Below are 55,154 nucleotides of genomic sequence, written 5' to 3'. Positions count from 1 at the left end.
TGCTGGAGCTGCTGTTCGGGGTGTTCGGGCTGGCCTTCGGCTGCGTGCTCGGACCGGCCACCGCGGCCGCGATGAGCGTGGTGCCGCCGGAGCAGGTCGCGGCCGGGTCCGCGGTCAACAGCGCGGTGCGCCAGATCGGCGCGGCACTGGGCATCGCGGTGGTCGGCTCGGTGCTCTCGGTCGGCTACCGGAGCTCCCTCGGCGGCGCGGCCGGGCTGCTGCCCGAACCGCTGCGGGCGCAGGCCGCCGACTCGCTCGGCGCGACCCTCGCGGTGCGCGAACAGGCCGGTGCGCGGGCGGGTGAGCTGGGCGAGGCGGCCTTCGCCGCGTTCCTGGACGGGATGGCCGCCGCGGTGTGGACGGCGGCCGCCGCGGCGCTGCTCGGGGCGGTGCTGGCGGCGGTGTTGCTGCCCGGCCGGGTGCCCGTGCGGGCGGGAACGGGCGGCTGCGGCTGAGGCGTGCTGCGGTTTCGAGTTGTCGAGGCGGGCACAACCGGGCAGATTCAGCACCGGTGCCTTGCTGGCGACCTGGTTCCGCGCCGGGTTAGAACAAGGGCACGGAGGTGGCCGATCGTGGATGCCGAGCAGCGTCGCCGGTGGCTGGTGGCCGCCGCCCGCGCGGAGGGCCGGGTGGCGGTCACCGCGGCCGCGGCCGTGCTGGACACCGCGCCGGAGACCATCCGCCGCGACCTGGCGCTGCTGGAGAAGCACGGGCTGCTGCACCGGGTGCACGGCGGCGCGCGGCCGGTGGAGCGGGCCGGGTACGAGATCGAGCTGGCCACCAGGGAACACCGCCGCCTGGCCGAGAAGCAGCGGATCGCGCGGGCCGCGCTGGACCAGCTCGGCGACGCCGAGTCGGTCTACCTGGACGAGGGCTCCACCGGCCGCGCGCTGGCCGACGCCTTCCCGGCCGACCGCCGGTGCACCGTGGTCACCTCGGCGCTGCCCACTGCGACCGCGCTGGCCACCGGCACCGCGGCCACCGTGCTGGTGCTGGGCGGCAGGCTGCGCGGCAACACCCTGGCCACCGTGGACCACTGGGCCACCCGGATGCTCGCCGACCTGGTGCTGGACGTGGTCTTCCTGGGCGCCAACGGGATCAGCAGGGAACACGGCCTCACCACACCCGACCCGGCGGTGGCCGCGATCAAGTCCACGGCGCTGGCCAGGGCCGGGCGCAAGATCCTGATCGCCGACCACACCAAGTTCGGCGTGAACAGCTTCTGCCGCTTCGCCGACGTCGCCGACTTCGACGTGATCGTCACCGACACCGGCCTGCCCGCGGCGCAGGCCCGCCGGTACTCCCTGCTCGGCCCCGAGGTGGTGCGCGCATGATCGTCACGGTCACTCCGAACCCCAGCCTGGACCGGACCCTGGTGCTGGCCGGACGGCTGCGACCGGGCCAGGTGCACCGGGCCACCGCGAGCCGCACCGAGGCCAGCGGCAAGGGCGTCAACGTGACCAGGGTGTTGCGCGCCAACGGGATCGACTCCACCGCGGTGCTGCCGCTGGGCGGCGCCGCCGGGGCCGAGCTGCGTGCCTTGCTTGTCGCACAACAGGTTCCGTTCGCCGCGGTGCCCATCGCCGGGCGGATCAGGGGCAACGTCACCGTGCTGGACGGCCGCTCGGGCACCACCAAGCTGAACGAGCCCGGTCCCGAGCTGAGCGCCGCGGAGGTCGACGAACTCGTTGCCACCACGGCGAAAGCGGTGCGCACGAGCCAGGCGCGCTGGCTGGCCATCTGCGGTTCGCTGCCGCCGGGCGCGCCGCCGGGGCTGGTCACCCGGCTGGTCGCGGCCGGGCACGCGGGCGGGGCCGCGGTCGCGGTGGACAGCTCGGGCGCCGGGCTGGCCGAGGCGGTGCGCGCGGGCGCGGACCTGGTCGCGCCCAACGGCGAGGAGCTGGCCGAACTGGCCGGGCAGCCGGTCACCGGCCCGGACAGCGCGGCCGAAGCCGCCGCGAACCTGTTCTCCGGCACCGCGCTGGTCAGCCTCGGCGAGCTGGGCGCGGTGCTCATCCGGCCCAACGGCACCGCCATGCACGCGGTCCCGCCGCCGGTCACCGTGGTCAACACCGCCGGGGCCGGGGACGCGCTGCTGGCCGGCTGGCTGGCCGCCGAGGGCCCGGCCGCGGCCCGGCTGGCCCGCGCGGTCGCCTGGGGCACCGGCGCCTGCCTGGCCGAGGGCACCGCGGAGCTGCCCGGCCACCCGGTGTCCCCGGAACTGGTCACCACCACCGAACTCGAGGAGCGCGCATGAACGTCCTGGTCGCGGGCGACCGCTTCATCCCGGGCGGCACCTTCGCCGAGGAGATCGAGGCCCGGCTGCCCGGCACCCCGGTCACCGTGGCCGACTGGTCGGGGGAGAAGGCCACCCAGCACGAGGCGCAGCAGCGGATGGAGGTGCACGGCGCCGGCGCGGTGCCCGCCCCGCCGGAGCTGCTCGCCGCGGTGCCGGGGGCCGAGGTGCTGTGCGTGCACTTCGCCCCGGTCGGCCCCGACCTGCTGGCCGCCGCGGACGGCCTGCGGCTGGTCGCGGTGGCCCGCACCGGACTGGAGAACGTGGACCTGGACACCGCGAGCGCGCGGGGCATCGGCGTGGTGCCGGTGTTCGGGCGCAACGCCTCCGCGGTGGCCGAGCTGCAGATCGGGCTGATCCTGGCCGAGTCCAGGAACATCGCCCGCGCGGACGCCTCGGTGAAGAACGGCGGCTGGCGCAAGGAGTTCCCCGGCCGCCGGGTCGAGCTGGGCGGCAGCACCGTGGGCATGATCGGCTTCGGCCAGGTGGGCCGCCACTTCGCCCGCAAGCTCAGCGGTTTCGGCTGCACGCTGCTCGCCTACGACCCCTACGCCCCGGACGAGGCGCTGGCCGAGTCCGGCGTCCGCCGAGCGTCCACAATGGACGATCTGCTGCCCGGCGCGGACTTCGTGGTGGTGCAGGCCAGGCACAGCGCGGAGACCGACCGGTTCATCGGCGTCCGCGAGCTGGCCCTGCTCAAGCCGGGCGCGTACTTCGTCAACGTGGCCCGCAGCCGGGTGGTGGACACCGGGGCGCTCTACACCGCGCTGGCCGAGGGCCGGATCGCGGGCGCGGGCCTGGACGTCTTCGACGAGGAGCCGCTGCCCGAGGACTCGCCGTGGCGGCGGCTGGACAACGTCACCCTGACCACCCACTTCGGCGGCGACACCGAGCAGACCAACCGCACCTCCGCGGCCCTGGTCGCCGAGGCGGTGGCCGAGTTCACCGAGACCGGCCGGGTGCGCACCGCGGCCAACGCGGACCTGCTGGGCTGGTCGTGACCGACCTGCTGCTCGGCATCGACGCCGGGCAGACCGTCACCAAGGCGGTGCTGGTGCACGCGGAGACCGGCCGGGAGATCGCGGTCGGGCAGGCCAGGGTGCCGGTGTCCACCCCGCACCCGCGCTGGGTGGAACGCGACCAGGACCAGGTGTGGGACGGCTGCGTGCGGGCCATCAGGGCCGCGCTGGCCGGCATCGACAGTGGCCGGGTCGCCGCGATCGGCCTGTGCGGCCACAACGACGGCTGCTACCCGGTGGATGCGGACCTGCGCCCGGTCCGGCCCGCCATCCTGGCCATGGACTCCCGCGCGCACGAGCAGGTCCGGCACTACCGGGACACCGGGGCCGCCGAGGCCGCGCTGCCGCTGACCGGCCAGTCCCCGTTCGCGGCCAGCCCGGCCGCGGTGCAGGCCTGGCTGCTGGCCGAGGAACCGGAGTCGCTGGCCAGGGCCAGGTGGCTGCTGTTCTGCAAGGACTGGCTGCGGCTGGGCCTGACCGGCGAGGTGGCCACCGACCCGACCGAGGCCTCCGCCTCCTTCACCGACGTGCACAGCCAGCGCTACAGCCCGGCCGCCTTCGAGCTCTACGGCCTCACCGAGCTGGCGGACAAACAGCCGCCGATCCTGGGCAGCGCGGAGATCGCCGGCCGGGTCACCGCCGCGGCGGCGGAGCTGACCGGCCTGCGCGCGGGCACCCCGGTGGTCACCGGCGCGCACGACGTGGACGCGGCCGCGCTCGGCCTGGGCGCGGTCACCCCCGGCGCGGTGTCGATGGTGATGGGCACCTTCAGCATCAACCAGGTGGTCACCGACACCGTCCGGCTGGACCATCGCTGGCAGGCCCGCGCATTCCTGCGATCCGGCCAGTGGCTGGCCATGTCCACCAGCCCGGCCTCCTCCTCGAACCTGGAGTGGTTCGTCCGCACGCTCTGCCCGGAGGCCGCCCACGGCGAGGACCCGTTCGCCTTCGTGGCCGCCGAGGTCGCCGCCAGCACCCGCCCGGACCTGCCGCTCTACCTGCCGTTCCTGTTCGGCGCGCCGGTCGACCCCGGCCCGGCCGCCTCCGCCGGGTTCCTCGGTGTGCGCGGCTGGCACACCAGGGGTGACCTGCTGCGCGCGCTCTGGGAGGGGGTGGCGCTCAACCACCGCACGCACCTGTCCGCGCTGCGCGAGGCCTTCCCGTTCACCGGCGCGGGCCGGCTCTCCGGCGGCGGCGCGCGCAGCCCCGCCTGGAGCCAGTTGCTGGCCGACACGGTGGACCTGCCGCTGGAGGTCACCGCGGGCGCGGAGCCGGGCGCGCGCGGCGCGGCCCTGCTGGCCGGGATCGGCGCCGGGCGCTTCGCCGGGCTGACCGAGGCGGCGGCCACCGCCGAGGTGGTCCGCGCGCACGAACCCGACCCGGCCGGGGTGCGCCGGATGACCGAGCGGGCCGAGGAGTACCGGGCCGCGATCAGCGCGCTCGGCCGCTGGTGGGGCACCGGCTGACCGGGGCCGAAAAAATCTTGGGCGAGGATGTCGAGAACCCGGAACCCGCTCCGTCCCAGGGGTGAAAGCGGCCAGAATGGGCCGCACCCGCACGGAGGAGAACCACGATGGCCAAGTACCTGCTGCTCAAGCACTACCGCGGCGCCCCGGACGCGGTGAACAACGTGCCGATGGCGGAGTGGACGCCCGAGGAGGTCTCGGCGCACATCCAGTACATGCGGGACTTCGCCGACCGGCTGGAGCAGACCGGCGAGTACGTCGACGGCCAGGCCCTCGCGCCGGAGGGCATGTTCGTCCGCTACGACGGCGAGGGCAGGCCGCCGATCACCGACGGTCCCTTCGCCGAGACCAAGGACCTCATCGCCGGCTGGATGGTGATCGACGTGGAGAGCCAGGAGCGGGCGATCGAGCTGGCCGGTGAGCTCTCCGCCGCCCCGGGCGCCGGTGGCAAGCCGATCCACGAGTGGCTGGAGCTGCGCCCCTTCTACGGCGTCCCGGCCACCATCACCGAATGACCACTGGTCTGGACGAGGCCCTGCTCCGGAGCCTCACGCCGAACGTGCTCGGGGTCCTCGTCCGCCGCGGAGCTGACTTCGCGGCGGCCGAGGACGCTGTGCAGGAGGCGCTGATCGAGGCGATCCGGGTCTGGCCGGCCGACCCGCCGAGGGATGCGAAGGGCTGGCTGGTCACCGCGGCCTGGCGCAAGTTCCTGGACGCGGCCCGCGCGGACACCGCCCGGCGCAGGCGCGAGGACCTGCAGGAAGAGGAACCGGCGCCAGGACCAGCGCCGGGCGTGGACGACACGCTCCAGCTGTACTTCCTGTGCGCCCACCCGTCGCTGACGCCGTCCTCGGCGGTCGCGCTCACCCTGCGCGCGGTCGGCGGGCTGACTACCAAGCAGATCGCCCAGGCCTACCTGGTGCCCGAGGCGACCATGGCGCAGCGGATCAGCCGGGCCAAGCGCACCGTGGCCGGCGTCCGGTTCGACCAGCCCGGCGACGTGGCCACCGTGCTGCGGGTGCTCTACCTGGTGTTCAACGAGGGCTACTCCGGCGACGTGGACCTGGCCGCCGAGGCCATCCGGCTGACCAGGCAGCTGGCCACCACGATCGACCATCCCGAGGTGGCCGGGCTGCTCGCGCTGATGCTGCTGCACCACGCCCGCCGCGCCGCCCGGACCACGCCGGAGGGCCGCCTGGTGCCGCTGGCCGAGCAGGACCGCGGCCGGTGGGACACGAAGCTGATCGCCGAGGGCGTCGGCATCCTGCAGGCGGCGCTGGCCCGCGACCGGCTGGGCGAGTTCCAGGCCCAGGCGGCCATCGCGGCGCTGCACGCGGACGCGCCGGCCGCCGAGGAGACCGACTGGGTGCAGATCGTGGAGTGGTACGACGAGCTGCTCGCCCTGACCGACAGCCCGGTGGTCCGGCTCAACCGCGTGGTCGCCCTCGGCGAGGCGGACGGACCGCGGGCCGGCCTGAAGGCGCTGGCCGAGCTGGACGAGTCGCTGCCCCGGCACACCGCGGTGGCGGCCTACCTGCACGAGCGCGACGGCGACCTGGCCACGGCGGCCCGGCTGTACGCCGAGGCGGCGGGGAAGGCGACCACCCTGGCCGAGGTGGAACACCTGACCCGCCAGGCCGCCCGGCTGCACGCCCGTTAACCCGTTTAACTCGAATTCGATTGGCAATATTCGGGAGAGAATGGCAACAACAACTCTCGCCATTCCGCTAAGGGGTGGATCTTCCGGAAAAAGGGCCGGAATTCGCGTCTGGTCCGGTTATGTTGCGCGCGTGGTGGAGGAGGAAAGCACGGCGCAGCGGCGCGAACTGGGGGAAGGCCTGCGGGTCCAGCGTGAGCGGGCCGGACTGAGCAGGGCGGAGCTGATCGAGCACTTCGACTGGTCGGCGAGCAAGTTCTCCCGGCTTGAGGCGGGCAAACGCGGTATCTCGGAAACCGATGTCACCCGCTTCCTCGGTTATTGCCGGGCGGACAACAAAGAGGTGGACCGGCTGCTCGCCATTCACCGGGAACCGGACACCGGCTACTGGGCCCGGCCGCATTCCGGCCGGTTCGCCGACACCCTGCGCACCCTGCTGCTGCACGAGTCCACCGCCTGCACGCTGGCCAGCTACGACCTGGCCGTGGTGCCGCCGCTGCTGCAGACCGAGGGCTACGCCAGGGCGCTGCTCGGCGAGGACGCCGGCCTGCGCGCCCGAATGGACCGGCAGGCCGTGCTGCCCAGCGTGGGCCTGGCCACCTTCTACATCCACGAGGCCGCGCTGCGCGCCAGGGTCGGCCCGCCGGTGGTGATGCGGCGGCAGCTGGAGTTCCTGGCCCGCAGGGTGGACTGGGCGCGCTGCCGGATCCGGGTGGTGCCGATGTCCGTCTCCGCGGCCAGGACCAGCGTGAACTCCTTCACCCGGCTGTCCTTCCGGGACCACGGGCCGCTGGTGCACGTGGAGCTGGAGACGGCCAGCCTGTTCCTGGAGCACCCGACCTCGCTTGATCGTTACGAGACCGTCCTCGACACCCTCCGGCGGCTCGCCAAGGGGCCCGCGGAGTCCCGCGACCTGCTGCTCCGGCTGGCCAGGGAGCCGGAACCGGCTACCGGTGGCGACGTCAGCACTAACGGTGATCTGGCAGGCTGTGGCCCATGACAGGCACGTTGGTGTTGCTCCGTCACGGCCAGAGCGTCTGGAACGCCGAGAACCTGTTCACCGGCTGGGTGGACGTCCCACTGTCGGAGCAGGGTGAGGCCGAGGCACGCCGGGGCGGTGAGCTGCTCAGGGACGCCGGGCTGCTGCCGGACATCCTGCACACGTCGCTGCTGCGCCGCGCGATCTCCACCGCGAACCTCGCGCTGGACGCCTGCGACCGGCACTGGATTCCGGTGAAGCGGGACTGGCGGCTCAACGAGCGCCACTACGGCGCGCTCCAGGGCAAGGACAAGAAGCAGACCCTGGAGACCTACGGCGAGGAGCAGTTCATGCTCTGGCGCCGCTCCTACGACACCCCGCCGCCCGAGATCGAGCTGGGCAGCACCTACAGCCAGGACGGCGACCCGCGCTACGACGGGCTCGGCGCCGCGCTGCCGCGCACCGAGTGCCTCAAGGACGTGGTGGCCCGGATGCTCCCGTACTGGGAGAACGAGGTCGTGCCGGACCTGCGGGCAGGCCAGACGGTGCTGCTGGCCGCGCACGGCAACTCGCTGCGCGCGCTGGTCAAGCACCTGGACGGGATCAGCGACGAGGCCATCGCCGGGCTGAACATCCCCACCGGCATCCCGCTGCGCTACGACCTGGACGAGCAGCTGCGTCCGCTCAAGGCTGGCGGGGAGTACCTCGACCCGAACGCGGCCGCCGACGCGATCAAGGCCGTGGCCAACCAGGGCCGCTGAAAAACCACTCCGACTACTCGTTGAACGCGCTCGGACAGTGTCCGGGCGCGTTTGACGTTTCCACCGAAGGAGTGGCGTCAAATGAACATCGGGTGACACAGCGCCTAACGTGCGGTGTACCTCACACCATTCTGGTGTCACCACGGTCACGTATAGCCTTCTGGGAGTAGGCCGGGAGCCCGTTCGGCTGCTTACCATGCGCCCGTGACCGCATCGGGCCTGCTCGCCCTGTCGATCTGCGCGGCCCTAGTCGCCGCGGTCCTCGGCTTTTTCCTCGGCCGGTCGATCACCGCCCGAGCCCACCGCAAACCGCCCGGCCTGACCGTGGCCGACCTGATGCAGCGGGTGGTGCACTCCTCGCACAACGCGGTGGCCGTGCTCAACCGGTTCGGCGACGTGGTGCTGCACAACCCGCGCGCCGAGGAGCTGGGCGTGGTGGTGGACGCCAGGGCCGATCCCAGGGCCCGCAAGGCCGCCGAGGTGGTGCTGGAGACCGGCGAGGTGCTGGAGGTCGACCTCTCCCCGCTGGAGCGGGCCACCCTGTCCAGCCGTCAGCCTGCCGCGGTGCTCGGCGAGGCCAGGCTGCTCGGCGACGGATTCGTGGTGGTGGACGCCTCCGACGAGTCCGACGCGGTCCGGCTGGAGGCGATCCGCCGGGACTTCGTGGCCAACGTCAGCCACGAGCTCAAGACCCCGGTCGGCGCGCTCGCGCTGCTGGCCGAGGCGGTGCTGGACGCGGTGGACGACGAGGACGAGGTCCGCCGGTTCGCCAGCAAGATCCTGCACGAGGCCAACCGGCTGGGCACCCTGGTCACCGAGCTGATCGCGCTGTCCCGGCTGCAGGGCGCGGAACGGCTGCCCGAGCTGACCCCGGTCGAGCTGGACGCGGTGGTCACCGAGGCGCTGGGCCGGTGCAAGCTGGCCGCGGAGTCCCTGGGCATTGAGATCGCCGCGGACGAGCCCAGCGGCCTGATCGTGGACGGCGACCGGACCCTGCTGGTCACCGCGCTGGCCAACCTGATCGACAACGCGGTCGCCTACTCCCCGCCGGACAGCCCGGTGTCGGTGAGCAGGCGGCTGGTGGACAACTTCGTCGAGATCTCGGTCACCGACCGGGGCATCGGCATCCCCGCCGAGCTGCAGGGCCGGGTGTTCGAGCGGTTCTTCCGCATCGACCCCGCGCGCTCCCGCGCCACCGGCGGCACCGGACTCGGGCTGGCCATCGTCAAACACGTGGCCGCCAACCACGCCGGTGAGGTGCGGCTGTGGAGCCGCCCCGGCACCGGTTCCACGTTCACCATGCGCATCCCGGCACACCGGGCCGACCATGGTGGCGGAACCCCCAATTCGTCCACAGTGGACGTACGGGACGCGGACGACCCGCGTGCCGTCAGCGCTGGCAGCGTCGAGCATGGAGGAGTGCAGTGACCAGGGTGCTCATCGTCGAGGATGAGGAGTCCTTCGCCGACCCGCTGGCGTTCCTGCTCCGCAAGGAGGGTTTCGCCACCGCGGTGGCGGCCACCGGGCAGGAGGCGCTTGAGGAGTTCGACCGCAACGGCGCGGACATCGTGCTGCTGGACCTCATGCTGCCCGGTATGAGCGGCACCGACGTCTGCAAGGCGCTCCGGCAGCGCTCCGCGGTGCCGGTGATCATGGTGACCGCGCGGGACAGCGAGATCGACAAGGTGGTCGGGCTGGAGCTCGGCGCGGACGACTACGTGACCAAGCCCTACTCCGCCCGCGAGCTGATCGCCCGGATCAGGGCGGTGCTGCGCCGCGGTGGCGAGTCCGAGGAGCTGCTGCCCCAGGTGCTGGAGGCGGGTCCGGTGCGGATGGACGTGGAGCGGCACGTGGTGACCGTCAGCGGCGGCGAGGTCAGCCTGCCGCTGAAGGAGTTCGACCTGCTGGAGTACCTGCTCCGCAACGTCGGCCGGGTGCTCACCCGCGGCCAGCTGATCGACCGGGTGTGGGGCGCGGACTACGTCGGCGACACCAAGACGCTGGACGTGCACGTCAAGCGGCTGCGCTCCAAGATCGAACCCGACCCGGGCGCTCCCCGGCATCTGGTCACGGTCCGTGGCCTGGGCTATAAGTTCGAGAGCTGAGCCGACTGGCCTAACGGCGCTGGAAAAAAGCACGCCAAGTGATCTTGACAGGCGTGCTTTTTCCCGCGATCGGCGCAGATCCGACCGGTGCCGGTGAACCCGCGGACGCCGCCAGGTACTTTGCTCTGGTGCGGCTCGGCGTGCTCGACGTGGGTTCGAACACCGTCCATCTCCTCGTGGTGGACGCGCATCGGGGTGCCCAGCCGACCCCGATGAGTTCGATCAAGACCATGCTCCGCCTCGCCGAGCAGCTGGACCGCAACGGCAGGCTGACCAAGGCGGGCTCGGACAACCTGGTGCGCACGGTGGCCGCGGCCAAGCACGAGGCGGCCAAGCTGGGCTGCGACGACCTGATGGCCTTCGCCACCTCGGCGGTGCGCGAGGCGGGCAACTCCGCCGCGGTGCTCAACCGGGTGCGCAAGGAGACCGGCGTCGACCTCAAGGTGCTCTCCGGCGCCGACGAGGCCCGCTACACCTTCCTCGCGGTGCGCCGCTGGTTCGGCTGGTCCGCGGGCAGGCTGCTGGTGGTGGACATCGGCGGCGGCTCGCTGGAGCTGGCCAGCGGCATGGACGAGGACCCCGAGCTGGCCTTCTCGGTGCCGCTGGGCGCGGGCAGGCTCACCAGGACCAGGTTCCGGCACGACCCGCCGCATCAGCGCGAGATCAGGGCCACCCGGGAGTGGCTGACAGAGGAGCTGGCCGAGGTGACCAGGGTGCTGCGCAAGAGCGGCGTCCCGGACCGCGCGGTGGCCAGCTCCAAGACCTTCCGCACGCTGGCCAGGCTCACCGGCGCGGCGCCCTCCTCGGCCGGGCCGAGGGTCAGCCGGGTGCTCACCGACAGCGGGCTGCGCCAGCTGATCGCCTTCATCTCCCGGATGTCCGCCGCCGACCTGGCCGACCTGGAGGGGGTCAGCGCGAGCCGGGCGCACCAGCTAGTGGCCGGCGCGCTGGTGGCCGAGGCCACCATGCGAGCGTTGTCACTCCCGCAGCTGGAGATTTGCCCGTGGGCCCTCCGTGAGGGTGTCATTCTCCGGCGGCTGGACCAGACGGACGGCGACGACCACACTGTCTCCGACCCTGGCGGAGCCGAGACGATCAACGGCTCCGGGCCTGACGCTGGGCAGGAGCAAGGTCACAACACTGGACGGATGGGCCAGCACGGGGCACGGTGGAACCAATGAATCGGGACAGCGAGTCGGAGCGCGACAGCCAGCGCACCGTTGCGGATCTCCTCGCGCAGTACGGCGAGGGGTCCGGCAACGCCGCGCCCAGGCGCCGGCGTCGTCGTGCCGAGGACGCCAACGAGACCGCCCCGCAGCAGATCATCGACCGGATCAACTCCGACTCCGGTCAGATGCGCGCGCTGCGTGATGAGCAGCCGCCGGTCGAGCCGCCGCAGGCGCCGCCGCGCGCGGCGAATGTGGACGCACCCTCCCGGCGTGACCTACCCAGTTACGACGCGCCCAGCTACGACACCCCCAGCGGCCGCTTCGCCAGGCCTGCCACGCCGACCCGCCCGGTGCCCCCGCCCGCGCCGCCGCCGGTGTCCGCCCCGGACGCGGCCGAGCTGACCACCGAGGTCCCGGCGATCACCGACGAGTACCCGACGCTGGCCGAGCCGCCCGCCGCCGCACCGTCGCCGGGCACCGCCACCAGTGGCCGCCTGCCGCGCCCGGACGTGCCGCCGGTGCCGCCGAAACCGGCGCCCAGGGCCAAGCCGAGGGTGCAGCCGGACCCGGTCACCGAGGTGCTGCCGGTCATCGACGACCCGCAGCCCGCCGAGGACGAGAAGGCCCAGCGCGAGCAGGGCGAGGACTGGTTCACCGACACCGGCTACCAAGAGGTCTACACCGACGAGGGCGAGCACACCGCGCAGTACCAGGCGGTGCGGGCGCCCGAGACGGAGCCCGAGGCCGAGTCCGAGGACGAGGAAGTGCGCCCCGCGCGCGGCCCGGCAGGGCTGGACGAGGACGCCGAGGTGCCGGAGGACTACGACGAGGACGAGGAACCGCGGTCCCCGGCCAAGGAATGGCTGATGATGGTCGTCCAGCTGGGCGGCGGCGTGCTCGGTGGCGCCGGCCTGTGGCTGGGCTTCCAGTGGCTGTGGCGGGCGATCCCGTCGATCACCCTGTTCCTCGCGCTGGCCGTGATCGGCGGCATGGTGTGGCTGGTCCGCAAGATCCGCAAGGCGGACGACCTGCAGACCATCCTGCTGGCCGTGCTGGTCGGCCTGGTCGTCACGGTGTCCCCGGCCGCGCTGCTGCTAGTCGGCAAGTGACGCCCGCCCGCGCGCATCCGGCAGGCGACTGGCGCCGGGACATCCCGATCGGGCTGTCCACCGCCGCGGTCTGGCCGCAGCCCGCCGCCACCGCCTTCCAGATGGCCGCCGAGCTGGGCTACGACGGCGTCGAGGTGATGGTCTGGGCCGACCCGGTCAGCCAGGACCTCAACGCGCTGGAGAAGCTCTCCGCCGCGCACAACATGCCGATCCTGGCCATCCACTCGCCCTGCCTGCTGATCACCCAGCGGGTCTGGTCGCCCGACCCCGAGGTCCGGCTGCGCCGCTCGGTGGCCGCGGCGGGCGCGCTGGGCGCGGAGACCGTGGTGGTGCACCCGCCGTTCCGCTGGCAGCGCCGCTACGCCGAGACCTTCTCCGCGCTGGTCGCCGAGCTGGAAGAGGTCAGCGGCATCGCGGTGGCGGTGGAGAACATGTTCCCGCTGCGTCCGCTCGGCCGGAAGCGCCAGGTCCGGCTCTCCGGCTTCCGCCCCTCCCCGGACCCCACCGACGTGGGCTACCGCAACTACACCCTGGACACCTCGCACACCTCGGCCGCGCACGTGGACGCGCTGGAACTGGCCAAGCGGATGGGCCCCGGCCTGCGGCACGTGCACCTGGCCGACGGCACCGGAGCCCCGGTGGACGAACACCTGGTGCCCGGCCGCGGCGACCAGCCCTGCGCCCGGCTGTGCGAGGAGCTGGTGGCCAACCAGTTCACCGGATCGGTGGTGCTGGAAGTCAGCACCCGCAAGGCCCGCACCCGTGAGGACAGGGTCGCTGACCTGGCCGAAGCCCTGTTGTTCGCCCGCCTGCACCTGGGCCGGTAAATCGGTGTATGTCACGGAACGTGTCTTCGGTCATATCTCTCCCGTGAAGAGGCTGTTCAGGCCCTGACCCGTCCGGGTGGTTCACGTACAGTTCCGCCCTGTGAACCCGTTGCGCGCCTTGATCCTCGCCGCTGCCAGAAACGACGGCATCCGGCGACTGGTCGGCACCGCTCCCGTGTCCAGGGACGTGGTGCGCCGTTTCGTGGCCGGTGAGACCACCGAGGACGCCGTCGCCGCGACCACCAAGCTGGTCGCCGACGGGCTGACCGTGACCCTGGACTACCTCGGCGAGGACACCACCGACCGGGAGCTGGCCGAGGTCACCGTGCAGTCCTACCTCCAGCTGCTCGACCAGCTGCACTCCGCGGGCCTGGCGCCCTCGGCCGAGGTCAGCGTGAAGCTGTCCGCGGTCGGCCAGGCCCTGGACGAGCGGCTCGCGCTGGACAACGCCTCCCGGATCTGCGCGGCCGCCGAACAGTGCGGCACCACGGTCACCCTGGACATGGAGGACCACACCACCACCGACTCCACCCTGCGCGTGCTCGCCGAGCTGCGCCGGAGCTGGCCGTGGGTGGGCGCAGTGCTCCAGGCCTACCTGCGCCGCACCCTGGACGACTGCCGCGAGCTCTCCGGCCCCGGCTCCAGGGTCCGGCTGTGCAAGGGCGCGTACAAGGAGCCGGAGTCGGTGGCCTACCAGGCCCCGCACGAGGTGGACCTGAGCTACGTGCGCTGCGCCAACACGCTGCTGCAGGGCGAGGGCTACCCGATGTTCGCCACCCACGACCCCCGGCTGGTGGGCATCATCGACGAGCGCGCCCGCTGGCACGACCGCAAGCCGGGCAGCTACGAATACCAGATGCTCTACGGCATCCGTCCGGAGGAGCAGCTCCGGCTCGCTCAGGCGGGCGAGACCGTACGGGTCTACATCCCCTACGGCCAGGAGTGGTACGGATACCTGATGCGACGACTGGCCGAGCGACCGGCGAACACCGCTTTCTTCCTCCGGGCTCTGGCCAGCAAGCGGTGAGGGTCCGTACGGATCCACTCCGGATCACCCCGTTCGGACTCGCCACCGCGGTCCGCCCGATGGGTGACGGAAGCTTCACCGCCGAGCTGGCCGCGGACTGGACCATCGCAGGCAAACCACACGGCGGCTACCTGCTGGCCCTGCTCGCCAGGGCCGCGGTCACCACCGCCGAGGCAGGCGGCGCGACCGCGGCCGACCCGCTCAGCGTGGGCGCGGACTTCCTGCATCCGCCGGAGCTGGGCCCGGTGCTGCTGCGCACCAGCGTGGTCAAGGCGGGGCGGACCGTCACCGTGGTCAAGACGGAGCTGGAACAGCGTGGCCGGGTGTGCGTGCACGCCATGGTCACCACCGGCCGCCTGCCGGATGACCCCGCGGCCTGGACGGACCTGCCGGACCTGCCCGCCGAGCCGCCCGCACGGGCGATCGAGGTGGGCGCTACGCAGGCCGCCAAGGTTTTTCGGGTGGCGAAGGCTTGTCAGCTGATGCTCGATCCCGAGGGGGCGGGCTTCTTGACTGACAACCACACCAGTCCGTTGCGGCTGCGGTTGTGGGTGCGGCCGCGCGAGGGGCAGCCGGATCCGCTGTTCGCGTTGGTGGCCGGGGACATCTCGATGCCGGTGACGTTCAACCTGGGGCGGCTGTCGTGGTCGCCTACGGTGCAGTTGACGGCGTTGCTGCGGTCCCGGCCCGCGCCGGGGTGGCTGCGGTTGTCGGTGGAGTCGAAGGCTGTTTACGGGCAGTGGTTCGATGAGGACACGACGGTGATCGACTCGACTGGGCGGCTCGTGTGTCAGACGAGGCAGCTGGCCCTGACGCCGGTGGACTAGCTCGCGAGCCGTTTGCTGTCACATTGGCGCGCTCCGCGCGCGGGATTTTTTCGCTCCTGAGTCAGGCGTTCGCGACCCCGACACACGCGAAGCAAGCTTCGGATGTGTCGGGGTCGCGAACGCCTGACGCGAAAAAATCAAACCCACCGCTGGGTTCAGAGCCCGGCGTGTCGCTGGCGCGCCACGCCTCTTTCGCGGCAGGTCAGCGGCTGGTGTTGTGGTGCTCTGGTTAGGCTTCTTGTCATGACCACCACCGCTGTACTTGGCGCGGGCAAGATCGGTGAGGCGTTGCTGTCGGGGCTGTTGCAGTCCGGGCGGAGTCCTGAGGAACTGCTGTTCACCGAGCGGTATCCGGAGCGCAGTGCTGAGCTGACCAAGCGTTACGGGGTTCGCGGCGTTGACGTGCCGACCGCGGCTGGGCTGGCCGATGTGCTCGTTGTCGCGGTGAAGCCGCAGGACATCGAGCCGTTGCTGGACGAGCTGGGTGCGGTGTTGCGGCCGGGGACGCTCATCGTGTCGCTGTGCGCGGGCCTGCCGACCGCCCTGTTCGAGCGCAGGCTGCCCGAGGGCACCCCGGTGGTCCGGGTCATGCCGAACACCCCGATGGTCGTTGGCGAGGCGATGAGCGCCATCTCCGGGGGCCGGCACGCCAAGCCCGAGCACCTGGCGCTGGCCGAGGCCATGCTGGCCGCGGTGGGCAAGGTGGTGCGGGTGCCGGAGGCGCAGCAGGACGCGGTGACCGCGCTGTCCGGGTCCGGGCCCGCGTACTTCTTCTTCCTGGTCGAGGCGATGATCGACGCCGGGATCCTGCTCGGGCTGCCCAGGGCGGTGGCGGCGGACCTGATCATCCAGTCCGCGGTGGGGTCGGCGGCCATGCTGCGGGACTCGGGGGAGCACCCGGTGGCACTGCGGGAGGCGGTCACCTCGCCCGCGGGCACGACCATCTCGGCGATCGTGGAGCTGGAGAAGCACGGGGTGCGGGCGGCGCTGATCGCGGCGATCGAGGCTGCTCGGGACCGGTCCGTGCAGCTGGGCGCGGCGCACGAGTCGTAAGCCTGTTATCACGGAATGGTATCGGAAGTCGAGTCCTCGCAGCGTGCGGGCAGGGGGGCTACCCTCGTAGTCAGCACGTGCGTGTCGATTCCGTCGGTGGGGAAGCCGGCGGCGCGACACGTGCCGAAGGACACGGTGACTCATGCCGGCGAAGAAGGAGACGGATCACGCTGGACTCGGTCAGGTTCGGTTTCTCACGGTTGCCGAAGTGGCCGGGCTCATCCGTGTCTCCAAGATGACGGTCTACCGGCTCGTGCACTCGGGCGAACTGCCCGCGGTCCGGGTCGGAAGGTCCTTCCGGGTGCCCGAGAACGAGGTGCACGCCTACCTGGAGAACGCGTACTACAACGCGGGCTGAGGGGCGATTTCACCCCCCGGGTACCCTGGTAGACCGTTCGTGTCATTCGGCCGCCTGGCCGGCGGCCGCAGCGCGCGCTGACGACACGCGAAAGCTCAGCTGACCAACATCGATAGTGAAGAGGAACCCGTATGGGCTCGGTCATCAAGAAGCGCCGCAAGCGCATGTCGAAGAAGAAGCACCGCAAGTTGCTCCGCAAGACGCGTCACGCGCGTCGCAAGCAGGGCAAGTGACCTTCGGGTCTGAGGTCGCTTCGCTCGTTGCGCCGATGATGGCCTGAGACCGAACGAACCGCCGCCGCGTTCGAGGTGTGAGCCTCGATACCGGCGGCGGTTCGCGTTACCGGGCTGACCAGGGAACTTCATCCGGCACTCCCCGCAAGGCGGCATGCCGGGGCGGGGCGCGCGAGTAGCATCCCCTTCCGTCACCGCCCGTGCCCAGGGAGTCGCATGGCGCCCAACGTCGTCCTCGTCACCGGGGTGAGCCGCTTCCTCGGCGGCCACCTCGCCGCCCGGCTCGCCGCCGACCCGTCCATCGAACGCGTCCTCGGCGTGGACACCGTGCCGCCGCCGAGGGACCTGCTGCGCCGGATGGGCCGGGCCGAGTTCGTGCGCGCCGACATCCGCAACCCGCTCATCTCCAAGGTCATCGCCACCGCCAAGGTGGACACCGTGGTGCACGCCTCGGTGAGCGCGAACCCCGGCTCCACCGGGCGCACCGCGATGAAGGAGATGAACGTCATCGGCACCATGCAGCTGCTGGCCGCGTGCCAGAAGGCGGTGTCGATGCGCAAGCTGGTGGTCAAGTCCACCAGCGCGGTCTACGGCGCCAGCTCGCGGGACCCCGCGGTGTTCAGCGAGGACATGGGCCCCAAGGACCTGCCCTCCAGCGGCTACGCCAAGGACGCGGTGGAGATCGAGGGCTACGTGCGCGGCTTCGGCAGGCGCCGCCCCGACGTGGACGTCACCACGCTGCGCTTCACCAACTTCATCGGCCCGCGCATCGACACCGTGCTCACCCGCTACTTCGCCCTGCCGGTGATCCCGACCGTGCTCGGCTACGACGCCAGGGTGCAGCTGCTGCACTCCGAGGACGCGCTGGCGGTGCTGGAACGGGCCACCATGCACGAGCTGCCCGGGGTGTTCAACGTGGGCGCGGACGGCGTGCTGATGCTCTCCCAGGCCATCCGCAGGGCAGGCCGGGTGCCGCTGCCGGTGCCCAGCGCGCTGGTGCCCTCCTTCGGCCAGCTGGTGCGCGGGGCCAGGCTGGTGGACTTCTCCCCCGAGCAGATGCGCTTCCTGAACTTCGGCCGGGTCGTGGACACCACCCGGCTGGTCGAGGAGTTCGGTTTCCAGCCGCGCTGGACCACCCAGCAGGCCTTCGACGACTACGTGCGCGGCCGCGGCCTGCGACCGGTGCTCGACCCGGAGTTGATCACCGGCGTGGAACGGACGCTGAAGTCGGTGTTCTCCCGCAACGGACGAGGATGAGGTGAGCGAAGCGGTGGCAGAGGCACGGGTGATCCCGATCAGGGGTGGCGGACGCGAGCGGGCCGCCGAGCCACGGGGCGGCCAGGGGCAGCGGGGGCCGGTCCCGGTCACGCCGGAGCCGCCGGACCCCTCGGTCTGGGAGCAGAAGATCACCGAGGCGATGGCCTTCGTGCGGCGCAGGCTCACCGGCGAGTACGAGGTGGACGAGTTCGGCTTCGACCCCGACCTCACCGACAACCTGCTGATGACCCCGCTGCGCCCGCTGTACGAGAAGTACTTCCGGGTCGAGGCCACCGGCCTGTCCAACGTGCCTGCCGAGGGCGCCGCGCTGATCGTGGCCAACCACTCCGGGACCATGTTCCCGATGGACTCGCTGATGACCGGCGTGGCCGTGCGCGACCACCACCCCGGCAACCGGCACCTGCGCATGCTCGGCGCGGACCTGGTGTTCAACGTGCCGGTGCTGGGCGCGCTGGCCCGCAAGGCCGGGCACACCCTGGCCTGCAACCCGGACGCGGAGCGGCTGCTGCGCCGGGGCGAGCTGGTCGGCGTGTGGCCGGAGGGCTTCAAGGGCATCGGCAAGCCCTTCCGCGACCGGTACAAGCTGCAGCGCTTCGGCCGCGGCGGGTTCGTCTCGGCCGCGCTGCGCACCGGAGCGCCGATCGTGCCTTGCTCGATCGTGGGCGCGGAGGAGATCTACCCGATGCTCGGCGACCTGCGCCCGCTGGCGCGGCTGCTGGGCCTGCCGTACTTCCCGCTCACCCCGACCTTCCCCTGGCTGGGCCCGCTCGGCCTGGTCCCGCTGCCGAGCAAGTGGTACATCGAGTTCGGCGAGCCGATCCGCACTGACGGCTTCGACCAGCACGCCGCCGAGGACCCGATGCTGGTGTTCAACCTGACCGACCAGATCAGGGAAACCATCCAGCAGACCCTCTACCGCCTGTTGACCCAGCGGCGGAACGTCTTCCTCGGCTAATCTGCGCCGCGTGGGACATCCGATGCAGCCTCCGCCGCAGCAGCCGCCGCCGATCCTGGTCAGCACGATGAACGACGTCCCGGGCTACCGGGTCGTGCAGGTCTTCGGCGAGGTGTTCGGCCTGACCGTGCGCAGCCGCAACGCCTTCTCCGACATCGGCGCCAGCTTCAAGGGCATGTTCGGCGGTGAGCAGGTCGGCTACACCAAGCTGCTCAGCGACTCCCGCTGGGAGGCGATCAACCGGATGCGCGCCGAGGCCGCCCAGCGCGGCGCCAACGCGGTGATCGCGATGCGGTTCGAGAGCGGCGAGGTGGTGCCCGGCAGCACCGAGATCGCCGCCTACGGCACCGCGGTGTTCATCGTCCCGGAGCAGCAGCAGGGTGCCCCGCAGCACTGACCGATCACGAAGCGATAGCTACCGATTGACTTTCGATAGGTGGCTACTGATACTCGATGCATGTTGACCGTGCATCGAGTGATCTTGCCGCTTCGGGCGTTCCTCGCGCTGTTCTTCGCGATCCTGTTGGTGTTCCAGTTCCTGTCCTTCCCCGGGCAGTTCGCGCACATGGCGCAGGTGGACCCGCAGAGCGCCCACCTGCGCTGGCCGCTGACCCTGCTGGCCGGCTTCCTGATCCTGTGCGTGCAGGTGGTGGTGGTCGCCACCTGGAAGCTGCTCACCCTGGTCCGCAGGGACCGCATCTTCACCAAGGCCTCGCTGGTCTGGGTGGACGCGATCGCCTGGGCGATCTTCGCCGGGTGGCTGGTGCTGGTCGGCATCGCGACCGCGGTGGTGCTCAACGCGGACGACCCCGGCGTGCCGATGGTGCTGTTCCTGCTCTCCACCGGGGTCGGCGTGCTGGTGCTGGTGGTGGTCGTGCTGCGCGCGCTGCTGCGTCAGGCCGTCGAGCTGCGCTCGGACCTGGAAGCGGTGATCTGATGCCGATCGTGGTGCGGATCGACGTGGAGCTGGCCAAGCGCAAGATGAGCGTGGGCGAGTTCGCCGAGAAGGTCGGGCTCACCCCGGCGAACGTGGCCGTGCTGAAGAACGGCCGGGCCAAGGCGGTGCGCTTCAGCACCCTGGAGGCCATGTGCCGGGTGCTGGAATGCCAGCCCGGCGACCTGCTGGAGTGGGTCGAGGAAGAGGGCTAGCCCTGGCGCTTGCGGCGGTAGGCCACCCCGGCGGCGAAGGCCGCGGTCAGCGCGCCCGCGCCCAGCAGGGCCGGGATGCCGATCTTCATCGCCTTGCGGCCGGTGCGGAAGTCGCGCACCTCCCAGCCGCGCGCCCTGGCGATGTCGCGCAGCCGCTGGTCCGGGTTGACCGCCACCGAGGTGCCCACCACCGACAGCATCGGCACGTCGTTGGAGGAGTCCGAGTACGCGGTGCAGCGCCGCAGGTCCAGGCCCTCGCGGGCGGCCAGCGCGCGCACCGCGTGCGCCTTGGCCGGGCCGTGCAGCAGGTCGCCGACCAGGCGGCCGGTGTAGACGCCGTCCTGGTGCTCGGAGACCGTGCCCAGCGCGCCGGTGAGGCCGAGGCGGCGGGCGATGATGGTGGCCAGCTCGACCGGGGTGGCGGTGACCAGCCAGACCCGCTGGCCCGCGTCCAGGTGCATCTGGGCCAGCGCCCTGGCGCCGTCCCAGATCCGGTCGGCCATCAGCTCGTCGTAGATCTCCTCGCCGAGGGTGACCAGCTCGCTGACCTGGCGACCGGCCACGAAGGAGAGCGCCTGCTCCCGGCTGGACCGGATGCCCTCCGGGCTCTCCTTGCCGCCGACCCGGAACTTCAGCTGCTGCCAGGCGAAACCGAGCAGGTCCGAGCTGGCGAAGTACTTGCGGGCGGCCAGGCCACGGGCGAAGTGGAAGATCGACGCGCCCATCATCATGGTGTTGTCCACGTCGAAGAACGCGGCCGCGGTGAGGTCCTGCGGCACGGCCGCGTCGTACTCGGCGGCGGCGGCCACCGCGGCCTCGGCCGAGGCCTCCCCGGCCAGTGCCGCGCTGCTCTTGTGCTCGGGCCGGTCCTCGTTCGCCCGCCGGTTGGCCACCGCGGTCCCCTCCACGTCCTCCTGCGTCAGCGGGTTCACCCGCCCCAGGGTAGCGATCGCCGCACGTTACCGGTTCTGGCCGAGCAGGCCGAAGGGGAGTTTCAGAAGATCGAGGAGACCCGGCAGCAGGCCGGTCGGCGCAGGGCTCGACGGCACCGGCGCGGGCGTGCTGACCTGCGGCAGGCTCGGCCGCGGCGGGATGACCGGAACCGGCGCCGGCGGCGGCGCGGACGTGGTGGGGATCGCACTGACCGTGGGGGTCTCCCGGACTGTCGGGGCGGCCGTGGGGGACTCGGTCACCTCCCGGCCGTTCGCCCCGGAGCTGGGCAGCGCACCGGCCTCCCGCGCCGGGGCGGGCACGCAGCGCTCGGTGGCGGGCAGCGCGCCGATGTCGTCGGCCGCGCCGGAGGTGATGGTCAGGCAGCCCGCGCGCTGGCGCAGCTCGCTGGCCCGCTGCCGGATCCGCTCCAGCAGCTCCACGGTGCCCAGCACCCGGTGCCGGGCCGCCGCGGGCAGCGTGGGGCCTGCCGCGCGCAGCCGGTCGAGCTGGCTGGTGGCCCAGTCGGCCAGCGCGACGAAGAGCTGGTCCTCGGCGTCCGCGCCCAGCTCGGTGAGCAGCCGGGACCCCGCGGCCGCGTCGGCCTCGAGGTCGCCGAGCGCACGGGTGAAGTCGGCGTCGGTGACCCCCGGCCGGTCCAGCAGCGTGCCCAGCTCGGTCACCCTGGCCCGCGCGAACTCCAGGTGCTTGAGACCCCTGGGCCGCTCGCGGAAGGTCAGGCCCAGCTCGGCGGACTCCGCGCTGCGCTTGACCGCGTACAGCGCGTCCCCCGGCACCGAGTCCTGGCTGAGCAGCAGCGACATCCCGGACACGGTGCCGAGCAGCGCCACGCTGGCGGCCAGCGCGACGGCGAAGCGCCGCCGCCTGGCCGTGGGATCAGGGCGGCGGTCTGCCTCGCCGACCGCGGCGGGGAACTCGGCCAGCAGGCGCTGCCGCATCCGGTCCCGCGCCGAGCTGTCCGGGTTCAGGTGTTCCTCGTAGGCGGCGAGCGCCGGCAGCACGTGCGCGAACTGCGCTGGTCCTTCGGATGGCCCTGAGGGCGGTTCATCCGTGCTCACGCGTGTGTCCTTCGGCTGGCCGGTAGCCCAGGCCCCGGCAGGCCCGCGCTCTCAGCACAACAACGAAGCAGTGACCCGATGAGTTACGCGTACGCCCGTACGGGTTAGCGGAGCCCCTGGGGCAGGATCTGGGCCAAACGGCGTACCGCCCGGTGCTGGAGGGCCTTGATGGCGCCCTCGTTGCGGCCCATGACCTCCGCTGTCTCGGCCACCGACAGGCCCTGCAGGAAGCGCAGCACGATGCACTCGCGCTGGTCGGTGTTGAGCTGGCCGACGCACTTGAGCAGCTCCGCGTTGGTGGCCTCGGCCAGCACTTCCTGCTCGGGACCGGCCAGCGGCTCGGAGTTGTCCGCGAGCTCGGCGGTGGGCACCTCGAAGCGGTACCGGCTGGACTTCACGTGGTCCAGGATCAGGTTCCTGGCGATGGTGACGAACCAGGCGCCCACGTCCCGGCCCTGGTAGCTGACCGAGCTGATCCGGCGCAGCGCGCGCAGGAAGGTCTCGCTGGTGAAGTCCTCGGCCAGGCTGCGGTCGCCGACCCGGAAGAGCACGTAGCGGAACACCACGTCCACGTACTGGTCGTAGAGCCTGCCGAAGGCGTCACTGTCCCCGGCCTGGGCGGCCTGTACCAATGCCCATGCTTCCCCGGCCGGTGACGGTGTCTCCACGGTCTCGGCCTGCGAAGGGCGCCCGGTTGAGCAGGGCCAACCCATCGGTGGGGGCATGCGCGCTCCCTTGCTCGCGGTCCCGGAGCTGGATGGCGGTCTGTCCGGGGGTAGACCGAACCATACCTTTTGTTACTCCAAAGTAGGTAGCGTTGGTCGGCGGTATTTCGTCCGTCTTGGAGACAGACGTCTCGGCGGTGGATGCGTGACGAACAACACCCATGTCAGACTTCGGGTCCCGTTCGGCCGGCCACACCGGGAGGACAGATGACCGCCGTGGGCAACGTCGCGGACCTGATCAGGTCGGCGGCGCACCGCGAAGCCGACCACCCGGCGCTGCTGGACGCCGCGGACGGCAGCCAGGTCAGCTGGGGCAGGCTGGACGCCGCGGTGGACGCGCAGGCGCACCGGCTGCGGATGGCGGGCGCGCTGGCCGGGGACCGGGTGGCCATCCGGCTGCCCACCGGCATCGAGTTCTGCGTGGCCCTCTTCGGCGCGCTGCGCGCCGGCTGCGCCGTCGTGCCGCTCGCGCCCGGCCTGCCCGGACCGGAGCTGACCAGGGTGCTCGCCGACTCCGGCGCGCGGCTGCTGGTGGCCGAGGGCGAGGTGGAGGGCGTGCGGGTGCTGCCCGCGCCCGCGCTGGCCGAGGCGGAGCCGTTCGAGACCGTCGGCGCGGACGAGGACCTGGCCGTGCTGGCCTACACCTCGGGCACCTCCGGCCTGCCGCGCGGCGTGATGCTCTCCCACCGCGCCCTGATCTCCAACACCCGCCAGTGCGCCCAGCTGCGGCCGACGCCGGTGAACGCGGCCGACCGGGTGCTGCTGGCCATCCCGCTCTTCCACGCCTACGGCCTGGGCCCCGGCCTGTTGCAGACCGCGGCCGCGGGGGCCACCGGTGTGCTGCTGGAGCGCTTCGACGCCGAGGGCGCGCTGTCGGCGATCCGCAGGCACCGGGTGACCACCTTCGTCGGCGTGCCGCCGATGTACACCGCGCTGCTCGGCAGGCCGGAGCAGGAACTGCGCGAGGGCCTGGCCACGCTGCGGCTGCTCACCTCCGGCGCGGCCCCGCTGGAGGGCGAGGTGCTGCACCGGATCAAGGCGGCCACCGGGCTGGACGTCTACGAGGGCTACGGCCTCACCGAGACCGGCCCGGTGCTCACCTCCACCCTGGTCACCGGCAAGCCCAAGGCCGGTTCGGTGGGCCAGCCGCTGCCCGAGGTCGAGCTGCGCCTGGTCGACTCCGACGGCACCCCGCTGGAGGAGGAGGACGAGGGCGGCGCGGGCCTGGTCTCGGTGCGCGGCCCGAACCTGTTCAGCGGCTACTGGCCGGACGGCGCGCACGGCCCGGACGCCGAGGGCTGGTTCCGCACCGGCGACGTCGGCTACCTGGACGAGGCCGGCGACCTGCACCTGGTGGACCGGGCCAACGACCTGATCATCGTCAATGGCTTCAACGTCTACCCGCACGAGGTCGAGCACGTGCTGACCCTGCTGCCCGAGGTGGTCGAGGCGGCCGCGGTCGGCGTGCCGGATGAGACCACCGGCGAGACGGTCAAGGTGGTGGTGGTCCGCCGCGAGGACGCCGAGCTGACCGAGCAGGCGGTGCTCGCCCACTGCGCGAGCCACCTGGCCAAGTTCAAGGTGCCGACCAAGGTCGAGTTCGTCGGCGAGCTGCCGCATTCGGTCACCGGCAAGCTGGCCCGCCGCTCCCTGCGCTGACTAGGCCTTTCGGGCGTGGCGGCGGTCACCGCTCGCATAGTTGGACTTCCGAGTGTCGGAGACCCCACAATTGGCCTGCAGGTAGGACACCCCCTGGCACACCGTCGTGCCAGCCGACGGAGGTGGGCAGAGATGGGCGCTCCCGTGATCGATCGACAGCTGCCTGGTGACGAGGCCGCGGCTCTGCTCGAACTGACCAGGGAGATCGCGGACAAGGAGCTCGCGCCACGGGCCGCGCGGGCCGAGGCGGCCGGGGAGTTCCCGCGCGAGGTCTTCCGCACGCTGGGCCGGTCCGGGCTGCTCGGCCTGCCCTATCCGGAGGAGTTCGGCGGCGGCGGTCAGCCCTACGAGGTCTACCTCCAGGTGGTCGAGGAGCTCTCCCGCGCCTGGCTCGCGGTCGGGCTGGGCGTCAGCGTGCACACGCTGTCCTGCCACGCGCTGGCCGGCTACGGCACCGAGGAGCAGAAGGAGCGCTGGCTGGCCGACCTGGTCGGTGGCGAGCTGCTCGGCGCGTACTGCCTGTCCGAGGCGCACTGCGGTTCGGACGCGGCGGCGCTGCGCACCTCGGCCAAGCCGGGCCAGACCGGCGACTACACCGTCTCCGGCACCAAGGCGTGGATCACCCACGGCGGGGTCGCCGACTTCTACACCCTGCTCGCGCGCACCGGCGAGGACGGCCCCAAGGGCATCTCCGCGTTCCTGGTCGACGCGGACACCGCGGGCGTCAGCGCCGCGCCGCCAGAACGCAAGATGGGCATGAAGGCCTCCACCACCGCCCAGGTGATCTTCGACGCCGCGGTCGTGCCGGCCGACCGCCGTCTGGGCGCGGAGGGCCAGGGCTTCGCCATCGCCATGGACGCGCTCAACTCCGGGCGGCTGGGCATCGCCGCGGCCGCGGTCGGCGTGGCCCAGGCCGCGCTGGACGTGGCCGTGGACTACGCCAGGGAACGCTCCGCCTTCGGCCAGCCGATCGCCGAGTTCCAGGGCGTCTCGTTCCTGCTCGCCGACGCCGCGGCCGGCATCGAGGCCTCCCGCCAGCTCTACCTGGCCGCCGCCCGCCGCAAGGACGCCGGCCTGCCGTTCGTCACCCAGGCCGCCATGGCCAAGCTGATCGCGACCGACACCTGTATGAAGGTCACCACGGACATGGTGCAGGTGCTCGGTGGCGCCGGGTACGTCGAGGACTACCCGGTCGAGCGGTACATGCGGGAGGCGAAGGTCTTGCAGATCGTGGAGGGCACGAACCAGATCCAGCGCATGCTGATCGGCCGCGCGCTGGTCAGGCAGCGGTGAGCGACCACCAGGTGACCCTGCTCGGCCGGGTCGACTGCCACGCGTGCGAGGTGGCCAAGGCCGACCTGGAGCGCATCTGCGGGGAGATCGGCGTCGAGCTGACCGTGGTGGACGTGGACACCGACGCGGAGCTGCGCGCGGAGTACGGCGACATGGTGCCGGTGATCCTGATCAACGGCGAGGAGCACGGGTACTGGAAGGTCGAGGAGGAGCGCTTCCGCGCGGCCCTGCGCAGCTGGGGCTAGCCCCGGGCTACTTCCGGCACCGCTGGTCCAGCTGCTTGAGCGCGGCTTCCAGGAAGTACTTGTTGTCCGGCCGCGCCATGGCCTCCTTGACCACCAGCGCCGCGATCTCGCACTCGTTGATCACCGACTGCTGCGACCGCAGCCGGTTCAGCTCCGCCACCGCGTCCGCGGCCTCGGCCCTGGCCTGCTGGACCCGCGACTCCGCGGTCTTCAGGCTGCGCCGGGACGCCTCCAGCATGGTGCCGTTCAGCTCGGCCCGCTGCCGGGCGTTGACCAGCAGCACGGTCATGGTGGCGGTGCCGGTCAGCAGGATCGCGCAGGTCACGATCAGCGAGACGAGCAGTGCCTTGCGTCCCTTGGCCGGTCGCGCCTCGTGCTCCGGCGTCAGCGCGTTCATCCTGGTGCCGGTGTCGAACACCGGCGATGGACCCAGCGGTTCCACGGTCATTCCCCCCAAGCGAGTTCTTCCCCAATGCTTACCGGTTCCTGACGGCCTGCCGTTACCGGATGTGAACCGGACCTCGCCTGGCGTCGAATGCAGGGCATGGACACTCCGCGCATCCCGGCGGCCGTCGCCGCGCTGATCGGTCTGCTGGCCGTGCTGGCCGCGCTCGGCGCGGGGCACCTGGCCGCCGGGCTGCTGGAACCGAACGCCTCGCCGTACCTGGCCGTGGGCAACGCCGCGATCGATCTGACCCCGGCCGTGGTCAAGGACTTCGCGGTGCGCACCTTCGGCACCGCGGACAAGCTGGTGCTGCTGCTCGGCATGGCGGTGGTGCTGGCCGGGCTGGGCGCGCTGGCCGGGCTGCTGTCCAGGACGCGGCCGCTGCCGGGGCAGGTGCTCGCGGTGGCGCTGGGGGTGCTCGGCGGGCTGGCCGTGTACACCCGGCCGGACGTGGGCCAGCTCGGACTGCTGGCGCCCGCGGTGAGCCTGTTCGCCGGGCTCGGGGTGTTCAGCTGGCTGCACGGGCGGGCACTGGCTGTGCGGGCCGCTGAGCCCGCGACCGAGGCCCGCCGCCGGTTCCTGCTGGGCTCGGTCGCCATCGCGGCCGGGGCCGGTCTGAGCGGGCTTGCCGGGCAGCTGCTGGGGCGCCGGGTGGACGTGGCGGCCTCCCAGGACGCGGTGGCCGCGGTGCTGCCCAGGGCGGCCAAGGCGCCCGCGATCCCGCCGGGCGCGGACTTCGCGGCGGACGGCACGCCGAGCTTCCTGACCCGGAACGCGGACTTCTACCGGATCGACACCGCGCTGAGCGTGCCCCGGCTGCGGGCGGAGGACTGGCAGCTGCGGGTGCACGGCATGGTCGAGCGGGAGCTGCGGCTCTCCTTCGACGACCTGGTGAAACGGCCGCTGGTGGAAAGGACCATCACGCTGACCTGCGTGTCCAACGAGGTCGGCGGGCCGTACGTGTCCACCGCCACCTTCACCGGGGTGGACCTGCGCGAACTGCTGCTGGAGGCCGGGGTCAGGCCCGGCGCGGACCAGCTGGCCACCACCAGCTCGGACGGCTGGACCTGCGGCACCCCGCTGTCGGTGCTGCTGGAGCCGGACCGGGGCGCGCTGCTGGCCATCGGCATGAACGGCGAGCCGCTGCCCGCCGAGCACGGTTTCCCGGTGCGGATGGTCACACCGGGGCTCTACGGGTACGTGGGCGCGACCAAGTGGATCACCGAGGCCGAGGTGACCACCTTCGCCGCGTTCAGCCCGTACTGGATCCGGCGCGGCTGGGGCAAGCTCGGGCCGATCAAGACCCAGTCCAGGGTGGACAAGCCCGCCGGGTTCGCCAGGGTGCCCGCCGGTCGCGTGGTGGTCGCCGGGACCGCGTGGGCTCAGCACACCGGAGTGTCCACAGTGGAGGTTCGGATGGACAAGGGTCCTTGGCGGGAAGCCACGTTGAGCTCCGAGTCCAATGTGGACACTTGGCGGATGTGGCGGATCGAGTTCGACCTCGCGCCGGGTGGGCACAACGTGGAGTGCCGGGCCACCGACCGCTCCGGCTACGTGCAGACCGCGGAGCGGGCCGAGGTGCTGCCGGACGGCGCCACCGGCTGGCACTCGATCTTCTTCACGGTGACCTGACCGGCGCGGATCACCGGATTTGGTGACAACCCGGCCGGCTCCCGGCAGCCCGCTCAGTTGCGAGCGACGTCACGTTCGCCCCGGTGGCCGCCAGCCCCTATAGCACAACTCCGAAGGGCCCTCGTCACGCCCTTGGTCGGCGACTTTGTGCATGCGTTCACAAGTGGCTACCGTATAAGCAGTCACCCGGGTGGACGTGCGGGTTCGGGGCTCGGCGCGTCCGGTGCACCTGTGTCGGTGACCTCAGAGTGTTCGGTGAGGGAGTTAACGCGTGACGGCGCAGCGGAACGAGGGGCGAACGGCCCCGGCCGGCAGCTCCGGGACGGTCGCCCAGGACTCGCTCGCCCCCGAGGTGCCCAGCGCCCGTGAACGCGCCAGGGCCATCCCGGAGGCGGCCGTCGCCCGGCTCGCGGTCTACCTGCGAGTGCTGTCCACCCTGGTCGAACAGGGCGTGAGCACCATCTCCAGCGAGGAACTGGCCGCCGCGGCAGGCGTCAACTCCGCCAAGCTCCGCAAGGACCTCTCCTACATCGGCTCCTACGGCACCCGCGGCGTCGGCTACGACGTCGAGGTGCTGGTCGACCAGATCGAGCGGATCCTCGGTCTCACCCGCAAGCACAGCGTCGCGGTGGTCGGCATCGGCAACCTGGGCCACGCGCTGGCCAACTACGGCGGTTTCCCCGGCAGGGGCTTCCCGGTGGCCGCCCTCTTCGACGTCGACCCGGACCTGATGGGGGTGCCGGTCGGCGGCATCCCGGTCGAGCACGTGGACGACATCCCGACCGTCTGCGCGGAGCGCGAGGTGACCATCGGGGTCATCGCGACTCCTCCGGCGGCAGCTCAGCTGGTCTGTGACCGTTTGGTCTCCGCCGGTGTGCAATGCATCCTGAACTTCGCACCGGTCGTGCTCCAGGTCCCGGACGACATCGAGGTGCGCAAGGTCGACTTGGCGGTGGAGATGCAGATCCTGTCCTTCCACGTGGCCCGTCGCGCCGATGAGGCGCCCGAGCCCGAGGCGCCCAGCAGCGCCGCCACCAGGGCGAACGGCGCCCGGGTCGCAGCCGCCGACCAGGTGGGGGTGCGGCCATGAGCCTGCTCGTGGTCGGTCTGTCCCACCGCACCGCGCCGGTGCCGGTGCTGGAGCGCGCCGCGGTCACCGGTGACGAGGCCGCCAAGCTGCTGGCCGAGCTGGTGGAGTGCGCGAACGTCTCCGAGGCCGTGCTCGTCTCCACCTGCAACCGGGTCGAGGTCTACGCCGTGGTGGAGACCTTCCACGGCGGCCTCGCCGACATCTCCGGGGTGCTCTCCCGCCAGTCCGGCGTGGACGTGACCACCCTGTGCAACCACCTCTACGTGCACTACGCCGCCGGCGCGGTGGACCACCTGTTCCGGGTCTCCGCCGGGCTGGACTCGATGGTCGTGGGCGAGGCCCAGATCCTCGGCCAGCTGCGCGCCGCCTACACCTCGGCCACCGAGATGGGCACGGTCGGCCGCACGCTGCACGAGCTGATCCAGCACGGCCTGCGGGTCGGAAAGCGCGTGCACACCGAGACCGCCATCGACCACGCCGGGCCCTCGGTGGTCACCGAGGCGCTGGCCGACGCCGAGCGGGTGCTCGGCGGTCTGACCGGCCGCCGCGCGCTGGTGATCGGCGCGGGCTCGATGGGCGGCCTGGCCGCCGCGCAGCTGCGCAGGGCCGGGGTCGGCCGGATCGCGGTGGCCAACCGCACCGCGGCCAACGGCGAGCGGCTGGCCAAGGCGCTGGCCGAGGACGGCACCCCCGCGGTCGCGATCGGCCTGGAGTCGCTGCTGGCCGAGCTGGCGCTGGCCGACGTCGTCATCGCCTGCACCGGAGCCGCCACCCCCGTGCTGGACGCCGAGACCGTGCGCGCCGCGCGCACCGAGCCCGGTGCCCTGGTGGTCTGCGACCTCGGCCTGCCGCGTGACGTCGAAGCCGCGGTCGGCGAGCTGCCCGGTGTGCACGTGGTCGACCTGGAGACCATGCAGCTGCGGCTGCGCGAAGCCCCCAGCGGCCGGGACACCCAGCGGGCCGCCGAGCTGGTCGCCGAGGAGGTGCAGGCCTACCTGGCCGCACAGCGCTCGGCCGAGGTGACACCCACGGTGACCGCGCTGCGCCGCCGTGCCGCCGAGGTGGTCGACAGCGAGCTGCTGCGACTGGACTCCCGGCTCCCCGATCTCGACTCCGGCGTCCGGGACGAGCTGTCCCGCACCGTCCGCCGGGTGGTCGACAAGCTGCTGCACATGCCGACCGTGCGGGTGAAGCAGCTGGCCTCCGCGCCGGGCGGGTCGAGCTACGCGGACGCCCTCCGCGAGCTCTTCGCCCTGGACCCGCAGTCGGCCGCCGCCGTGAGCGCGACACCCGCAATGCCTGCAACGGAAGCAGAGAGTGTGACCAACCACCACATCGCAATGTCCACAGTGGACGGTGAGGCCCGGTGAAACGGACCTTGCGCATCGGCACGCGGGGCAGCGCCCTCGCGCTCGCCCAGACCGGCACCATCGCCCAGGCTCTCGAGCAGGCCGGCGCCACCGTGGAGATAGTCACCGTGTCCACCCCCGGTGACCAGTCCATGGCCCCGATCGCGGAGATCGGCATCGGCGTGTTCACCTCGGCCCTGCGCGACGCGCTCGCCGCCGGTGAGGTGGACATCGCGGTGCACTCCTACAAGGACCTGCCCACCGCGCCCGACCCGCGCCTGGCGCTGGCCGCCGTGCCGCGCCGGGAGGACCCCAGGGACGCGCTGTGCGCACGGGACGGGCTCACCCTCGGCGAGCTGCCCGCGGGTGCGGTCATCGGCACCGGCTCACCGCGCCGGGCCGCGCAGCTGGCGGCGCTCGGCCTCGGCTGGGAGGTCAAGCCGATCCGCGGCAACGTGGACACCCGGCTGAAGAAGGTGGTCAACGGCGAGCTGGACGCCGTCGTGCTGGCCCGCGCCGGGCTCGCCCGGCTGGGCAGGCTGGACGCGATCACCGAGTCGCTGGACCCCTTGCAGATGTTGCCAGCGCCGGCCCAGGGCGCCCTCGCGGTGGAATGCCGCGTTGACGACGTGGACACCGAGCACCTGCTCCGGTCCACGCTGGACGACCAGGCCAGCCGCGCCGCGGTCACCGCGGAGCGCGCGATGCTCGCCGCTCTGGAGGCGGGCTGCAGCGCGCCGATCGGTGCGCTGGCCGACGTGGTGGAGGACCTGGACGCGGAGGGACGCGTCGTGGAACGGCTGTCCCTGCGCGGGGTAGCCGCGACGCCGCAGAACGAGTTGCTGCGCGCATCCGCCATCGGAGAGATGACCGCAGCAGAGCAGCTGGGCCGCGCACTGGCCGCGGAGCTGCTCGACCTTGGCGCTGCCGTGCTCAGCGGCCCCAAGGGAGTTAATGGAATGGGGAGTGCCTGATGACCCGCGCACGCAAGACCCCCGGACGGATCGCCTTCGTCGGCTCCGGTCCCGGTGACCTGGGCCTGCTCACCGTCCGGGCGCAGCAGTTGCTCACCAGCGCCGAGCTGGTGGTGACCGACCCGGACGTCCCGCAGGAGGTGCTGGCGCTCGCCCCCGAGGGCATCGAGGTCCGCCCCGCCGTCGGCGACCCGGCCGATGTGGCCAAGGACCTGGCCACCGAGGCCAAGAACGGCCGCTCGGTGATCCGCCTGGTCGCCGGTGACCCGCTGACCGCCGACGCGGTGGTGGCCGAGGCGCAGGCCGTGGCCAAGACCAGCGTCGCCTTCGACGTCATCCCTGGCGTGGCCGCGGGCACCGCGGTGCCGGCCTACGCGGGTGTCGCGCTCGGCGCGGTGCACACCGAGGCCGACGTGCGCGGCAGCGTGGACTGGGCCGCCCTGGCCGGCGCGCCCGGCACCCTGGTGCTGCACGCCTCCGCGAGCCACCTGGCCGAGGCGGCGTCCTCGCTGGTGGAGTACGGCCTGGCGCCGCAGACCCCGGCCGCGGTCACCACCGAGGGCACCAGCTGCGCCCAGCGCACCATCGACTCCACGCTGGCCTCGCTGGCCGCCGACGCCGGCGAGCTCAACGGCCCGCTGGTGGTCACCGTGGGCAGCTCGGTGGGCAACCGGAGCAAGCTCTCCTGGTGGGAGTCCCGCGCCCTCTACGGCTGGCGGGTGCTGGTGCCGCGCACCAAGGAGCAGGCAGGCGAGATGAGCGACCGGCTGCGCGCGCACGGCGCCATCCCGGTCGAGGTGCCCACCATCTCGGTGGAGCCGCCGCGCAGCCCCGCGCAGATGGAACGCGCGGTCAAGGGCCTGGTCGACGGCCGCTACCAGTGGGTGATCTTCACCTCCACCAACGCGGTGCGTGCGGTGTGGGAGAAGTTCGAGGAGTTCGGCCTGGACGCCCGCGCGTTCTCCGGGGTGAAGATCGCCTGCATCGGCGAGGCCACCGCGGCGAAGGTCCGTTCCTTCGGCATCACCCCCGAACTGGTGCCCTCCGGCGACCAGTCCAGCGAGGGCCTGCTGGCCGACTTCCCGCCGCACGACGACATCTTCGACCCGGTCGACCGGATCCTGCTGCCCCGCGCGGACATCGCCACCGAGACCCTGGCGGCCGGCCTGCGCGAGCGCGGCTGGGAGCCCGACGACGTGACCGCGTACCGCACGGTGCGCGCCGCGCCGCCGCCCGCCGACACCCGCGAGATGATCAAGACCGGCGGGTTCGACGCGGTGTGCTTCACCTCCTCCTCGACCGTGCGGAACCTGGTCGGGATCGCGGGCAAGCCGCACACGCGGACCATCGTGGCCTGTATCGGGCCGCAGACCGCGGAGACGGCGATCGAGTTCGGGCTGCGGGTGGATGTGCAGCCGGAGGTCGCTCAGGTGCCCGCGCTGGTGGACGCGCTGGCTGACCACGCGGCCCGGTTGCGGGCCGAGGGTGCCCTGCCGCCACCTCGGAAGACCAAGCGCGCCCGGCGGTGACATTGGCGCGCTCCGCGCGCGGGATTTTTCGCTCTTAGAGTCGTGCGTTCGTGCCCCCGACACACGCGAAGCAAGCTTCGGTGTGTCGGGGGCACGAACGCACGACGCGAAAAATCAACCCCGCCGCCAAGTTAAGAGCCCGCCGTGTCGCTGGCGCGCCACGCCTCTTTCGCGAGAAGTGGTTCGCGTCTGTGGTTTCGCTTGTGGTTTGGGTTGCCTTCGCGTGAAGCGTTGCTGGGGGGCGCGTAGCGTGGATCTGTACCTCGGCCACGTTCCCAGGGAGTTCCGCAGTGTTCCCGTCCCACCGCCCCCGCCGACTGCGCACCACCCCCGCGTTGCGCCGGCTGGTCGCCGAGACCACGGTGCGTCCGCAGCACCTGGTGCTGCCCATGTTCGTCAAGGAAGGCGCTGCCGAGCCGATCGCGATCCGGTCGATGCCCGGGGTGGTGCAGCACTCGATGGACTCGCTGCGCAAGGCCGCGGTGGAAGCCGTGCAGGCCGGGGTTGGCGGGATCATGCTGTTCGGGGTGCCGGAGACCCGGGACGCGACCGGCTCTGGCGGGATTGACCCGGACGGGATCCTCAACGTGGCATTGCGCGAGCTGCGCAGTGAGCTTGGCGACTCGACCGTGCTGATGTCGGACTGCTGCCTGGACGAGTTCACCGACCACGGGCACTGCGGGGTGCTCGCCGCGGACGGGTCGGTGGACAACGACGCCACCCTGACCCTCTACGGCGAGATGGCGGTGGCGCAGGCCGAGGCCGGGGCGCACCTGGTCGGGCCCAGCGGCATGATGGACGGGCAGGTCGGGTTCATCCGGGAGGCGCTGGACGCCGCGGGGCTCACCGACACCGGCATCCTGGCCTACACCGTCAAGTACGCCTCCGCGCTCTACGGGCCCTTCCGCGAGGCGGTGGACTCCCAGCTGCGCGGGGACCGCAAGACCTACCAGCAGGACCCGCCCAACGTGCGCGAGTCGCTGCGGGAGCTGGCGCTGGACCTGGCCGAGGGGGCGGACCTGGTCATGGTCAAGCCCGCGCTGCCCTACCTGGACGTGCTCAGCGAGGTGGCCAAGGCCAGTGACGTGCCGGTCGCGGCGTACCAGATCTCCGGGGAGTACGCGATGGTCGAGGCGGCCTCGGCCAACGGCTGGATCGACCGGGAACGCACCGTGCTGGAGACCCTCACCTCGATCCGGCGGGCCGGCGCGGACATCGTGCTGACCTACTGGGCCACCGAGGCCGCGCAGTGGCTGGACCGCGGATGAGCGAGGCGCTGACCCCGCCGCCGCAGCTGCTGCGGTCCCGGCAGCTGTGGGTGGCCAGCAGTGTGGTCGGGCTGGTCGCGGTGGTGCTGCGGTTGCTCGACCGGCGCGGCATCAGCGACATGCTCGGCCAGTTCGCCCCGCAGCTGACCATGGCCCAGGTGGACGGCGCGGTGAGCCTCGCGGTGGTGATGGCGGTGCTGTTCCGGCTCGGCCTCATCGCGCTGTTCTGGTGGCTGGCCACCCGGATGGTGCAGGGCGCGGAGGTGCCCAGGGTGGTGCTGACCGTGCTCGGCGGGATGAGCGTCGGCCTCGGGCTGATCGGCGTGCTCGGCCTGCTGGGCGGGGCCTCCGCCGCGCTGGCCCAGCTCGGGTTCATCCAGGTCACGCTGTCCGTGGTGATCTTCGCGCTGGACGTCGGCGCGCTGGCGATGATGTTCCACCCGACCTCCCGGGCGTACTTCATCGGCGTGCGCAGGACCCGACCAGGTAACACACCGGCATAGCCGTTGGACAGTGTCGGTGGACGGCCCTAGCGTGAGCGCGTGAGCAACCCGTACGACCCCAACCAGGGTCAACCGCAGTACCCCCAGCAGGGGTACCCATCCACTCCACAGGGCTTCCCGCAGCAGGGGCACCCGCAGCAGCAGCCCGGCTACGGCCAGCCCCAGTACGGGCAGCAGCCGCAGTACGCACAGCCCGGCCAGTACGGCCAGCAGGGCCAGTACCTGCCCCCCGGCATGCCCGGCGGCGGTGGCGCGATCGCCCGTCCGCAGCAGGTCGAGCTGGCCTTCTGGGTCTGGATCGCCGGCGCGGTGGTCAGCCTGATCGGCGCGGTGCTGAGCTACATCGGCTCCCGTGAGCAGATCGCCAAGATGCTGGACTTCCAGCGCTCGCAGGCCAGCAACCTGCCGCCGGAACTCCAGCAGCGGGTTCAGCAGACCGCGGAGAACATCGGCGGCGCCGGCCTCATCATCGGCATGGTCTTCACCATCATCATGGTCGGCCTGTTCGTGATGTTCGCCCTCTTCATGCGCAACGGCCGGAACTGGGCGCGGATCGTGCTCACCGTGCTCGGCGGTATCGGCATTGTGGCCAGCCTGTTCAGCCTGGCCGGCGTCGGCATCCTGGCCAGCCTGCCCGCCGACAGCCCGGTCCAGGTCCCGACGATGTCCTCGGTCGCGATGTACCTGGGCTTCGTGCCGCCGCTGTGCGCCATCGCGGGCATCGTGCTGATGTTCCAGCGCAACGCCAACTTCTACTTCAAGCAGGCCTGATGGCGGCAGGTTCGCCGCACCCGGGGTCGATCAGGATCGCGGTCGGCCTCTGGCTGGCCACCGCGACCTTCGGCGTGCTGAACACGATCTTCTACTGGACCCAGTACGGGACCGTGCGAGACGCGCTGACCCAGCAGAAGGTGCCGGACCCGGAGAAGGTCGCCACCACCCTGCTGACCTTCCACAGCGTCACCATGGTGTTCTTCGGGATCATCTACGTGGGCTTCGGACTGCTGCTGCGCCGCGGCTTCAGCTGGGCGCGGCTGGCGCTGACCATCGCCGCGGTGCTCCAGCTGGTGTTCATGCTGCGGCAGGGGCTGACCGCGGAAGGTCTGTTGATCGCGGTCCTGCTCACCGGGGCGCTGCTCACCTCCTGGTGGCGGAACAGCACCGACTGGCTCATCGCGGTGAAGACCGCGCGGTGACCCAGCCCGACGAACCGGCCCCGGTCCTGCACGGCGAACCCGGCTCCAGCTGGTGGCCGGTGCTGTGGGGACCGGGGTTCGCCGCGGTCGCGCTGCTGGTCGAGCTGATCACCGGCGGCCGGGTGAACTGGGTGCCGTGGCTGCTCATCAGCGGCGGGTTCGGGGTGGCCGCGCTGGTCTGGGTGCAGGCGCGGCGCCGGGTGTGCTCGGTCTCGCTGACCCCGTACCACCTGCGCTGCGGCCGCGAGCAGCTGCCGGTGGAGCGGATCGCCGAGGTCGGCGAGGACGTCGGCGCGCCGGTGGGGGCCAGGGTGCTCGGCGGTGGCTGGAGCGTGCCCAAGGGCTGCGACGAGCTGCCGGTGCGGCTGACCGACGACTCGGTGGTGCTGGCCTGGGCGCGGGACGCCGAGGGCCTGCGTGACGCACTGCGACGGCGGTTGGACGCGCGGTCGTGAGAAGCTGTCCGGCGTGAGTTCCCCGCAGACCGAGAGCCCGTTGCCCGCGGCGCCCGCGCAGCCCCGGCTGCACCAGCCATGGCGAGCGCTGGTCGCACTGGCGGAACTGGTGCTCGCGGTGCTGCTGGTGCTCGGCGCGTGCTGGGCCTGGCAGCGCGGGCTGGTGCCGATCACCCTGCCCAACGCCAAGCCTGGCGGGCCGCCCTACGAGCTGACCAGGTACTCCGGGCCCTGGCTGGGCCTGGCCACGCTGCTCGCGCTGTGCGCGCTGCTGGCCGTGGTGGACGCCATCCGGCAGGTCATGCTGGCCGTCCGCGCCCGGGGCCGTCGTCGCGCCTGAGGCAGTACTGTCGGTTATGTAATAGCCCTGTCACAGTCACCGGAAATCAGGGTATTCCCCTGATCTGGCTATGCACTGCGTGGATAGGGTGGCGAAATGTCACCACGTCCTCGACGCCGTAGGTGGATCATTGTCGGCGTCGTCGCTCTCGTCGTAGTTGCCGGTGGCGGATACCTGGGGTACCGCTGGTGGGCGCCGACCTCGGCCGCCGAACGCGGTCCGACCGGTCCGCCCACCGCCACGGTCAGCAAGGGCTCGGTCATCGACACCGTGTCGGCGGCGGCCAGCCTGCGCGCCTCCCGGTCGGCCAACGTCGACTTCGGCACCAGCGCGATCGTCAACAAGGTCTTCGTCAAGCTCGGCGACAAGGTCAGCAAGAACCAGAAGCTGGCCACCGCGGACGACCGGCAGGCCAAGGCCCAGCTGGACGCGGCCAAGGCCCAGCTGGAGTCCGCCAAGGCCGCGGTCACCGCGGCCAAGGAGGCCAAGCAGCCGGTCACCGGGCCCAACGCCCAGGTCAAGCAGGCCGAGCTCCAGGTCGAGCAGGCCCAGGACGCCGTGCGCTCCACCACCATCTACGCGCCCTTCGCCGGCACGGTCACCGCGATGAACGGCGCGGTCGGCCAGCGCTCCGGCGGTGGCGGCACCTCCGCAGGCAACACCGGCGGCTCCGGCGGCAGCCAGGGCGGGCAGGGCGGCGGCGGTGGCCGGGGCGGCCCCAGCGGCATCCCGGACGTCCCGCAGCCGCCCAGCGGCGGCTCCTCTTCCGGCAGCGGTTTCCTCACCGTCACCGACCTGTCCGGCTACCAGATCGCGGCCACCTTCTCCGAGATCGACATCGTCAAGGTCAAGGTCGGCCAGACCGCCCAGGTCGCGGTGAACGCCTTGGGCGGCAAGAAGTTCCCGGCCAAGGTGGTGCAGGTGGACCTGATGCCGGCCAGCTCCTCCGGCGTGGTCCAGTACGGCGTGCTGCTGGAGCTGGACGAGGCCTCGGCCGAGCTCAAGCCCGGCCAGTCGGCCAACGTGGTGGTCACCACCGCCAAGGCGGACTCGGTGCTCCAGGTGCCCTCCGGCGCGGTGCGCACGGTGGACGGCAAGAGCACGGTGACCGTCATGGAGAACGGCCAGCCCAAGCAGACCCCGGTGCAGCTGGGCGTGCGCAGCGACCACATCATCGAGATCACCTCCGGCCTGCGCGAGGGCGATGTGGTGCTGCTGTCGGACTCCGGCGGCCCCGGCCGGTTCCCGGAGGGTGGCTTCCCCGGCAAGTCCGCGCCGGTCCGGGTGGGCCGGTGAGCCAGCCCGCGCCCGGGAACCACCCGGTCATCGAGCTGCGCGGGGTGCGCAAGACCTACGGCATGGGCGAGGCCACCGTGCACGCGCTGGCCGGGGTCGACCTCGTGGTGCCCACCGGCGACTACGTGGCGATCATGGGCGCCTCCGGTTCCGGCAAGTCCACCCTGCTCAACATCGTGGGCTGCCTGGACCCGGCCACCGAGGGCGAGTACTTCCTCGACGGGGTCAACGTGGCCGAGCAGAAGCCGAGGCAGCTGGCCAGGGTGCGCAACCAGAAGATCGGCTTCGTGTTCCAGTCCTTCAACCTGATCCCCAGGTTCAACGCACTGTCCAATGTGGAGCTTCCGATGAGCTACGCGGGGCTGCGCAAGGCCGAACGCCGCCGCAGGGCGCTGGCCGCGCTGGACACCGTCGGCCTGGCCGACCGGGTCAGGCACCTGCCCACCGAGCTCTCCGGCGGGCAGCAGCAGCGGGTGGCCATCGCCCGCGCGCTGGTCACCGAACCGGCGCTGCTGCTGGCCGATGAGCCCACCGGCAACCTGGACTCCAAGAGCACCGCGGAGGTGCTGGCCATCCTGGACCGCCTCAACGCCACCGGCCGCACGGTCGTGATGATCACGCACGAGCGGGACGTGGCCGAGCACGCGCACCGGATCCTGCACATGGTGGACGGCAAGGTCGTGCACGAGGAGCGCAAGCAGGCGAACCGGCACGCGGTGGGGGTGGCCCGATGAGGATGGGCGAGATCCTCTTCTCCGCGGTGCGCGGCCTGCTGGCCAACAAGCTCCGCTCGATCCTGACCACGCTGGGCATCCTCATCGGGGTGGCCTCGGTGATCGTGATCGTCGCGGTCGGCCAGGGCGCGTCCAACATGATCATGAACAGCATCAACAGCCTGGGCGCGCACACCCTGAGCGTCTACCAGAAGTACTCCGAGTCCGGCCCTGGCCGCGCGCTGACCCTGGAGGACGCCGAGGCGCTGGCCGCGCCGGAGCTGGCCGACCGGATCAAGGCGGTGGTGCCGGGGGTGTGGAGCCAGGGCTCGGTCAACGATGGGGTGCGCACCAAGGACAACGCGCAGGTGCTGGGCACCCACCCGGACTTCTTCCAGCTGAACAACGCCCTGCTGGCGCGGGGCACCTACTTCAGCAAGGCCGACGTCACCGAGTCCCGCAAGGTCATCGTGATGGGCGGCAAGCTGGCGAGCGAGCTGTTCAACGGGCAGGACCCGGTGAACCGGCAGGTGATCATCAGCGGCATGCAGTTCGTGGTGGTCGGCGTGCTGGAGGAGGCCGGTGAGGGCGGTCGTGGCCGCTCCACCGACGAGATGCTGGCCATGCCGCTGTCCACCCTGCAGAACACGCTGACCGGGCAGCAGCCGCTGAGCCAGTTCTCCGTGCAGGCGCACTCGGTGGAGAAGATGGACCAGGCCAGGGCCGCCATCGAGGCGGTCTTGCGGGCCAAGCACCGCATCGACGCGGACAAGCCCGCCGACTTCGAGATCAGCGACCCCAGGGAGCTGACCCGCAGCAGCAGGCAGATCGACACCGTGCTGACCTACCTGATCCTGGCCATCGGCGGCATCGCGCTGCTCATCGGCGGCGTCGGCATCACCAACATCATGCTGGTCACGGTGACCGAGCGGACCCGCGAGATCGGCATCCGCAAGGCCATCGGGGCCACCAGGGGCGCGATCATGGGCCAGTTCCTGGCCGAGGCGACCATGCTGAGCATGTTCGGCGGCTTCCTCGGCGTGGTGGTCGGGCTGGTCGCCGGGCAGTTCAGCATCCGCGGCCTGCAGCTGACCGTGGTGCCCTCCTCGGTGCTGCTGGCCTTCGGCGTCTCGGCGCTGATCGGGCTGTTCTTCGGCGCGCTGCCGGCCAACCGGGCCAGCAAGCTGCACCCCATCCAGGCGCTGCGGCACGAGTGAGCGGAGGTCGCCAGGCCCCGGGGCCTGGGCCTGGCGACACCTCGGCGAACATCACCCTCCGTGACACAGGGTGACGTGGCGTGCCTCCCTCGTCGGGTGTGACGGCGGCCGCTATCAGTGCAGCTTGACGTGCTGCGCGCAGCTCAAACCTCTACTTTCGGGTTATTCCGCCGCCCCGTCTTCCGGTCGATCCGGGGGTCCCGGCGTACCAAAAGAATGACGGAACCGGAAAGTGTGAATTGGCATCCCTCGCGCCTGCGGCGTGACCTGCGAGTTTCTCGGGCAGGTCATTCGGAGGATGGGTGACGCGGGGACAATCGCGACTTGAGATCCGCTAGCTTCTGCGCATCCGGTTCCTTGCCGGATGGCAAGCATCAATTCGAGAGGTATGTCTCAAGTGATCAAGCAGACTGTTGCGTTGCTGGCTGCTGCCGGTGCGATGCTGGGTGGCACTGCCACGGCCGTGGCCGACGAGGACCAGCCGAAGCACGACCACACCCCGGCGTCCCAGTTCTGGAAGAACGATGACTCCGCCATCGAGCTCCTGAACAACACGAACATCCAGCTCCCCGTGTGCGTGGACGACAACGAGATCGGCCTGGTGCCGGTCGACGCGCTGAACAAGAAGTACAGCGACGGCCCGTGCGTCGAGGCCGACATGGAGAACGCCTCGGAGAACTGAGCACCTGCTGGGTCGCATTCCGCCTTTCACGCGGTAATAGCGGAGCAGTTTCGTGGATCTCCCAGGTGGTGGTGTGCCCGAGCGGTTTATCGCTCGGGCACACCAGCCCCATCGACGCCACCCGACCGGGTGTTGCGACACTGGACCGGTGACGTCGACGCCAGTGAACAACCGCAGTGACGAAGCCTCCGTCGCCACCTCCCGCGCCCTGTTCGAGCGGGCGGCCAAGGCCACGCCGGGTGGAGTGAACTCCCCGGTCCGGGCCTTCCAGGCGGTGGGTGGCACGCCGCGGTTCATGGTCAAGGGACAGGGCGCGTACCTGACCGACGCCGACGGCAACGAGTACGTGGACCTGGTCGCGTCCTGGGGACCGATGATCCTCGGGCACGCGCACCCCGCGGTGGTCGAGGCGGTGCAGCGGGCCGCGAGCAGCGGGCTGTCCTTCGGCACGCCGACCGAGGGCGAGATCGAGCTGGCCGAGGAGATCATCTCCAGGGTGGCCCCGGTGGAGCAGGTGCGGCTGGTCAACTCCGGCACCGAGGCGACCATGAGCGCGATCCGGCTGGCCCGCGGGTTCACCGGGCGGCGCAAGGTGGTCAAGTTCGCCGGCTGCTACCACGGGCACGTGGACGCGCTGCTCGCCCAGGCCGGCTCGGGCGTGGCCACGCTCGGGCTGCCCACCACGCCGGGCGTGACCGGCGCGCAGGCCGAGGACACCCTGGTGCTGCCCTACAACGACCTGGACGCGGTGCGCGCGGCCTTCGCCGAGCACGGCGCGGACATCGCCTGCCTGATCACCGAGGCGGCCGCGGGCAACATGGGCGCGGTGGCGCCGGAGGCCGGTTTCAACGCCGCGCTCAAGGAGCTGTGCTCGGCCAACGGCGCGTTGCTGGTGATGGACGAGGTGATGACCGGGTTCCGGGTCTCCGCGGCCGGTTGGTACGGCGTGGAAGGGGTCGCGGGCGACCTCTACACCTTCGGCAAGGTGATGTCCGGCGGGCTGCCCGCGGCGGCCTTCGGCGGGCGGGCCGACGTGATGGCGCGGCTGGCCCCGGCCGGGCCGGTCTACCAGGCTGGCACGCTGTCCGGGAACCCGGTGGCGGTGGCCGCGGGCCTGGCCACGCTGCGCAACGCCACCGCCGAGGTCTACACCGCGCTGGACACCAACGCGCGCAAGCTCGGCTCACTGCTGGCCGACGCGCTCACCGCCGAGGGCGTGGCGCACCGGGTGCAGTACGCGGGCAACCTGGTCAGCGTGTTCTTCACCGAGGACCCGGTGCGCGACTACGAGGGCGCCAAGGCGGCCCAGACCTGGCGGTTCGCCCCGTTCTTCCACGAGCTGCTGGCTCGTGGCGTGTACCCGCCGCCCAGCGCGTTCGAGGCCTGGTTCGTCTCCGCGGCGCTGGACGAGCGGGCCTTCGAGCGGATCACCGAGGCCCTGCCGCACGCCGCGGCGGCCGCGGCGGCAGCCAAGGAGAACTCGTGACGCGCACCGTGGTCCACCTGCTCCGGCACGGCGAGGTCTACAACCCCAACGGCATCCTCTACGGCCGCCTGCCCGGGTTCCGGCTCTCCGGCGCGGGTCAGCAGCAGGCGAAGCTGGTCGCCGAGCACCTCAACGAGCGGGACATCACGCACGTGGTGGCCTCGCCGCTGGAGCGCGCGCAGCAGACCGCCCGGCCGCTGGCCGACTCGCACCAGCTGGAGGTCGCGGTGGACGACCGGCTGATCGAGTCGGCGAACAAGTTCGAGGGCCTCAAGGTCTCCGTCGGCGACGGCGCGCTGCGCTCGCCCCGGCACTGGGCCAAGCTGTACAACCCGTTCCGCCCGTCCTGGGGCGAGCCCTACCTGCACATCGCGCACCGGATGCTGGGCGCGGTGCACCGGGCCAGGGTGGCCGCGGCCGGGCACGAGGCGGTCTGCGTGTCCCACCAGCTGCCGATCTGGACCGTGCGCCGGTTCCTGGAGGGCCGCCGGATGTGGCACGACCCGCGCCGCCGCCAGTGCTCGCTGGCCTCGCTGACCAGCCTGGTCTTCCAGGACGAGGAGCTGGTCCGGATCGTCTACCGCGAGCCGGTCGGCCGCACCGACCCGAGGGTGACCGGGGCATGAGGCGACTGCTGCCCGCCCTCCTCGCCGCGCTGGTGCTCACCGGCTGCGCCACCGGCACCGACGCGGTGGCCACCGGCGGCGACTTCGAGTTCGTCGCCCCCGGCGGCCAGACGCGCATCCGGTACGAGCCCGCCAAGCGGCAGAAGCCGCCGGTGCTCAGCGGGGACAGCCTGCTCGAAGAGGGCAAGACGATCAAGACCTCGGACTACGCAGGCAAGGTCGTGGTGCTCAACCTGTGGGGCAGCTGGTGCCCGCCCTGCCGGGACGAGGTGGACGACCTGGAGCGGGTCTTCGAGCAGACCAAGGACTCCGGCGTGCAGTTCCTCGGCATCGACCTGCGGGACGAGATCCGCAGCGCCGCGGCCGACTTCGTGCGCGACCACAAGCAGACCTACCCGTCCATCTACGACCCGCCCGGCCGGTCGCTGCTGGGCCTGCGCGGCTACCCGCGCAACGCGGTGCCCTCCACCATCCTGCTGGACCGGCAGCACCGGGTGGCCGCGGTGTTCCTGAGCAAGCTCACCGACGCCGAGCTGCTGCCGGTTGTGCAGGAGCTCGCCGCGGAAAAGAGCTAGTTGGGCAGCAGTCGCAGCTGCCGGAGCAGGGCCGCCAGGTCCGCCGGTGGCTGCGACTTGGCCAGGATCGCGTCGGCCATCGCCTTGCGGCCGATCAGGTTGAACTCCCGGCCGAGCGTGCGCATGATCGAGTCCTGGCTGGGCCGGAAGATGCCGCGCTCCTGGTACTTGCCGCCCTCGTACACGCCGATCACGCCGCCGTCCGGGGTCGGCTGGCCGATCAGCGAGTGCCACTTGACCCGCTGCTCGCGCATCTGCGCCTCGGTCAGCACGGAGGCGTTCGGCTCGGTCAGCTCCGGGCCGGTGTAGGGGTCGCCGGGGGAGAAGTACTCGTCGGCCAGCCCGCCCATGGAGTGGCCCAGCTCGTGGATGGCGATCTGCCCGGCCTGGGCGTTGCCGCCGGCCGCGGTGGCCACCGGGCCGCCCGCGCCGCCGTACTTGGCCGTGTTGCCCAGCGCGATCACCTGGTCGGCCTGCGGGGCCAGCGCGGCGTACTGCTTGGCCGCGGTCTCGTTCACGCACAGCAGCCGCTCGGTGCCGCTGCTGCCCTGGCACCAGAAGCCCATGTCCAGCGCGGTGTCCTTGCGCACGCCCTGCGCCGGGTCGTGGTCGACGCCGGAGTCGGTGGACACCACGTCCACCCGCCACACGTTGAGGTGCCCGGTCAGCGACTTGAACGGCTCCACCTGGGCCAGCTCGGTCCACTTCTCCCGCACGTGCCGCTCGTAGGTGGGCAGGTCGGCCGCGGTGTAGCCGTCGCCGACGAAGACCAGGTCGAAGCGCTCGGTGGACGGTCCGGTCTCGTGCACGATGCCGATCTGGGCCAGGATCTCGTCGGCGGCCTTGGGCAGGTCCGGCAGCACCGGCACCTTGACCTTGCTGATCGTGCCGTCCGGCGAGAAGACCTCGCGGAGCTCGAACTGCTGCGGGGCGGCGTCGGCCACCGGCTGGGACAGCGAGAGCACGAGGGCGGTGCAGGAAAGCGCGCCGGCGAGTGCGGCGAAGGGGCGAAGCACGGCTAGACGCTAGGGGGCCGGACGCGCTCGGGCCAGACTCCGTTCGTCCCAACTGGACAGTGTGGCCAAGGCCACGACGCAACCCCAAAAAGCCGATCGCGAACGGGTTACGTACTCTGGCTACTCGTGGACCCCGCCACCCAGCTCGCCATCTCGGGGCCGCTCATCCTCGCGGCCCTGGTGGCCGTGCTCGCCGGGACGCTGTCCTTCGCCTCCCCGTGCGTGGTGCCGCTGGTCCCCGGCTACCTCTCCTACCTGGCCGGACTGGTCGGGGCGGAGCAGCCGCCGATCAACAGCGACGAGGCGGCGCAGGCGCGTCAGGGCCGCTGGCGGGTGGCCGGGGCGGCGCTGCTGTTCGTGGCCGGGTTCACCGTGGTCTTCGCCATCGGCATGCTCGGCGTGCTCGGGCTGGCCGACGCGCTGATCGAGAACGGCCCGCTGCTGCAACGCATCGGCGGGGTCGTCACCATCTTCATGGGCCTGGTCTTCATGGGCCTGGTGCCGCTGCTCCAGCGCGATGTCCGCTCGCACCACGTGCCCAGGCTGGGCCTGGCGGGCGCGCCGGTGCTGGGCGCGCTGTTCGGGCTGGGCTGGGTGCCGTGCATGGGCCCGATGCTCACCGGCGTGGTCACCGTGGCCGCGGGCACCGGCGGCGGCAGCCTGCGCGGGATCGTGCTGATCCTGGCCTACTGCCTCGGCCTCGGCCTGCCGTTCCTGGTGCTCGCGCTGGGCGCGCGCTGGGCGGTGCGGGCCACCGGCTGGCTGCGGCGGCACACCCGCGGCGTGCAGCTCTTCGGCGGCGGCATGCTGGTGCTGGTGGGCGTGCTGCTGGTGACCGGCTTGTGGGGGCAGCTGGTGTCCTGGATCCAGATCAGCCTGGTCGCCGACTTCAGGCTGCCGCTGTGAGCGCGCCGGTCCGGCAGAGCGCTCCGCGCGCGGCCCTCGCCTTCCTGCGCAACACCTGGCGCGGGCTGACCAGCATGCGCACCGCGCTGATCCTGCTGTTCCTGCTCGCGCTGGCCGCGATGCCCGGCGCGCTGCTACCGCAGTACGCGCTGAACGCGGCCAAGGTCGCCGACTACATCAAGCAGTACCCGACGCTCGGCCCGATCCTGGACGACCTCGGCTTCTTCGCCGTCTACGGCGCGCCCTGGTTCGCCGCGATCTACGTGCTGCTGTTCGTCTCGCTGATCGGCTGCCTGCTGCCGCGCACCGTGGAGTTCGCCAGGCAGCTGCGTCAGCAGCCGGTGCTGGTGCCGCGCAAGCTGGCCCGGCTGCCGCACCACGTCTACGGCACCGTGGACGGCTCGGTGGACGAGGTGCTGGCCAGCACCAAGAGCACACTGCGCGGCTGGCGCAAGGTCGAGCGCACCGAGGACGGCGGCGTGGCCACGGTCAGCGCCGAGCGCGGCTTCACCCGCGAGGCGGGCAACCTGGTCTTCCACTTCGCGCTGGTCGCGCTGCTGCTGGGGATGGCGGCAGGCAAGCTGTTCGGCTACGAGGGCCAGGTCATCGTGCTGGCCAACGGCTCCCAGTTCTGCAACGCGGGCATCTACGCCTACGACTCCTTCCGGCCGGGCCTGACCGTGGACGGCACCGAGCTGAACCCGTTCTGCGTGCGGGTGGACGGCTTCGAGAGCCGCTACTTCGACAACCTGCAGCCCGACCTGTACCGGGCCAAGGTCTCCTACCAGGACGCGCACGAGCTGGACGGCGCCGGCTGGCGCGCCGCCGACGTGGAGGTCAACCACCCGCTGCGCCTCTCCGGCGACCGGGTCTACCTGCTCGGCACCGGCTACGCGCCGCGCTTCGTGGTCACCTTCCCCGGCGGGGAGCAGCGCACCGGCCTGATCCAGTGGAAGCCGATGGACCAGGCCACCCTGCTGTCGGAGGGCGCGACCAAGTTCGACCCGCCGGGGGTCACCGACCCGGACGAGCGCCGCCGCAAGCAGCTGGCCATCACCGGGCTGTTCGCGCCGACCGCCGGCTACCACGGCTCGGTGCTCACCTCGGTCTTCCCGGCGGCTGACGACCCGGCGGTCGCGGTGGACATCTACCGCGGCGACCTGGGCCTGGACTCCGGCCGCGGCCAGTCGATCTTCGAGGTCGACAAGTCGATGGTCGAGTCGGGGCGGCTGACCAAGGTGCTGCGCAAGAACCTCGCCCTCGGCGAGGAGGTCAGCCTGGACGACGGCACCAAGGTCCGCTTCGACGGCGTGGTGCCCTGGGTCTCGCTCCAGGTCTCCAACGACCCGGCGCAGGTGGCCGTGCTGCTGGCCGGGCTGGCGGTGATGATCGGCATCGCGCTGTCGCTGATCGTGAAGCGGCGGCGGCTGTGGGTGCGGATCTCGCCTGCCGAGGACGGCCGTACCTTGGTCGAGGTCGGCGGGCTCGCGCGCACCGACCAGGCCGGGTACGGCGAGGAGTTCACGCGCGTGGCGAACCAGCTTTTCGCAGGAAAGGACAAGTGATGGCGGTCAACGAGACCCTGTCCACCTACAGCGACTGGTCCTACACCAGCGGGCTGGCCGTCTACGTGCTGGCCATGGCCGCCTACGCCGCGGAGTACGCCTTCGGCCGCAAGCCCGCGCAGGCCAAGGCCTCCGCGCTGGTCGGCGCGGGCGCGCCGGCGCCGGAGCCGGTGCAGCCGGGCCGGATCGCCGAGCCGCCGAGGGCCACCGTGCCCGAGCGGGCGGGCCGGATCGCGGTGCTGCTGACCGGGCTGGGCGCGCTGTTCCACTTCGGCTCGCTGCTGCTGCGCGGGCTGGCCACCAGCCGGTGGCCGCTGGGCAACATGTACGAGTACGTCTCCGCGGTGGTGCTGGTCGCGGTGGTGGCCTGGCTGGTGCTGCTGCGCAAGCACAACGTGCGCAGGCTGGGCATGTTCGTGCTGCTGCCCATGGTGATCCTGCTGTTCCTGGCCTGGTCGGTGTTGTACGCCAAGGCCGCGCCGCTGGTGCCGGCGCTGCGCTCGTACTGGATCGTCATCCACGTCTCGGTGATCGTGGTGGCCAGCGGGCTGTTCCTGCTGCCGGGCGTGGCCAGCATGCTGTACCTGGTGCGCAGGGCCAACGAGGACAACCCGGCCCGGCTGGCCAGCTTCGCCAGCAAGCTGCCGGACACCGACACCCTGGACCGGATCGCCTACCGGGTGACCGTGTTCTGCTTCCCGCTGTTCACCTTCGGCATCATCGCCGGCGCGATCTGGGCCGAGTCCGCCTGGGGCCGGTACTGGGGCTGGGACCCGAAGGAGATCGTCGCCTTCGTCTCCTGGGTGATCTATGCCGCCTACCTGCACGCCAGGGCCACCGCGGGCTGGCGCGGCAAGCCCGCCGCCTGGATCAACATCCTCGGCTGGGCCAGCGTGGTGTTCAACCTGTTCTTCATCAACATGGTGGTCGCCGGACTGCACTCCTACGCCGGGGTTTGATCCGACACACCGCGACCCCGACTCGCACGGTCCCCGCCCTGGCGGCTACCGTCGCAGGCGTTGACTTGACGCTACGCCGGTGATGGAGGACTCCAACGGTGACCGGACGGTACGAGGAGCCCGAGACCCAGAACGTGCACTGGGTGCCGCCGGAAAAGCAGCAGCAGCAACCTGAACCGCTCTACGTCGACCCGAACACCTCGGGCGCGCACCAGGTGGGCGGCGGCCAGTCCGGCCCCTACCGGGTGGACCCGTCGACCTCCGGCCCGTACCAGGTCGGCGGCGGACCCTCCGGTCCCAACCAGGTCGGCGGCGGCCAGTCCGGCGCCTACTCGGTCAGCGGTGGCCCGTCCGGTCCACACCCGGTCAGCGGCGGCCCTTCCGGCCCGCACCAGGTGGACCCGAACAGCTCCGGCGCCTACTACGTCGAGCAGACCGCCTCCGGCTCGCAGCCGCAGCAGCACTACCAGCCGCAGTTCCAGCAGCAGGCCCCGCCGCCCGGCTACCCGCAGCAGGCGCACACCCAGCCGCGCCAGCCGCAGTCCGGCGCGCCGGACCTGTCCTCCCAGCAGCTGCTCCGGCAGACCAAGCGGCCGCCGTCCACCGGCTGGCGGCGCGCGGTCTACAAGGCCTCCGGCCACCTGCTCAACCTGGGCGAGAGCCCGGCTGACGTGCAGCGGCGGGACCTGATCGCCAGGGTCAACCAGCCGGTGCACGGCTGCTACAAGATCGCCATGCTGAGCCTCAAGGGCGGGGTCGGCAAGACCACCACCACGGCCAGCCTCGGCTCCACCTTCTCCTCGCTGCGCGGGGACCGGGTGGTCGCGGTGGACGCCAACCCCGACCGCGGCACGCTGGCGCAGAAGATCCCGCTGGAGACCACCGCCACCGTCCGGCACCTGCTGCGGGACGCGCAGCGGATCCGCCGGTACAGCGATGTGCGCGCCTACACCTCCCAGGGGCCCAGCCGCCTGGAAGTGCTGGCCAGCGAGCAGGACCCGGCCGTGTCCGAGGCCTTCAGCGAGGACGACTACCGCCGCACGGTGGCGCTGCTGGAGGTCTTCTACAACATCGTGCTCACCGACTGCGGCACCGGCCTGATGCACTCGGCGATGAAGGGCGTGCTGGAGCTCGCCGACTCGCTGGTGATCGTCTCCTCCGGCTCGGTGGACGGCGCGCGCAGCGCCTCGGCCACCCTGGACTGGCTGGACGCGCACGGCTACCGCGACCTGGTCGCCCGGTCCGTGGCAGTGATCAACTCGGTCCGGCCGGGCTCAGGCAAGGTGGACCTGGACCGGCTCAGCGAACACTTCGCGGCCCGCTGCCGCGCGGTCTGCCGGATCCCGTTCGACCCGCACCTGGAAGAGGGCGCGGAGATCGAGCTGGAGCGCCTGGCCCCGAACACCCGGCTGGCCATGCTGGACCTCGCGGCCACCGTGGCCGACGACTTCCCGCACGCGGTCGCCCGCTCCCGCGCTCGTTAGTTTTGCCGGCCGGGGCGGCCGTTGGCCGTCCCGGCGGGTCTCAGCTCACTCGTCGGAGTCCTTGCGGTTCTGCCTGCGACGGTTCTCGTCCAGGCGGCGCAGGAAGTCCGGGTCGTCGTCCGGGGCCACCGGGCCACCGGCCGCGCGGTAGCTCTTCGGGCGTTCCGGACCGAACGCCCGCCACATCAGCGCGCCAACGGTGACCGCCCCGATGACCGCGAGCAGGTACAGGTACAGCAACGCTGCCTCCTCTCACAGACCCACACCCGAGGTTAACCGAAGCTGACCGGAGCGGGTCGGTGCCGAAAGGGCAGCGTGACAACCTGAAGAAGACCCCGGTGGAGCCGGCGGATCGCTCTACGTGATCCAACCGGCCCCGCCGGGGTCCTGCGGCAGGGGCGCCTCGGGTTCCAGGCCACCTTGGTTCCCGGGCTGCTCTTGTCGTTATGCCTGCCGCTGTGGGTTCAACTCTGGCAGCCGGAATGACCTTGCACACATCCCGGCTGGCCATAGCATGCGGGTTATGGAACTGGAGGTACGCCACCTCCGGGTGCTGCTCGCGGTAGCCGACGCGGGCAGCGTCTCGAAGGCCGCCAGCACCCTCGGACTGTCCCAGCCCAGCCTGTCCGCCCAGTTGCGGCGGATCGAGACGAGCATGGGCGCGCCGCTGTTCGACCGCTCGGCCGAGGGCGTGCAGCCCACCTCGGTCGGCCGGTTCGTGCTGGCCAAGGCGCGCACCGTGCTGGCCGAGCTGGACGAGCTGCGGTCCTGGGCCGGGCAGGCCGGTGGCGCGGGCGGGGTGACCAAGATCCAGGTGGGCAGCGTGCCCGGTCCGATCGCCTCCCGGCTCGCGCTGTCTTTGCAACGTCTTTACCCGGGCGAGATCGAGGTGCACAGCCTGGCCGAGCAGTCCTCCTTCGCCATGCTCGGCCTGCTTGGCGGGCGGCGGATGGACGTGGCGGTGGTGGAGGAGTTCAGCGGGCACGAGCTGCCCTCGGTGGCAGGGGTGCGCCGGGCCCCGCTGGTGCCGGTGGAACCGGTGTTCGTGGCGGTGGCCGAGACCCACCCGCTGGCCGCGAAGGCGGTGATCGACCTGGCCGAGCTGGCCGAGGAACCCTGGATCGTGGACCCGCTGATGGACTCCGGCGAGACCGCGCACCTGCGCCGCCGCTGCCAGGAGGCCGGGTTCGAGCCGCTGATCAGGCATCACGCCACCGAGACCAGCGCGGCCCGCGGCGCGGTCTCCAGCGGCCTTGCGGTGAGCCTGGCGCAGGCCACCGCGCGGGAGGGGCTGGGCCTGGTGATCCGGCCGCTGCGCGGGGACCCGCTGGTGCGGCGGCTGGACGTGGCCTGGAACGAGGCCGGGCCGGTGGGCGAGGAGCTGGCGCTGGAGGCCGCGGCCGATGCCTACCTGGGCCTGGTCGGCGCGAACCCGAGCTATGCCGCGTGGTGGGCGGCGCATCCCGAGGTGCACCCGAAAGGTAAAGAGCGGTAAAAGCCGAGCGGCGAGAACGGGCCGTTTCCGGCCGTTCTCGCCGAGGTGATCTCGATCACTCTTTCCTGGTCAGGCGAGCGCGGGACCAGGGGTGGTGAGTTCGGCCAGCAGCGCGTTGACCTCGGACTCCCGGAACCGCCGGTGCCCGCCTGGCGTGCGGATCGACCCGATGCGGCCCGCGGTGGCCCACCGGGTCACCGTCTTGGGGTCCACTCGGAACAGGCCGGCGACCTCACCTGGCGTGAGCAGCCGCTCCGCTCCCGCGGGACGGGGCGCTGGACGCATGGTGGTCACTTTTCCCTCCTCACCACGGGCCCGAGGTCCTCGGGTCCGTACTCGGTGAAATGGTGGCATTTCACCCGTCAGGTACTCGAACGTTTGTCCGTAGGTAATGGGCAGGTAAGGGACGAATCGGTCACTCGAACGGCCCATCATGGGAGCATCTGGGCACGCTCTAGGGTCTGCTGCCATGGATCTCGTGGATCGGCAGATCATCGCGGCGCTTCGGGCCAACGGGCGGGCGACCTACGCCGACCTGGGCCGGCAGGTGGGGCTGTCGGCCTCCGCGGTGCACGAGCGGGTGGGCAAGCTGGAGAACTCCGGTGTGATCACCGGCTACCACGCGATGGTGGACCCGATGGCGGTCGGCCTCGGGGTGACCGCGCTGGTCGGCATCCACCCCTCGGACACCGGCGACGAGGACAAGATCGCCGCCAGCCTGGCCGCGCTGCACGAGGTCGAGTCCTGCTACGCGGTGGCGGGCGACGAGGCGTTCGTGGTCAAGATCAGGGTGGCCACCGTGGACGACCTGGAGCGCTCACTGGTCCGGCTGCGCCGCATCGACGGGGTGGCCCGCACCCGCACCACGGTGGTGCTCAGCACCCGGTTCGAGGGCAGGCCGAACACCCCGGGCTCCATCGCCGACCCGGCTCCCGGCGACACTCCCGGCGGCGGCGCGTAGCCTCACACCCGTGGAGGCCACCGACACCTCGAACACCGGCACGCCGGACAACAACCTCAACCGCGACCTGGCGCTGTACACCGCGGGCAGGCTCGGCATGGTCGTGCTCTTCGCCGCCATCCTGGCCGCGGTGGGCGTCCCGCTGCTGGTCGCACTGGCGGTCGGCTTCGTGGTCGCGCTGCCGCTGTCCTTCGTGCTGTTCAGCGGCCTGCGCCAGCGGGTGGCCCGCGGCCTGGCCGAGCGCGGCGAGCAGCGCCGGACCGAGCGCGCCCGGCTGCGCGCGCAGCTGCGCGGCGAGAGCTGAGCCACACCAGCCCCGCGGTTAGAGTGCGGCCATGGCCGTGCTCGATCGCTGTTGTGACAAGACCCGGAGCTGGGTCAACGAGGCTGTCCGGATCATCGAGGCGGATGCCAACCGCAGCGCCGACACCCATCTGCTGTCCTACCCGCTGCCGCCGGAGTGGGGCATCGACCTCTACCTCAAGGACGAGTCCACCCACCCGACCGGCTCGTTGAAGCACCGGCTGGCCCGCTCGCTGTTCCTCTACGCCATCTGCAACGGCTGGATCGTCGGCGGCACCCCGGTGATCGAGGCCTCCTCCGGCTCCACCGCGGTCTCCGAGGCCTACTTCGCCCGGCTGCTCGGCCTGCCGTTCATCGCGGTCATGCCCCGCTCGACCTCGCCGGAGAAGATCGCGCTGATCGAGCGGGAGGGCGGGCGCTGCCACTTCGTGGACTCGCCGGGGGCGATCTACCACGAGTCCCGGCGGCTGGCCGCCGAGCTCGGCGGGCACTTCATGGACCAGTTCACCCACGCCGAGCGGGCCACCGACTGGCGCGGCAACAACAACATCGCCGAGTCGATCTTCGAGCAGATGCGGCTGGAGCGGCACCCGGAACCGGAGTGGGTGGTGGTCGGCGCGGGCACCGGCGGCACCGGGGCGACCATCGGCCGGTACGTGCGGTACCGGCAGCTGCGCACCAAGCTGGCCGTGGTGGACCCGGAGTTCTCGGTGTTCTACGACGCCTGGCGGGACGCCGACCCCGAGCTGACCGGCACCAGGGGCTCCCGGATCGAGGGCATCGGGCGGCCCAGGGTGGAGCCTTCCTTCCTCGGCCAGGTGATCGACCGGATGATCAAGGTGCCGGACGCGGCCTCGGTCGCGGTGATCCGGCACGCCGAGGGGGTGCTCGGCCGCCGGGTCGGCGGGTCCACCGGCACCAACCTGTGGGGGGCGTTCCAGCTGGTCGCGGAGCTGCGCGCGCAGGGGCGGCAGGGCAGCGTGGTCACCCTGCTGTGCGACGGCGGCGAGCGCTACGCCAACACCTACTACGACGACGAGTGGGTGGGCGGGCAGCAGCTGGACCTGACCGGGCCGACCGCGACCGTGACCGAGTTCCACCGGTCCGGGCAGTGGCCCGGCGCACAGTGATCGGGAACCCCCGATAGCCTCGCGCCGTCCAACCGCGGTCAGTGACGGCGCGCATCGGGGGTCCACCACATGGTCCAGCGGCACAACACCGAGGAGCTGAAGGCCTACGCGGCCTACCTCGGCACCGTGGCCGGTCAGTTCGACCAGGTCAAGAAGTACCTGCACGAGCACGGCTGCGACAAGAGCGGCTTCACCGGCCTGCTCACCATCCTGCAGCCGGGGGTGGACCTGGTGCGCGGCGCCTACGACCTGGCGCTGGACTTCGGGCAGGACCGGATGCACGGCTCGGCCGAGCGGATGGCCCAGATCGCCGCGGACTACGAGAAGACCGACCAGAAGGTCGCGCTGACCTTCGCCCAGATCAACGACCAGGTCGGGCAGGTGCGCGCCTGATGGCCACCGGGTACGCGGACAAGACCGACCTCGGCGGTCTGCTCAAGGCGCCCGAGGACAGCTCCGGCGCCAAGATCGAGGAGCTGATCAAGGAGCAGGGCTGGCAGGTGCAGGCCGTGGACTGGGCCTTCACCAAGGTCACCGGCGAGAGCATCGTGCAGAAGGTGATCATGCCGATCACCGGTGACTACACGCGCATCCAGATGAACGGCGACGCCTGGCGCAGCGGCGCCGAGGCGATGAACGCCATGTCCGCCAACCTCAACGCCAATGTCGACCAGGTCCGCGAGACCTGGGAGGGCGCGGCCGCGGTGGCGCACGAGGTCTTCGTCAAGGCGGTGTGGAAGGCCGGGCTGCTGGCCGAGGCCCAGGTCGCCAAGCTGATCGCCAAGGGCTTCGACAAGGTCGCCGAGGGCGCGAAGAAGCTGTGCCAGAAGGCCCTGGACCTGATCAAGTTCCTGGTCAACAAGCTCATCGACGCGATCAAGAAGGCCTGGGTCCCGGCCTACGGCTGGATCAAGGCCGCCGAGCTGGTCTGGGACGCCTACCAGATCTACCGCAAGATCATCGAGATCGTGGAGGCGGTGAAGCGGATCATCGAGACCGCCAAGCAGCTGCACGACACCGTCTCCCAGGTGCCCTCCCAGCTGTCCAAGATCAAGGACGTGCGCAGCGTCGGCGACGCGATCGAGGTGGGCAAGGAGCTCAAGCAGTCCGCCACCGACATCAAGGACGGGGCCACCAGCATCCGCGACGACGCCAAGGGCATCGGCGACTCGGCCAAGGAGGCCCGCGCGGCAGGCCGGGAAACCGGCAAGGACGCCAAGGCCCTCAACGACCACCTGCGTAAACCGGCTGGAGCGAGCCCGCGATGACCACTCCCGAACAGGATTGGCGCACCCCGGAGGTCCGGCGCGCCGAGGCCGAGCTGGACGCCTCCATGGACGCCATGGAGGAGGTGCTGCGCTCAGCCCAGGAGCTCCAGGACAGCCTGCGCCCCGCCGAGGAGCCGGTGGCCTCCGAGGAGGACGCCCGCGCCATCGAGCGCGAGGCGGCCAAGCCCGACGCGCCTGCGGAACTCCGTGCGCTGCAACGGAAAGTCGAGGCCGGGGACCTCAGCTGGCGGGACGTGCTGGAGGGGCGGGCGTACGCGGACCCGGACGTGCGCGCGGCGCTGGAGCCGAACCTGAGCCGGATGGGCACGACCTACCAGCTGTTCCAGGAGGGACACACGCTGGACGAGGTGGTCGAGGCGCACCGGCAGTCCCAGCGCCGCAACGACGATGACGACGACGGCGGCGAGAACATCGTGCTGCGGCACGACTCCTGGTGACCGAGGTCGTGTGTGGTGGATCTTGTGCGTGAGC

At 71.7% G+C, this 55,154-nt stretch carries 63 protein-coding genes (1 of these 63 running past the window's edge); 56 read left to right on the top strand and 7 right to left on the bottom strand.

Going from position 1 to position 55,154, the window contains the following annotated elements; genetic code table 11:
• The 24 genes from M8C13_RS26525 to M8C13_RS26410 all read left to right on the top strand — a co-directional run.
• On the top strand, positions 1-455 hold the 3' end of the coding sequence (locus M8C13_RS26525; protein WP_252483416.1) for a DHA2 family efflux MFS transporter permease subunit. 1,072 nt of this gene lie to the left of the window's left edge; 455 of the gene's 1,527 nt are visible here — the last part of the coding sequence; its start codon lies off the left edge, out of view; it ends in the stop codon at positions 453-455.
• 117 nt (positions 456-572) lie between these two features.
• Positions 573-1,334: a DeoR/GlpR family DNA-binding transcription regulator gene (locus tag M8C13_RS26520; protein ID WP_252483415.1), complete on the top strand. Its 762-nt coding sequence runs from the start codon at positions 573-575 to the stop codon at positions 1,332-1,334.
• Positions 1,331-2,257: a 1-phosphofructokinase family hexose kinase gene (locus tag M8C13_RS26515; protein WP_252483414.1), complete on the top strand. Its 927-nt coding sequence runs from the start codon at positions 1,331-1,333 to the stop codon at positions 2,255-2,257. Before M8C13_RS26520 ends, M8C13_RS26515 begins: the two co-directional genes overlap by 4 nt.
• On the top strand, positions 2,254-3,297 hold the full coding sequence (locus tag M8C13_RS26510) for an NAD(P)-dependent oxidoreductase (RefSeq protein ID WP_252483413.1): 1,044 nt from the start codon (positions 2,254-2,256) through the stop codon (positions 3,295-3,297). The genes M8C13_RS26515 and M8C13_RS26510 overlap by 4 nt, the downstream gene beginning before the upstream one ends.
• A complete protein-coding gene (locus M8C13_RS26505) occupies positions 3,294-4,781 on the top strand; it encodes an FGGY-family carbohydrate kinase (protein WP_252483412.1) in 1,488 nt (495 codons plus the stop codon). The genes M8C13_RS26510 and M8C13_RS26505 overlap by 4 nt, the downstream gene beginning before the upstream one ends.
• A gap of 107 nt (positions 4,782-4,888) precedes the next feature.
• Entirely contained in the window at positions 4,889-5,296 is a 408-nt protein-coding gene (locus tag M8C13_RS26500) for a YciI family protein (protein WP_252483411.1), read from the top strand.
• Positions 5,293-6,441, top strand: coding sequence for an RNA polymerase sigma factor (locus M8C13_RS26495; RefSeq protein WP_252483410.1), 1,149 nt, complete (start codon positions 5,293-5,295; stop codon positions 6,439-6,441). The genes M8C13_RS26500 and M8C13_RS26495 overlap by 4 nt, the downstream gene beginning before the upstream one ends.
• Before the next feature lie 130 nt (positions 6,442-6,571).
• The gene (locus tag M8C13_RS26490) at positions 6,572-7,438 is read left to right on the top strand and encodes a helix-turn-helix transcriptional regulator (RefSeq protein WP_252483409.1); all 867 of its coding nucleotides are present in this window, start codon (positions 6,572-6,574) and stop codon (positions 7,436-7,438) included.
• Positions 7,435-8,178, top strand: a complete 744-nt coding sequence (locus M8C13_RS26485; protein WP_252483408.1) for a phosphoglyceromutase — start codon at positions 7,435-7,437, stop codon at positions 8,176-8,178. Before M8C13_RS26490 ends, M8C13_RS26485 begins: the two co-directional genes overlap by 4 nt.
• Positions 8,179-8,382: 204 nt before the next feature.
• The gene (locus tag M8C13_RS26480) at positions 8,383-9,606 is read left to right on the top strand and encodes a cell wall metabolism sensor histidine kinase WalK (protein ID WP_252483407.1); all 1,224 of its coding nucleotides are present in this window, start codon (positions 8,383-8,385) and stop codon (positions 9,604-9,606) included.
• A complete protein-coding gene (locus M8C13_RS26475) occupies positions 9,603-10,283 on the top strand; it encodes a response regulator transcription factor (protein WP_086784276.1) in 681 nt (226 codons plus the stop codon). The genes M8C13_RS26480 and M8C13_RS26475 overlap by 4 nt, the downstream gene beginning before the upstream one ends.
• A 128-nt stretch (positions 10,284-10,411) precedes the next feature.
• Entirely contained in the window at positions 10,412-11,464 is a 1,053-nt protein-coding gene (locus tag M8C13_RS26470) for a Ppx/GppA phosphatase family protein (protein ID WP_252483406.1), read from the top strand.
• Positions 11,461-12,561 (top strand): hypothetical protein, encoded by a 1,101-nt coding sequence (locus M8C13_RS26465; RefSeq protein ID WP_252483405.1) that lies wholly within the window; start codon positions 11,461-11,463, stop codon positions 12,559-12,561. Before M8C13_RS26470 ends, M8C13_RS26465 begins: the two co-directional genes overlap by 4 nt.
• Positions 12,558-13,388 (top strand): sugar phosphate isomerase/epimerase, encoded by an 831-nt coding sequence (locus tag M8C13_RS26460; protein ID WP_252483404.1) that lies wholly within the window; start codon positions 12,558-12,560, stop codon positions 13,386-13,388. Before M8C13_RS26465 ends, M8C13_RS26460 begins: the two co-directional genes overlap by 4 nt.
• Positions 13,389-13,488: 100 nt before the next feature.
• Positions 13,489-14,415: a proline dehydrogenase family protein gene (locus M8C13_RS26455; protein ID WP_252483403.1), complete on the top strand. Its 927-nt coding sequence runs from the start codon at positions 13,489-13,491 to the stop codon at positions 14,413-14,415.
• A 59-nt stretch (positions 14,416-14,474) separates the two neighbouring features.
• Positions 14,475-15,242 (top strand): thioesterase family protein, encoded by a 768-nt coding sequence (locus M8C13_RS26450; RefSeq protein ID WP_252483402.1) that lies wholly within the window; start codon positions 14,475-14,477, stop codon positions 15,240-15,242.
• A 243-nt stretch (positions 15,243-15,485) separates the two neighbouring features.
• The gene (gene proC, locus M8C13_RS26445) at positions 15,486-16,295 is read left to right on the top strand and encodes a pyrroline-5-carboxylate reductase (RefSeq protein WP_252483401.1); all 810 of its coding nucleotides are present in this window, start codon (positions 15,486-15,488) and stop codon (positions 16,293-16,295) included.
• A gap of 142 nt (positions 16,296-16,437) precedes the next feature.
• On the top strand, positions 16,438-16,653 hold the full coding sequence (locus tag M8C13_RS26440; protein WP_185000615.1) for a helix-turn-helix domain-containing protein: 216 nt from the start codon (positions 16,438-16,440) through the stop codon (positions 16,651-16,653).
• A 131-nt stretch (positions 16,654-16,784) separates the two neighbouring features.
• A complete protein-coding gene (locus M8C13_RS26435; RefSeq protein ID WP_076993459.1) occupies positions 16,785-16,886 on the top strand; it encodes a 30S ribosomal protein bS22 in 102 nt (33 codons plus the stop codon).
• A 216-nt stretch (positions 16,887-17,102) separates the two neighbouring features.
• Positions 17,103-18,143, top strand: coding sequence for an NAD-dependent epimerase/dehydratase family protein (locus M8C13_RS26430; RefSeq protein ID WP_252483400.1), 1,041 nt, complete (start codon positions 17,103-17,105; stop codon positions 18,141-18,143).
• A gap of 13 nt (positions 18,144-18,156) precedes the next feature.
• Entirely contained in the window at positions 18,157-19,119 is a 963-nt protein-coding gene (locus M8C13_RS26425; RefSeq protein WP_252483399.1) for a lysophospholipid acyltransferase family protein, read from the top strand.
• A 10-nt stretch (positions 19,120-19,129) separates the two neighbouring features.
• A complete protein-coding gene (locus M8C13_RS26420) occupies positions 19,130-19,516 on the top strand; it encodes a YbjQ family protein (RefSeq protein ID WP_252483398.1) in 387 nt (128 codons plus the stop codon).
• A gap of 78 nt (positions 19,517-19,594) precedes the next feature.
• Positions 19,595-20,056, top strand: a complete 462-nt coding sequence (locus tag M8C13_RS26415) for a DUF2975 domain-containing protein (RefSeq protein ID WP_308202866.1) — start codon at positions 19,595-19,597, stop codon at positions 20,054-20,056.
• Positions 20,056-20,268: a helix-turn-helix transcriptional regulator gene (locus M8C13_RS26410; RefSeq protein WP_252483396.1), complete on the top strand. Its 213-nt coding sequence runs from the start codon at positions 20,056-20,058 to the stop codon at positions 20,266-20,268. Before M8C13_RS26415 ends, M8C13_RS26410 begins: the two co-directional genes overlap by 1 nt.
• Here M8C13_RS26410 and M8C13_RS26405 read toward each other — a convergent pair.
• From M8C13_RS26405 to M8C13_RS26395, 3 genes are all read right to left on the bottom strand, one after another.
• Positions 20,265-21,161 carry an HAD family phosphatase gene (locus M8C13_RS26405; protein WP_252483539.1) on the bottom strand — a complete coding sequence of 299 codons (897 nt, stop codon included), beginning with the start codon at positions 21,159-21,161 and terminating at the stop codon, positions 20,265-20,267. The genes M8C13_RS26410 and M8C13_RS26405 overlap by 4 nt on opposite strands.
• 66 nt (positions 21,162-21,227) lie before the next feature.
• Positions 21,228-22,277 carry a DUF5667 domain-containing protein gene (locus M8C13_RS26400; RefSeq protein WP_252483395.1) on the bottom strand — a complete coding sequence of 350 codons (1,050 nt, stop codon included), beginning with the start codon at positions 22,275-22,277 and terminating at the stop codon, positions 21,228-21,230.
• A 104-nt stretch (positions 22,278-22,381) separates the two neighbouring features.
• Positions 22,382-23,002, bottom strand: a complete 621-nt coding sequence (locus tag M8C13_RS26395; RefSeq protein WP_252483394.1) for a sigma-70 family RNA polymerase sigma factor — start codon at positions 23,000-23,002, stop codon at positions 22,382-22,384.
• Between the two features lie 207 nt (positions 23,003-23,209).
• Between M8C13_RS26395 and M8C13_RS26390 the strand changes: the two genes are divergently transcribed.
• The 3 genes from M8C13_RS26390 to M8C13_RS26380 all read left to right on the top strand — a co-directional run bounded on the left by M8C13_RS26390 (position 23,210) and on the right by M8C13_RS26380 (position 26,199).
• Positions 23,210-24,661, top strand: a complete 1,452-nt coding sequence (locus M8C13_RS26390; RefSeq protein ID WP_252483393.1) for an AMP-binding protein — start codon at positions 23,210-23,212, stop codon at positions 24,659-24,661.
• 132 nt (positions 24,662-24,793) lie between these two features.
• On the top strand, positions 24,794-25,954 hold the full coding sequence (locus tag M8C13_RS26385; RefSeq protein WP_252483392.1) for an acyl-CoA dehydrogenase family protein: 1,161 nt from the start codon (positions 24,794-24,796) through the stop codon (positions 25,952-25,954).
• Entirely contained in the window at positions 25,951-26,199 is a 249-nt protein-coding gene (locus M8C13_RS26380) for a glutaredoxin family protein (RefSeq protein ID WP_252483391.1), read from the top strand. The genes M8C13_RS26385 and M8C13_RS26380 overlap by 4 nt, the downstream gene beginning before the upstream one ends.
• 7 nt (positions 26,200-26,206) lie before the next feature.
• Here the strand turns inward: M8C13_RS26380 and M8C13_RS26375 are convergent, their stop codons facing one another.
• Complete coding sequence (locus tag M8C13_RS26375; RefSeq protein WP_252483390.1) at positions 26,207-26,647, bottom strand: hypothetical protein; 441 nt, start codon at positions 26,645-26,647, stop codon at positions 26,207-26,209.
• Between the two features lie 96 nt (positions 26,648-26,743).
• Between M8C13_RS26375 and M8C13_RS26370 the strand changes: the two genes are divergently transcribed.
• From M8C13_RS26370 to M8C13_RS26285, 18 genes are all read left to right on the top strand, one after another.
• Positions 26,744-28,276 carry a molybdopterin-dependent oxidoreductase gene (locus M8C13_RS26370; RefSeq protein WP_252483389.1) on the top strand — a complete coding sequence of 511 codons (1,533 nt, stop codon included), beginning with the start codon at positions 26,744-26,746 and terminating at the stop codon, positions 28,274-28,276.
• 271 nt (positions 28,277-28,547) lie between these two features.
• The gene (locus tag M8C13_RS26365; protein WP_374213151.1) at positions 28,548-29,366 is read left to right on the top strand and encodes a redox-sensing transcriptional repressor Rex; all 819 of its coding nucleotides are present in this window, start codon (positions 28,548-28,550) and stop codon (positions 29,364-29,366) included.
• Entirely contained in the window at positions 29,363-30,736 is a 1,374-nt protein-coding gene (locus M8C13_RS26360) for a glutamyl-tRNA reductase (protein WP_252483388.1), read from the top strand. The genes M8C13_RS26365 and M8C13_RS26360 overlap by 4 nt, the downstream gene beginning before the upstream one ends.
• Positions 30,733-31,689 (top strand): hydroxymethylbilane synthase, encoded by a 957-nt coding sequence (gene hemC, locus M8C13_RS26355; protein ID WP_252483387.1) that lies wholly within the window; start codon positions 30,733-30,735, stop codon positions 31,687-31,689. The genes M8C13_RS26360 and hemC overlap by 4 nt, the downstream gene beginning before the upstream one ends.
• Positions 31,689-33,218, top strand: coding sequence for a bifunctional uroporphyrinogen-III C-methyltransferase/uroporphyrinogen-III synthase (locus M8C13_RS26350; RefSeq protein WP_252483386.1), 1,530 nt, complete (start codon positions 31,689-31,691; stop codon positions 33,216-33,218). The genes hemC and M8C13_RS26350 overlap by 1 nt, the downstream gene beginning before the upstream one ends.
• A 290-nt stretch (positions 33,219-33,508) precedes the next feature.
• The gene (gene hemB / locus M8C13_RS26345; protein ID WP_252483385.1) at positions 33,509-34,486 is read left to right on the top strand and encodes a porphobilinogen synthase; all 978 of its coding nucleotides are present in this window, start codon (positions 33,509-33,511) and stop codon (positions 34,484-34,486) included.
• Positions 34,483-34,989 (top strand): hypothetical protein, encoded by a 507-nt coding sequence (locus M8C13_RS26340; RefSeq protein WP_252483384.1) that lies wholly within the window; start codon positions 34,483-34,485, stop codon positions 34,987-34,989. The genes hemB and M8C13_RS26340 overlap by 4 nt, the downstream gene beginning before the upstream one ends.
• Before the next feature lie 39 nt (positions 34,990-35,028).
• Complete coding sequence (locus M8C13_RS26335; protein ID WP_252483383.1) at positions 35,029-35,760, top strand: hypothetical protein; 732 nt, start codon at positions 35,029-35,031, stop codon at positions 35,758-35,760.
• Positions 35,760-36,185, top strand: coding sequence for a hypothetical protein (locus tag M8C13_RS26330; RefSeq protein WP_252483382.1), 426 nt, complete (start codon positions 35,760-35,762; stop codon positions 36,183-36,185). The genes M8C13_RS26335 and M8C13_RS26330 overlap by 1 nt, the downstream gene beginning before the upstream one ends.
• Entirely contained in the window at positions 36,182-36,640 is a 459-nt protein-coding gene (locus tag M8C13_RS26325) for a hypothetical protein (protein ID WP_252483381.1), read from the top strand. The genes M8C13_RS26330 and M8C13_RS26325 overlap by 4 nt, the downstream gene beginning before the upstream one ends.
• A 13-nt stretch (positions 36,641-36,653) precedes the next feature.
• Entirely contained in the window at positions 36,654-36,980 is a 327-nt protein-coding gene (locus M8C13_RS26320) for a hypothetical protein (protein WP_252483380.1), read from the top strand.
• Between the two features lie 96 nt (positions 36,981-37,076).
• Positions 37,077-38,276, top strand: coding sequence for an efflux RND transporter periplasmic adaptor subunit (locus M8C13_RS26315; protein WP_252483379.1), 1,200 nt, complete (start codon positions 37,077-37,079; stop codon positions 38,274-38,276).
• A gap of 62 nt (positions 38,277-38,338) precedes the next feature.
• Positions 38,339-39,010 (top strand): ABC transporter ATP-binding protein, encoded by a 672-nt coding sequence (locus M8C13_RS26310; RefSeq protein WP_252483537.1) that lies wholly within the window; start codon positions 38,339-38,341, stop codon positions 39,008-39,010.
• Complete coding sequence (locus tag M8C13_RS26305) at positions 39,007-40,206, top strand: ABC transporter permease (RefSeq protein ID WP_252483378.1); 1,200 nt, start codon at positions 39,007-39,009, stop codon at positions 40,204-40,206. The genes M8C13_RS26310 and M8C13_RS26305 overlap by 4 nt, the downstream gene beginning before the upstream one ends.
• Before the next feature lie 397 nt (positions 40,207-40,603).
• Positions 40,604-40,888: a hypothetical protein gene (locus M8C13_RS26300; protein WP_252483377.1), complete on the top strand. Its 285-nt coding sequence runs from the start codon at positions 40,604-40,606 to the stop codon at positions 40,886-40,888.
• Positions 40,889-41,036: 148 nt separating this feature from the next.
• Positions 41,037-42,374: a glutamate-1-semialdehyde 2,1-aminomutase gene (gene hemL, locus M8C13_RS26295; protein WP_252483376.1), complete on the top strand. Its 1,338-nt coding sequence runs from the start codon at positions 41,037-41,039 to the stop codon at positions 42,372-42,374.
• A complete protein-coding gene (locus M8C13_RS26290; protein ID WP_252483375.1) occupies positions 42,371-43,000 on the top strand; it encodes a histidine phosphatase family protein in 630 nt (209 codons plus the stop codon). Before hemL ends, M8C13_RS26290 begins: the two co-directional genes overlap by 4 nt.
• Complete coding sequence (locus M8C13_RS26285) at positions 42,997-43,575, top strand: TlpA disulfide reductase family protein (protein WP_252483374.1); 579 nt, start codon at positions 42,997-42,999, stop codon at positions 43,573-43,575. The genes M8C13_RS26290 and M8C13_RS26285 overlap by 4 nt, the downstream gene beginning before the upstream one ends.
• On the opposite strand, the gene M8C13_RS26280 is transcribed toward M8C13_RS26285, so the two are convergent.
• A complete protein-coding gene (locus M8C13_RS26280) occupies positions 43,572-44,591 on the bottom strand; it encodes a M64 family metallopeptidase (RefSeq protein WP_252483373.1) in 1,020 nt (339 codons plus the stop codon). The two genes, M8C13_RS26285 and M8C13_RS26280, sit on opposite strands and share 4 nt — an antisense overlap.
• 126 nt (positions 44,592-44,717) lie before the next feature.
• Here M8C13_RS26280 and M8C13_RS26275 point away from each other — a divergent pair, with 126 nt between their 5' ends.
• The 4 genes from M8C13_RS26275 to M8C13_RS26260 all read left to right on the top strand — a co-directional run bounded on the left by M8C13_RS26275 (position 44,718) and on the right by M8C13_RS26260 (position 49,505).
• The gene (locus tag M8C13_RS26275) at positions 44,718-45,497 is read left to right on the top strand and encodes a cytochrome c biogenesis CcdA family protein (protein ID WP_252483372.1); all 780 of its coding nucleotides are present in this window, start codon (positions 44,718-44,720) and stop codon (positions 45,495-45,497) included.
• Between the two features lie 74 nt (positions 45,498-45,571).
• The gene (locus M8C13_RS26270; RefSeq protein WP_252483536.1) at positions 45,572-47,062 is read left to right on the top strand and encodes a cytochrome c biogenesis protein ResB; all 1,491 of its coding nucleotides are present in this window, start codon (positions 45,572-45,574) and stop codon (positions 47,060-47,062) included.
• Complete coding sequence (gene ccsB, locus M8C13_RS26265) at positions 47,062-48,021, top strand: c-type cytochrome biogenesis protein CcsB (RefSeq protein ID WP_252483371.1); 960 nt, start codon at positions 47,062-47,064, stop codon at positions 48,019-48,021. The genes M8C13_RS26270 and ccsB overlap by 1 nt, the downstream gene beginning before the upstream one ends.
• A gap of 98 nt (positions 48,022-48,119) precedes the next feature.
• Positions 48,120-49,505 (top strand): AAA family ATPase, encoded by a 1,386-nt coding sequence (locus M8C13_RS26260; protein ID WP_374213149.1) that lies wholly within the window; start codon positions 48,120-48,122, stop codon positions 49,503-49,505.
• A 45-nt stretch (positions 49,506-49,550) separates the two neighbouring features.
• On the opposite strand, the gene M8C13_RS26255 is transcribed toward M8C13_RS26260, so the two are convergent.
• Positions 49,551-49,745 carry a hypothetical protein gene (locus M8C13_RS26255; protein ID WP_252483546.1) on the bottom strand — a complete coding sequence of 65 codons (195 nt, stop codon included), beginning with the start codon at positions 49,743-49,745 and terminating at the stop codon, positions 49,551-49,553.
• Between the two features lie 283 nt (positions 49,746-50,028).
• On the opposite strand from M8C13_RS26255, the gene M8C13_RS26250 reads away from it, so the two are divergent.
• On the top strand, positions 50,029-51,000 hold the full coding sequence (locus M8C13_RS26250) for a LysR family transcriptional regulator (protein WP_252483370.1): 972 nt from the start codon (positions 50,029-50,031) through the stop codon (positions 50,998-51,000).
• Between the two features lie 69 nt (positions 51,001-51,069).
• Here M8C13_RS26250 and M8C13_RS26245 read toward each other — a convergent pair whose 3' ends face one another.
• The gene (locus M8C13_RS26245) at positions 51,070-51,285 is read right to left on the bottom strand and encodes a BldC family transcriptional regulator (protein ID WP_252483534.1); all 216 of its coding nucleotides are present in this window, start codon (positions 51,283-51,285) and stop codon (positions 51,070-51,072) included.
• Between the two features lie 184 nt (positions 51,286-51,469).
• Between M8C13_RS26245 and M8C13_RS26240 the strand changes: the two genes are divergently transcribed.
• From M8C13_RS26240 to M8C13_RS26215, 6 genes are all read left to right on the top strand, one after another.
• Positions 51,470-51,961, top strand: coding sequence for an Lrp/AsnC family transcriptional regulator (locus M8C13_RS26240; RefSeq protein ID WP_252483369.1), 492 nt, complete (start codon positions 51,470-51,472; stop codon positions 51,959-51,961).
• 10 nt (positions 51,962-51,971) lie between these two features.
• Positions 51,972-52,265: a DUF4229 domain-containing protein gene (locus tag M8C13_RS26235; RefSeq protein ID WP_252483368.1), complete on the top strand. Its 294-nt coding sequence runs from the start codon at positions 51,972-51,974 to the stop codon at positions 52,263-52,265.
• Positions 52,266-52,296: 31 nt separating this feature from the next.
• Positions 52,297-53,394 carry a PLP-dependent cysteine synthase family protein gene (locus M8C13_RS26230; RefSeq protein ID WP_252483367.1) on the top strand — a complete coding sequence of 366 codons (1,098 nt, stop codon included), beginning with the start codon at positions 52,297-52,299 and terminating at the stop codon, positions 53,392-53,394.
• A 69-nt stretch (positions 53,395-53,463) separates the two neighbouring features.
• Positions 53,464-53,787, top strand: a complete 324-nt coding sequence (locus tag M8C13_RS26225) for a hypothetical protein (protein WP_252483366.1) — start codon at positions 53,464-53,466, stop codon at positions 53,785-53,787.
• Entirely contained in the window at positions 53,787-54,662 is an 876-nt protein-coding gene (locus M8C13_RS26220; RefSeq protein ID WP_252483365.1) for a WXG100 family type VII secretion target, read from the top strand. The genes M8C13_RS26225 and M8C13_RS26220 overlap by 1 nt, the downstream gene beginning before the upstream one ends.
• Positions 54,659-55,120: a hypothetical protein gene (locus M8C13_RS26215; RefSeq protein ID WP_252483364.1), complete on the top strand. Its 462-nt coding sequence runs from the start codon at positions 54,659-54,661 to the stop codon at positions 55,118-55,120. The genes M8C13_RS26220 and M8C13_RS26215 overlap by 4 nt, the downstream gene beginning before the upstream one ends.
• Positions 55,121-55,154 lie beyond the last annotated feature (34 nt).

The organism is Crossiella sp. SN42, from assembly GCF_023897065.1.
Taxonomy (GTDB): Bacteria; Actinomycetota; Actinomycetes; order Mycobacteriales; family Pseudonocardiaceae; genus Crossiella.
This window is presented reverse-complemented; position numbering and strand designations above follow the sequence as displayed.

Excerpts from the sequence above, each read along its gene's own strand:
- M8C13_RS26500 (WP_252483411.1), top strand. The coding sequence starts at position 4,889 with ATGGCCAAGTACCTGCTGCTCAAGCACTACCGCGGCGCCCCGGACGCG.
- M8C13_RS26385 (WP_252483392.1), top strand. The coding sequence starts at position 24,794 with ATGGGCGCTCCCGTGATCGATCGACAGCTGCCTGGTGACGAGGCCGCG.
- M8C13_RS26230 (WP_252483367.1), top strand. The coding sequence starts at position 52,297 with ATGGCCGTGCTCGATCGCTGTTGTGACAAGACCCGGAGCTGGGTCAAC.
- M8C13_RS26220 (WP_252483365.1), top strand. The coding sequence starts at position 53,787 with ATGGCCACCGGGTACGCGGACAAGACCGACCTCGGCGGTCTGCTCAAG.
- M8C13_RS26225 (WP_252483366.1), top strand. The coding sequence starts at position 53,464 with ATGGTCCAGCGGCACAACACCGAGGAGCTGAAGGCCTACGCGGCCTAC.
- M8C13_RS26215 (WP_252483364.1), top strand. The coding sequence starts at position 54,659 with ATGACCACTCCCGAACAGGATTGGCGCACCCCGGAGGTCCGGCGCGCC.
- M8C13_RS26510 (WP_252483413.1), top strand. The coding sequence starts at position 2,254 with ATGAACGTCCTGGTCGCGGGCGACCGCTTCATCCCGGGCGGCACCTTC.
- M8C13_RS26430 (WP_252483400.1), top strand. The coding sequence starts at position 17,103 with ATGGCGCCCAACGTCGTCCTCGTCACCGGGGTGAGCCGCTTCCTCGGC.
- M8C13_RS26360 (WP_252483388.1), top strand. The coding sequence starts at position 29,363 with ATGAGCCTGCTCGTGGTCGGTCTGTCCCACCGCACCGCGCCGGTGCCG.
- M8C13_RS26465 (WP_252483405.1), top strand. The coding sequence starts at position 11,461 with ATGAATCGGGACAGCGAGTCGGAGCGCGACAGCCAGCGCACCGTTGCG.
- M8C13_RS26250 (WP_252483370.1), top strand. The coding sequence starts at position 50,029 with ATGGAACTGGAGGTACGCCACCTCCGGGTGCTGCTCGCGGTAGCCGAC.
- M8C13_RS26395 (WP_252483394.1), bottom strand. The coding sequence starts at position 23,002 with ATGCCCCCACCGATGGGTTGGCCCTGCTCAACCGGGCGCCCTTCGCAG.
- M8C13_RS26485 (WP_252483408.1), top strand. The coding sequence starts at position 7,435 with ATGACAGGCACGTTGGTGTTGCTCCGTCACGGCCAGAGCGTCTGGAAC.
- M8C13_RS26305 (WP_252483378.1), top strand. The coding sequence starts at position 39,007 with ATGAGGATGGGCGAGATCCTCTTCTCCGCGGTGCGCGGCCTGCTGGCC.
- M8C13_RS26270 (WP_252483536.1), top strand. The coding sequence starts at position 45,572 with ATGCGCACCGCGCTGATCCTGCTGTTCCTGCTCGCGCTGGCCGCGATG.
- M8C13_RS26495 (WP_252483410.1), top strand. The coding sequence starts at position 5,293 with ATGACCACTGGTCTGGACGAGGCCCTGCTCCGGAGCCTCACGCCGAAC.
- M8C13_RS26515 (WP_252483414.1), top strand. The coding sequence starts at position 1,331 with ATGATCGTCACGGTCACTCCGAACCCCAGCCTGGACCGGACCCTGGTG.
- M8C13_RS26330 (WP_252483382.1), top strand. The coding sequence starts at position 35,760 with ATGGCGGCAGGTTCGCCGCACCCGGGGTCGATCAGGATCGCGGTCGGC.
- M8C13_RS26310 (WP_252483537.1), top strand. The coding sequence starts at position 38,339 with ATGGGCGAGGCCACCGTGCACGCGCTGGCCGGGGTCGACCTCGTGGTG.
- M8C13_RS26370 (WP_252483389.1), top strand. The coding sequence starts at position 26,744 with ATGGACACTCCGCGCATCCCGGCGGCCGTCGCCGCGCTGATCGGTCTG.
- M8C13_RS26440 (WP_185000615.1), top strand. The coding sequence starts at position 16,438 with ATGCCGGCGAAGAAGGAGACGGATCACGCTGGACTCGGTCAGGTTCGG.
- M8C13_RS26245 (WP_252483534.1), bottom strand. The coding sequence starts at position 51,285 with ATGCGTCCAGCGCCCCGTCCCGCGGGAGCGGAGCGGCTGCTCACGCCA.
- M8C13_RS26350 (WP_252483386.1), top strand. The coding sequence starts at position 31,689 with ATGACCCGCGCACGCAAGACCCCCGGACGGATCGCCTTCGTCGGCTCC.
- M8C13_RS26240 (WP_252483369.1), top strand. The coding sequence starts at position 51,470 with ATGGATCTCGTGGATCGGCAGATCATCGCGGCGCTTCGGGCCAACGGG.
- proC (WP_252483401.1), top strand. The coding sequence starts at position 15,486 with ATGACCACCACCGCTGTACTTGGCGCGGGCAAGATCGGTGAGGCGTTG.
- M8C13_RS26340 (WP_252483384.1), top strand. The coding sequence starts at position 34,483 with ATGAGCGAGGCGCTGACCCCGCCGCCGCAGCTGCTGCGGTCCCGGCAG.
- M8C13_RS26375 (WP_252483390.1), bottom strand. The coding sequence starts at position 26,647 with ATGACCGTGGAACCGCTGGGTCCATCGCCGGTGTTCGACACCGGCACC.
- M8C13_RS26285 (WP_252483374.1), top strand. The coding sequence starts at position 42,997 with ATGAGGCGACTGCTGCCCGCCCTCCTCGCCGCGCTGGTGCTCACCGGC.
- M8C13_RS26450 (WP_252483402.1), top strand. The coding sequence starts at position 14,475 with ATGGGTGACGGAAGCTTCACCGCCGAGCTGGCCGCGGACTGGACCATC.
- M8C13_RS26410 (WP_252483396.1), top strand. The coding sequence starts at position 20,056 with ATGCCGATCGTGGTGCGGATCGACGTGGAGCTGGCCAAGCGCAAGATG.
- M8C13_RS26315 (WP_252483379.1), top strand. The coding sequence starts at position 37,077 with ATGTCACCACGTCCTCGACGCCGTAGGTGGATCATTGTCGGCGTCGTC.
- M8C13_RS26435 (WP_076993459.1), top strand. The coding sequence starts at position 16,785 with ATGGGCTCGGTCATCAAGAAGCGCCGCAAGCGCATGTCGAAGAAGAAG.
- ccsB (WP_252483371.1), top strand. The coding sequence starts at position 47,062 with ATGGCGGTCAACGAGACCCTGTCCACCTACAGCGACTGGTCCTACACC.
- M8C13_RS26390 (WP_252483393.1), top strand. The coding sequence starts at position 23,210 with ATGACCGCCGTGGGCAACGTCGCGGACCTGATCAGGTCGGCGGCGCAC.